The 55,397-nt window shown below is 72.3% G+C and carries 51 protein-coding genes, 1 pseudogene and 1 riboswitch (1 of these 53 only partly in view); of the genes and pseudogenes, 16 read left to right on the top strand and 36 right to left on the bottom strand.

Features of this window, described 5'->3' with window-relative positions; all coding sequences use genetic code 11:
* Both AB0F82_RS19460 and AB0F82_RS19455 read right to left on the bottom strand, forming a co-directional pair.
* Positions 1-242 carry the beginning of a phosphotransferase family protein gene (locus AB0F82_RS19460; RefSeq protein ID WP_362629127.1) on the bottom strand. The gene continues 850 nt to the left of window position 1, outside the view, so the window shows 242 of its 1,092 coding nt (coding positions 1-242); the start codon lies at positions 240-242; the stop codon falls past the left edge of the window.
* Positions 243-282: 40 nt separating this feature from the next.
* Positions 283-1,416, bottom strand: coding sequence for a hypothetical protein (locus tag AB0F82_RS19455; RefSeq protein ID WP_362629124.1), 1,134 nt, complete (start codon positions 1,414-1,416; stop codon positions 283-285).
* Between the two features lie 1,787 nt (positions 1,417-3,203).
* On the opposite strand from AB0F82_RS19455, the gene AB0F82_RS19450 reads away from it, so the two are divergent.
* Entirely contained in the window at positions 3,204-3,410 is a 207-nt protein-coding gene (locus AB0F82_RS19450; protein ID WP_051785519.1) for a hypothetical protein, read from the top strand.
* Positions 3,411-3,431: 21 nt separating this feature from the next.
* On the opposite strand, the gene AB0F82_RS19445 is transcribed toward AB0F82_RS19450, so the two are convergent.
* The 5 genes from AB0F82_RS19445 to AB0F82_RS19425 form a co-directional block, all read right to left on the bottom strand.
* A complete protein-coding gene (locus AB0F82_RS19445) occupies positions 3,432-4,604 on the bottom strand; it encodes an acyl-CoA dehydrogenase (protein ID WP_356815272.1) in 1,173 nt (390 codons plus the stop codon).
* 146 nt (positions 4,605-4,750) lie between these two features.
* On the bottom strand, positions 4,751-5,440 hold the full coding sequence (locus AB0F82_RS19440; protein WP_362629120.1) for a TetR/AcrR family transcriptional regulator: 690 nt from the start codon (positions 5,438-5,440) through the stop codon (positions 4,751-4,753).
* 53 nt (positions 5,441-5,493) lie between these two features.
* The gene (locus AB0F82_RS19435; protein WP_362629117.1) at positions 5,494-5,652 is read right to left on the bottom strand and encodes an SCO1431 family membrane protein; all 159 of its coding nucleotides are present in this window, start codon (positions 5,650-5,652) and stop codon (positions 5,494-5,496) included.
* Between the two features lie 147 nt (positions 5,653-5,799).
* Positions 5,800-6,231: an SPW repeat protein gene (locus AB0F82_RS19430; protein WP_362629114.1), complete on the bottom strand. Its 432-nt coding sequence runs from the start codon at positions 6,229-6,231 to the stop codon at positions 5,800-5,802.
* Positions 6,232-6,328: 97 nt separating this feature from the next.
* Positions 6,329-7,696 carry a C39 family peptidase gene (locus tag AB0F82_RS19425; protein ID WP_362629111.1) on the bottom strand — a complete coding sequence of 456 codons (1,368 nt, stop codon included), beginning with the start codon at positions 7,694-7,696 and terminating at the stop codon, positions 6,329-6,331.
* Positions 7,697-7,804: 108 nt separating this feature from the next.
* Between AB0F82_RS19425 and AB0F82_RS19420 the strand changes: the two genes are divergently transcribed.
* Together AB0F82_RS19420 and AB0F82_RS19415 are read left to right on the top strand one after the other, a co-directional pair.
* Positions 7,805-8,440 (top strand): uridine kinase family protein, encoded by a 636-nt coding sequence (locus tag AB0F82_RS19420; protein ID WP_362629108.1) that lies wholly within the window; start codon positions 7,805-7,807, stop codon positions 8,438-8,440.
* Between the two features lie 389 nt (positions 8,441-8,829).
* Positions 8,830-10,758, top strand: coding sequence for an AAA family ATPase (locus AB0F82_RS19415; RefSeq protein ID WP_362629105.1), 1,929 nt, complete (start codon positions 8,830-8,832; stop codon positions 10,756-10,758).
* Positions 10,759-10,864: 106 nt separating this feature from the next.
* Here AB0F82_RS19415 and AB0F82_RS19410 read toward each other — a convergent pair whose 3' ends face one another.
* The 10 genes from AB0F82_RS19410 to ribD form a co-directional block, all read right to left on the bottom strand.
* Complete coding sequence (locus tag AB0F82_RS19410; RefSeq protein WP_362629102.1) at positions 10,865-11,908, bottom strand: hemolysin family protein; 1,044 nt, start codon at positions 11,906-11,908, stop codon at positions 10,865-10,867.
* Positions 11,905-13,335, bottom strand: coding sequence for a hemolysin family protein (locus tag AB0F82_RS19405; protein ID WP_362629099.1), 1,431 nt, complete (start codon positions 13,333-13,335; stop codon positions 11,905-11,907). The genes AB0F82_RS19410 and AB0F82_RS19405 overlap by 4 nt, the downstream gene beginning before the upstream one ends.
* Positions 13,336-13,535: 200 nt before the next feature.
* Entirely contained in the window at positions 13,536-14,000 is a 465-nt protein-coding gene (locus tag AB0F82_RS19400; protein WP_362629096.1) for a PH domain-containing protein, read from the bottom strand.
* Positions 14,001-14,053: 53 nt separating this feature from the next.
* Entirely contained in the window at positions 14,054-14,902 is an 849-nt protein-coding gene (gene hisG / locus AB0F82_RS19395; protein ID WP_030665427.1) for an ATP phosphoribosyltransferase, read from the bottom strand.
* 81 nt (positions 14,903-14,983) lie between these two features.
* Complete coding sequence (locus AB0F82_RS19390; RefSeq protein WP_356815283.1) at positions 14,984-15,265, bottom strand: phosphoribosyl-ATP diphosphatase; 282 nt, start codon at positions 15,263-15,265, stop codon at positions 14,984-14,986.
* A gap of 58 nt (positions 15,266-15,323) precedes the next feature.
* Positions 15,324-15,809 carry a 6,7-dimethyl-8-ribityllumazine synthase gene (gene ribH / locus AB0F82_RS19385; RefSeq protein WP_007262951.1) on the bottom strand — a complete coding sequence of 162 codons (486 nt, stop codon included), beginning with the start codon at positions 15,807-15,809 and terminating at the stop codon, positions 15,324-15,326.
* Between the two features lie 51 nt (positions 15,810-15,860).
* Positions 15,861-17,150 (bottom strand): bifunctional 3,4-dihydroxy-2-butanone-4-phosphate synthase/GTP cyclohydrolase II, encoded by a 1,290-nt coding sequence (locus AB0F82_RS19380; RefSeq protein ID WP_362629091.1) that lies wholly within the window; start codon positions 17,148-17,150, stop codon positions 15,861-15,863.
* Complete coding sequence (locus tag AB0F82_RS19375; protein ID WP_356815285.1) at positions 17,147-17,800, bottom strand: nicotinamide mononucleotide transporter family protein; 654 nt, start codon at positions 17,798-17,800, stop codon at positions 17,147-17,149. The genes AB0F82_RS19380 and AB0F82_RS19375 overlap by 4 nt, the downstream gene beginning before the upstream one ends.
* Positions 17,797-18,426: a riboflavin synthase gene (locus AB0F82_RS19370; RefSeq protein WP_362629088.1), complete on the bottom strand. Its 630-nt coding sequence runs from the start codon at positions 18,424-18,426 to the stop codon at positions 17,797-17,799. The genes AB0F82_RS19375 and AB0F82_RS19370 overlap by 4 nt, the downstream gene beginning before the upstream one ends.
* Positions 18,427-19,491 (bottom strand): bifunctional diaminohydroxyphosphoribosylaminopyrimidine deaminase/5-amino-6-(5-phosphoribosylamino)uracil reductase RibD, encoded by a 1,065-nt coding sequence (ribD, locus tag AB0F82_RS19365; RefSeq protein ID WP_362629215.1) that lies wholly within the window; start codon positions 19,489-19,491, stop codon positions 18,427-18,429.
* Positions 19,492-19,713: 222 nt separating this feature from the next.
* Positions 19,714-19,843: riboswitch (FMN riboswitch) on the bottom strand.
* Between the two features lie 298 nt (positions 19,844-20,141).
* Between ribD and AB0F82_RS19360 the strand changes: the two genes are divergently transcribed.
* The 3 genes from AB0F82_RS19360 (at position 20,142) to AB0F82_RS19350 (ending at position 24,282) form a co-directional block, all read left to right on the top strand.
* Positions 20,142-22,496, top strand: coding sequence for a chitinase C-terminal domain-containing protein (locus AB0F82_RS19360; protein WP_362629086.1), 2,355 nt, complete (start codon positions 20,142-20,144; stop codon positions 22,494-22,496).
* 78 nt (positions 22,497-22,574) lie between these two features.
* On the top strand, positions 22,575-23,474 hold the full coding sequence (locus AB0F82_RS19355) for an RNA polymerase sigma-70 factor (protein WP_362629083.1): 900 nt from the start codon (positions 22,575-22,577) through the stop codon (positions 23,472-23,474).
* Between the two features lie 58 nt (positions 23,475-23,532).
* Positions 23,533-24,282, top strand: coding sequence for an SDR family oxidoreductase (locus tag AB0F82_RS19350; RefSeq protein WP_362629080.1), 750 nt, complete (start codon positions 23,533-23,535; stop codon positions 24,280-24,282).
* 1,756 nt (positions 24,283-26,038) lie between these two features.
* On the opposite strand, the gene AB0F82_RS19345 is transcribed toward AB0F82_RS19350, so the two are convergent.
* The 3 genes from AB0F82_RS19345 to AB0F82_RS19335 all read right to left on the bottom strand — a co-directional run bounded on the left by AB0F82_RS19345 (position 26,039) and on the right by AB0F82_RS19335 (position 27,883).
* Positions 26,039-26,245, bottom strand: a complete 207-nt coding sequence (locus tag AB0F82_RS19345) for a DUF4287 domain-containing protein (protein ID WP_362629077.1) — start codon at positions 26,243-26,245, stop codon at positions 26,039-26,041.
* 131 nt (positions 26,246-26,376) lie between these two features.
* Positions 26,377-27,303, bottom strand: a complete 927-nt coding sequence (locus AB0F82_RS19340; protein WP_362629074.1) for an RNA polymerase sigma-70 factor — start codon at positions 27,301-27,303, stop codon at positions 26,377-26,379.
* A 106-nt stretch (positions 27,304-27,409) separates the two neighbouring features.
* Positions 27,410-27,883 (bottom strand): carboxymuconolactone decarboxylase family protein, encoded by a 474-nt coding sequence (locus tag AB0F82_RS19335; RefSeq protein ID WP_356813003.1) that lies wholly within the window; start codon positions 27,881-27,883, stop codon positions 27,410-27,412.
* Between the two features lie 124 nt (positions 27,884-28,007).
* On the opposite strand from AB0F82_RS19335, the gene AB0F82_RS19330 reads away from it, so the two are divergent.
* Positions 28,008-28,691, top strand: a complete 684-nt coding sequence (locus tag AB0F82_RS19330; RefSeq protein ID WP_362629071.1) for a pyridoxine/pyridoxamine 5'-phosphate oxidase — start codon at positions 28,008-28,010, stop codon at positions 28,689-28,691.
* 16 nt (positions 28,692-28,707) lie between these two features.
* Here AB0F82_RS19330 and AB0F82_RS19325 read toward each other — a convergent pair whose 3' ends face one another.
* A complete protein-coding gene (locus tag AB0F82_RS19325) occupies positions 28,708-29,136 on the bottom strand; it encodes a Zn-ribbon domain-containing OB-fold protein (RefSeq protein ID WP_362629068.1) in 429 nt (142 codons plus the stop codon).
* Positions 29,133-29,585 carry a DoxX family protein gene (locus AB0F82_RS19320; RefSeq protein WP_362629065.1) on the bottom strand — a complete coding sequence of 151 codons (453 nt, stop codon included), beginning with the start codon at positions 29,583-29,585 and terminating at the stop codon, positions 29,133-29,135. The genes AB0F82_RS19325 and AB0F82_RS19320 overlap by 4 nt, the downstream gene beginning before the upstream one ends.
* A 191-nt stretch (positions 29,586-29,776) precedes the next feature.
* On the opposite strand from AB0F82_RS19320, the gene AB0F82_RS19315 reads away from it, so the two are divergent.
* Positions 29,777-30,958: a flavin-containing monooxygenase gene (locus AB0F82_RS19315; protein ID WP_362629062.1), complete on the top strand. Its 1,182-nt coding sequence runs from the start codon at positions 29,777-29,779 to the stop codon at positions 30,956-30,958.
* Positions 30,959-30,976: 18 nt separating this feature from the next.
* Here the strand turns inward: AB0F82_RS19315 and AB0F82_RS19310 are convergent, their stop codons facing one another.
* A complete protein-coding gene (locus AB0F82_RS19310; RefSeq protein WP_356813010.1) occupies positions 30,977-31,486 on the bottom strand; it encodes a hypothetical protein in 510 nt (169 codons plus the stop codon).
* A 261-nt stretch (positions 31,487-31,747) separates the two neighbouring features.
* Between AB0F82_RS19310 and AB0F82_RS19305 the strand changes: the two genes are divergently transcribed.
* Both AB0F82_RS19305 and AB0F82_RS19300 read left to right on the top strand, forming a co-directional pair.
* Complete coding sequence (locus AB0F82_RS19305; protein ID WP_362629059.1) at positions 31,748-33,982, top strand: acetate--CoA ligase family protein; 2,235 nt, start codon at positions 31,748-31,750, stop codon at positions 33,980-33,982.
* A gap of 185 nt (positions 33,983-34,167) precedes the next feature.
* Positions 34,168-34,980, top strand: a complete 813-nt coding sequence (locus tag AB0F82_RS19300) for an enoyl-CoA hydratase/isomerase family protein (RefSeq protein ID WP_362629056.1) — start codon at positions 34,168-34,170, stop codon at positions 34,978-34,980.
* Positions 34,981-35,058: 78 nt separating this feature from the next.
* Here the strand turns inward: AB0F82_RS19300 and AB0F82_RS19295 are convergent, their stop codons facing one another.
* Positions 35,059-35,847, bottom strand: a complete 789-nt coding sequence (locus tag AB0F82_RS19295; RefSeq protein ID WP_356813046.1) for a VOC family protein — start codon at positions 35,845-35,847, stop codon at positions 35,059-35,061.
* Between the two features lie 273 nt (positions 35,848-36,120).
* Here AB0F82_RS19295 and AB0F82_RS19290 point away from each other — a divergent pair, with 273 nt between their 5' ends.
* Positions 36,121-36,738, top strand: coding sequence for a flavin reductase family protein (locus AB0F82_RS19290; protein WP_356813047.1), 618 nt, complete (start codon positions 36,121-36,123; stop codon positions 36,736-36,738).
* A gap of 69 nt (positions 36,739-36,807) precedes the next feature.
* Here AB0F82_RS19290 and AB0F82_RS19285 read toward each other — a convergent pair whose 3' ends face one another.
* The 3 genes from AB0F82_RS19285 to AB0F82_RS19275 are packed head-to-tail and all read right to left on the bottom strand — an operon-like array spanning position 36,808 to position 40,056.
* Positions 36,808-37,875: a Zn-dependent alcohol dehydrogenase gene (locus AB0F82_RS19285; RefSeq protein ID WP_362629053.1), complete on the bottom strand. Its 1,068-nt coding sequence runs from the start codon at positions 37,873-37,875 to the stop codon at positions 36,808-36,810.
* Positions 37,872-39,122, bottom strand: coding sequence for an acyl-CoA dehydrogenase family protein (locus AB0F82_RS19280; RefSeq protein ID WP_362629050.1), 1,251 nt, complete (start codon positions 39,120-39,122; stop codon positions 37,872-37,874). The genes AB0F82_RS19285 and AB0F82_RS19280 overlap by 4 nt, the downstream gene beginning before the upstream one ends.
* A 13-nt stretch (positions 39,123-39,135) precedes the next feature.
* Positions 39,136-40,056, bottom strand: a complete 921-nt coding sequence (locus AB0F82_RS19275; RefSeq protein ID WP_362629048.1) for an SDR family NAD(P)-dependent oxidoreductase — start codon at positions 40,054-40,056, stop codon at positions 39,136-39,138.
* Between the two features lie 159 nt (positions 40,057-40,215).
* Between AB0F82_RS19275 and AB0F82_RS19270 the strand changes: the two genes are divergently transcribed.
* Positions 40,216-41,142 (top strand): cyclase family protein, encoded by a 927-nt coding sequence (locus tag AB0F82_RS19270; protein ID WP_362629046.1) that lies wholly within the window; start codon positions 40,216-40,218, stop codon positions 41,140-41,142.
* A gap of 142 nt (positions 41,143-41,284) precedes the next feature.
* Positions 41,285-42,004, top strand: a complete 720-nt coding sequence (locus tag AB0F82_RS19265; RefSeq protein ID WP_356813017.1) for a hypothetical protein — start codon at positions 41,285-41,287, stop codon at positions 42,002-42,004.
* Between the two features lie 198 nt (positions 42,005-42,202).
* On the opposite strand, the gene AB0F82_RS19260 is transcribed toward AB0F82_RS19265, so the two are convergent.
* The 4 genes from AB0F82_RS19260 to AB0F82_RS19245 all read right to left on the bottom strand — a co-directional run bounded on the left by AB0F82_RS19260 (position 42,203) and on the right by AB0F82_RS19245 (position 46,494).
* Positions 42,203-42,706 (bottom strand): ATP-binding protein, encoded by a 504-nt coding sequence (locus AB0F82_RS19260; protein WP_356813018.1) that lies wholly within the window; start codon positions 42,704-42,706, stop codon positions 42,203-42,205.
* Positions 42,707-43,106: 400 nt separating this feature from the next.
* Positions 43,107-44,021 carry an acyl-CoA dehydrogenase family protein gene (locus tag AB0F82_RS19255; protein WP_362629042.1) on the bottom strand — a complete coding sequence of 305 codons (915 nt, stop codon included), beginning with the start codon at positions 44,019-44,021 and terminating at the stop codon, positions 43,107-43,109.
* Between the two features lie 5 nt (positions 44,022-44,026).
* The gene (locus tag AB0F82_RS19250) at positions 44,027-45,184 is read right to left on the bottom strand and encodes an acyl-CoA dehydrogenase (protein WP_356813020.1); all 1,158 of its coding nucleotides are present in this window, start codon (positions 45,182-45,184) and stop codon (positions 44,027-44,029) included.
* Positions 45,184-46,494, bottom strand: a complete 1,311-nt coding sequence (locus AB0F82_RS19245) for an amidohydrolase family protein (protein WP_362629039.1) — start codon at positions 46,492-46,494, stop codon at positions 45,184-45,186. Before AB0F82_RS19245 ends, AB0F82_RS19250 begins: the two co-directional genes overlap by 1 nt.
* A 180-nt stretch (positions 46,495-46,674) precedes the next feature.
* Here AB0F82_RS19245 and AB0F82_RS19240 point away from each other — a divergent pair, with 180 nt between their 5' ends.
* A complete protein-coding gene (locus AB0F82_RS19240) occupies positions 46,675-48,228 on the top strand; it encodes a class I adenylate-forming enzyme family protein (protein ID WP_362629037.1) in 1,554 nt (517 codons plus the stop codon).
* Positions 48,229-48,584: 356 nt separating this feature from the next.
* On the opposite strand, the gene AB0F82_RS19235 is transcribed toward AB0F82_RS19240, so the two are convergent.
* Positions 48,585-49,844, bottom strand: coding sequence for a zf-HC2 domain-containing protein (locus AB0F82_RS19235; protein WP_362629034.1), 1,260 nt, complete (start codon positions 49,842-49,844; stop codon positions 48,585-48,587).
* Positions 49,841-50,419: a sigma-70 family RNA polymerase sigma factor gene (locus tag AB0F82_RS19230; protein ID WP_030855644.1), complete on the bottom strand. Its 579-nt coding sequence runs from the start codon at positions 50,417-50,419 to the stop codon at positions 49,841-49,843. The genes AB0F82_RS19235 and AB0F82_RS19230 overlap by 4 nt, the downstream gene beginning before the upstream one ends.
* 301 nt (positions 50,420-50,720) lie before the next feature.
* On the opposite strand from AB0F82_RS19230, the gene AB0F82_RS19225 reads away from it, so the two are divergent.
* The gene (locus AB0F82_RS19225; RefSeq protein WP_356815082.1) at positions 50,721-51,239 is read left to right on the top strand and encodes an EF-hand domain-containing protein; all 519 of its coding nucleotides are present in this window, start codon (positions 50,721-50,723) and stop codon (positions 51,237-51,239) included.
* Positions 51,240-51,594: 355 nt separating this feature from the next.
* On the opposite strand, the gene purU is transcribed toward AB0F82_RS19225, so the two are convergent.
* The gene (gene purU, locus AB0F82_RS19220) at positions 51,595-52,479 is read right to left on the bottom strand and encodes a formyltetrahydrofolate deformylase (RefSeq protein WP_356815083.1); all 885 of its coding nucleotides are present in this window, start codon (positions 52,477-52,479) and stop codon (positions 51,595-51,597) included.
* 14 nt (positions 52,480-52,493) lie between these two features.
* Entirely contained in the window at positions 52,494-52,940 is a 447-nt protein-coding gene (locus tag AB0F82_RS19215; protein WP_030902465.1) for an SCO4402 family protein, read from the bottom strand.
* A gap of 196 nt (positions 52,941-53,136) precedes the next feature.
* Here AB0F82_RS19215 and AB0F82_RS19210 point away from each other — a divergent pair, with 196 nt between their 5' ends.
* Entirely contained in the window at positions 53,137-54,432 is a 1,296-nt protein-coding gene (locus tag AB0F82_RS19210; protein ID WP_362629029.1) for an ABC transporter substrate-binding protein, read from the top strand.
* 22 nt (positions 54,433-54,454) lie between these two features.
* Here AB0F82_RS19210 and AB0F82_RS19205 read toward each other — a convergent pair.
* Positions 54,455-55,397, bottom strand: a pseudogene (locus AB0F82_RS19205) (hypothetical protein); the annotation flags it as partial.

The raw sequence follows: 55,397 nt of genomic DNA, 5'->3' as shown, positions 1-55,397 counted from the left end.
TACGTCGGGAAGACGGTGTAGGCCGCAGGGTCCGCGGCGAGCCGCAGCGCGCAGGCGCGCAGCGGGGTGTCCGGGTGCTCTATGTCGAAGAGCAGGGTCTCGCTGGACATCCCGTTCGAGCCGGGGACGGAGACGTTGGCGACCTTCGCCCCGGGGAGCCGGCCGTCGAGCCAGGCGGCCAGACGGCGGCCGAGCTCCTCGGGCTCTCGGGTGGAGGTGCGCGGACGTGGTGCGGTTGCCATGGGTACCCCTTCTCCTGCTCAGACCTGGACCTGTGGGGGCTTACGGGGCGACGGAGGAGTAGTCCGCGAAGCCGCTCGGGTCGTGGCGGCCGAAGCTGCCGTGCTCGAAGATGCCGTGCCCGGTCAGCCCGTCGAGCGTGAAGCGGGCCGAGTGGTCGGTGACCCCGAAGGCTGCCACGGGGTGGGCGGCGGGGTGGGAGAGGTCGTAGACCCGCCGGTCGCTCCAGCCGCGGCCCTGCCAGGTGCCGTGCTGCCAGTCGGCGGCGGGCGGGTAGCCGGCGCCGACGGCGAGCGGGGAGGAGTTCAGTATCTCCACGCCCAGTTCGAGGGGCTTGCGGGACGGGTCGGTGAGGTGGACGACGGCCCTCTCGGGGTGCCGGCTGCCGGGGCGGTAGCGGATCTCGGTGTGCGGCCAGCCGAGCTGGACGTCCGCGCGACCGCTGTCCTCGGGGAAGACCTGCACGGCCTCGTTCAGGGTGCGGTGGCCGTCGGCGTCCTCCTGGGCGATGACCATGACGAAGCGGTCCGCGAACCGGACCGGGATCCAGAGCCAGTGGAAGCCGTCGGGGCGGTGCTCCTCGGCCGCCCGGCCCCCTTCCTCCCCGGGGATCGGCCGTACGCCCCAACTCCGGTCCCGCGTACCGGTCCACTCCCCCGCAGTCAGGGTGAGCTCCGCACCCCTGGCGCGGATCGTGCCGGTGACGTTGCCGGCCTGGACGAAGCGGCGCCCTTCCAGCATGAGGCGGTCGCCGCGCCGCTGGATGTGGTGGGGCTCCCACACCGCGGGGAACTCCGCGGTCCAGGTGATGTCGTACGAGAGGCCCTGCGGGTCAGCGGAGTCGGGGGCACAACGCAGCGTGAGCCGCTTGAGCGGCACGTCGACGACGATCGACAGGGGTCCCACCGAGAGGTTCATCCGGTCGTCGGTGAGGGCGTCGGAGGCCCTGACCGCGAGGAGCTCGTCGCCGATGCGGAGGGTGGCGTAGGCGTCGATGACGCCGGCGTTGGGGTAGACGCCGAGGCCGAGGATCAGGACCGCGCGGCCGGCGTGGTCGAAGACGTGGAAGATGCACCGGTCGTAGGCGTTCCGGTCGCCGCTCACGAGGTGCTTCATCGACAAGGGGGCCTGGTGGATGGGGTACTCGTCGAGTGCGACGGGCCGGTCTGCGGGCATGACGGACCTCCGGGGCGGCTGACATCGGGGGCGGCCTGGGCGCATATGACGGTACGTCAGAAACGCCCACCAGGGCCAGCCTTCTGGCACGGTCTGACAGCAGGGCACGTAGTGGCGGGGCGGCGGGGGCGGGGGCGGGGCGGGGCGGGGGCTTCGGGGGCGGAGACGCTGGGGTGGGGGCTTCGGGGGCGGAGACGCTGGGGTGGGGGCGGGAGGCACGGGGGCGGTTCCGGGAGGCGGGAGACGCTCGGACGGGGCGGAAGTCGCGGGGGCGATTCGAGGAGGCGGCAGACGCTCGGACGGGGCGGAAGTCGCGGGGGCGATTCGAGGAGGCGGCAGACGCTCGGACGGGAACGAAAAGCGCGACGGCGGCCCTGCAGGGCGGCGTCCGCCCTGAGCGGGATCAGAGAAGCCCTGGGGGTTTCCCGTCAGTCCCATCGTCTCTCCGTGGCGGGACGGTCCCTCAAGGGCGCTCGTTCCTCGCGTCGCTTCGCGATGTCGCTGCGCTCCACCCTTGACCGACCGTCCCGCCACGGACATACGAGGACAGCCGGGAAACCCCCAAAGGAACGGGCCGGGGGATCGAGCAAGAGACGGGGCGGCCAGCGATGCGCGGGCAGAGCCCGGTGCGCGTCAAATCGCTACGCGCTCCTCGACGACGGCGTCCGCGAGCCCCGTGGGCTGGGCATAAGCCGCCCCAAATCGCTACGCGCTCCTGGCGGACGGCGCCTGCGAGCCCCGCAGGCTGGGCATAAGCCGCCATCGATCGCTACGCGCTCCTGGCGGACGGCGTCTGCGAGCCCCTTGGGCTGGGCATGGGCCGCCATCGATCGCTACGCGCTCCCCGACGACCGCGTCTCGCCCGCATCTGGGGCTGATAGGGGCGATATCGAGGGGCGGAAGGGCGATCCATCGGCCCAGCCGAACCCAACCCCCATCAACACCACCATGAGATCCCACCCGCCAGTACAGACAGGGGCAATTGGGGCGAATTGACGGCTCTTTGACGCGCGCACTCACCCAGACCTGGATTGGCATCGCTCCAGCCGTCATCTGACGCTTTTCCACCCCATACAGCCCTCAGACGCCGCCCGTGAAGAGTGGAAGAAGGCTTCTGCGGCCCGCGACCAGCCCCAGACGGATCGCAGACGCCTGATCGACAAGCGCCTTGCCATCGATGGCGGCCTATGCCCAGCCCAAGGGGCTCGCAGGCGCCGTCTCGCAGGAGCGCGTAGCGATTGGTGGCGGCCTATGCCCAGCCCACGGGGCTCGCGGACGCCGTCAGGCAGGAGCGCGTAGAGATTGGATGCGCCCCGGGCTCCGCCCGGACGCATCCGACGCCCCGTCCCTGAAAACTGGTCAGGGCCCGTTCCCCTGGGGGCTTCCCGGCTGTCCTCGTATTTCCGGGGCGGGACGGTCGGTCAAGGGTGGAGCGCAGCGACATCACGAAGCGACGCGACGAAGGAGCGCCCTTGACGGGCCGGCCCGACACGGAGAGACCATGGGACTGACGGGAAACCCCCAGCACATCCCTGACACCGCCCGAGCGGCTCCCGCTCCCCCGCACCACCCCGCGCCGGGAGGTGGGTGGGCAACCGCCGACCCGGGGCGGTGGGGCCGCGGGGGTGGAGGCCCCGAGTGCGCGGCATCCGTAGCGTGCCCGCGCCGCACCCCGGGGACCCCTCGAACGGATACGCGTAGGCCCCGGGCGATTACCCGTGGCTCCGGTCACGCGTTGGCCGTGCATGAGCACGCTTCAGTCTTCAACGGGCCGAAGGCGCCGTCCGATGCCCCCGCATTTCGAAGAATCGGTTCAGCGCCCGCTTCAGCGTGAGCCGCTGCGCGAGCAGCAGGCGCCCGATCCGCCGATCTACCGGGACCTGCTGGCCCGATGGGCGGACGCCGGCCGCACCCTGCCCGGCCGGCGGGACCCGGAGTGGTCCCGGCTCACGTCCTCCCCGGTCTGGCCCTCCACCAGCAGCGGGCTGTACTGACCGGTCCGGCGGCGGACCGCGTCAGCGCGTCTCGGGTCCGGCCAGGTGGCGGGCGATGACCATGCGCTGGATCTGGTTGGTGCCCTCGACGATCTGGAGCACCTTCGCCTCGCGCATCAGGCGCTCGACGGGGAAGTCCGCGGTGTAGCCGTAGCCGCCGAGGATCTGCACCGCGTCCGTGGTGACGGCCATCGCCGCGTCCGTGCAGAACAGCTTGGCCATGGCCGCCTGCCGGGAGAACGGCTTGCCCGCGTCCCGCAGCCGCGCCGCCGCGAGGTACAGCGCCCGGCCCGCCTCGATCTTGGTGGCCATGTCGGCCAGCATGAACCGCAGCCCCTGGAAGTCCGCGATGGGGTGCCCGAACTGCTTGCGGTCCAGTGCGTACGTGAGCGCCTCGTCCAGTGCCGCCTGGGCGACGCCGATGGCGCAGGCGGCGATGCCCAGCCGTCCCGCGTCGAGCGCGGCCAGGGCGATGGAGAAGCCCTGCCCCTCCTCGCCGATGCGGCGGGAGTCGGGTACGCGTACGCCGTCGAAGTGCAGCTGGGCAGTGGGCGAGCCCTTCATGCCCATCTTCTTCTCGGGCACGGCCGCGGTGAGGCCGGCCGCGTCCCCGGGGACCAGGAAGGCGGTGATGCCCTTGGGGCCCTCGACGCCGGTCCGGGCGAGGACGGTGTAGAAGTCGGCGACCCCGCCGTGGGTGATCCAGGCCTTGGTGCCGGTGATGATCCAGTCGTCGCCGTCGCGGACCGCCTTGGTGGTGAGCGAGGCGGCGTCGGAGCCGGCGGCCGGCTCGGAGAGGCAGTAGGCGCCCAGCAGACCGCCGCCGAGCATCGCGGGCAGGTGCGCGGCCTGCTGCTCCTTGGTGCCGTAGCCGGCGAGACCGTGGCAGGCCAGGGAGTGCACGCTGACGCCGAGGCCGACGGTCAGGCGGGCCGCGGCCAGCTCTTCCAGGACCTGGAGGTAGACCTCGTAGGGCTGCTCGCCGCCGCCGTACTCGCCGGGGTACGGGAGGCCGAGCAGTCCGGCCTCGGAGAGCAGCGTGAAGACCTCCCGCGGGAACCGGCCGGTGTCCTCCTCCTCGGCGGCCCGGGGGCGGATCTCGCGCTGGGCGATCTCACGTACGAGGGCGAGGAGGTCGCGGGACTCCTCGGTGGGCAGCTGTCGGTCCACCGGCTGCGGGGCGCGGTCGGTCATGGCGGCGCTCTCCTCCATCTCGGGCACGGCGGCGACGCGCGAGGTGTGGGACGCGCCGCCGGGTCTCGGGCTCTGTACAGCCGATGCTGCCCTCCCGGGTCACGGAAGAGGCTGTTCAGCGGCTGCGGCGGCTTGAGTATGCCCGATCAGGGGCTTCCCGTCACCGGGGCAAGATCATCAGCCGGTTCGAACGCCTCTTCGGCAGGGGGAGGTGCCGGACACTCCGGGGCGAACTCCTCGATCACCGCCAATGTCGCGCGCAGCTGGCGTACCAGCAGGGCGCCGAGCCGGGCGCGTCCGGGCCGGTCCGGGTCGCTCGGCCCGCCGATCCATTCCAGGGTGGTCCCTTCTACCGCGGAGAGCCAGCCCACGAGGGCGAGGCGGGCGATCGGGGGGAGGTCGCGGCGTCCGTACGCGCCTTCGGCGATCGCGGCGACCAGTTCCTCGCGTACGGCGTCGCGGATGGCGAGCACCTCGGCGTCAGAGCCGACGCCTCCGGTGACGATGGTGCGGTAGGCGGCCTGGTGGTGCTCGGCGTAGTGGAGGTAGCCGTCGATGGTGCGGCGGACGCGCTCGGCCCTGGGGAGGCCGGTGTCGTCGCCGGCGCGGGCGACGAGCCCGGCGACGGAGTCCTCGACGATGGCGAGGTAGTACCCGCGCTTGCTCTTGAAGTAGTAGTAGACCAGCCCTTTGGCGACGCCCGCGTGCTTGGCGATGTCGTCCATGGAGAGCGCGTCGTACGGGGTGTCTGCGAACAACCTGCGGCCGATGGCGATGAGTTCGGCCCTGCGTGCCTGTGAACGTCCGGTCGTCGCGCGCTGTTGACTGCTGTTCACGTCCGGCCCCAGCCTCGAACTGCCACAGGATGCCCGACGATACCGCGCAGGCGTCAGACCCAGCCCACCTGGGTGACGAACATGGCGACGACGACCACGAGGGTCCAGCCGAGGACGTGCTCCAGCCAGGCGGAGTCCTCCTTGGGGCCCCCGGTGCGAACGAGGTTCCCGGCGGGTGCGGAGGCGGTCGGGGCGGCGGTGTCGGCAGTCATGGTGTCCAATGTGCCAGCGTTCGCGGCATTCGCGGTAGAGACGTGGGTCACTGGTGGCGCACGTCACGCAGCCGGGCCCCGGCCGCCCGGCGGGTGCGCGGTGCGGTCGGGGCCCGGCGGCGGTTTCGTCCGGCGCCGCCTGCCGTGTCAGGCCCGGGTGTCGCGGCTGCGGCCGGCCATGGCCGCCATCGCGAGGCCGAGGCAGAGTGCGACGCAGCCTGTGATCACGTTGCTGACCACGGAGCGCGTCACGTCCATCTCACCGGCGATGGCCCAGGGCGCGATGATCGTCCAGGCGCCCAGGACGACCGCCGTCCAGGCCATGGCGTGGGTGCGCTCGTAGGCGGATCCCAGGCCGCCCATGCACAGGCAGAACGCCAGGCCGACGATCAGGTTGTTGATCGCCAGCGGAGTCAGGACGCTGAATCCTGCGATCCACGGCGAGGCGGCCAGGTACAGGCCGGTTATCAGGGCCAGCGCCTCGACGGCCTGCGCGCGGGGAGTGCTGGTCACCCGCTCGAACCGGGTGCGCATCTCGGCGAGGTCGGGGTGGTGCTCGATGCTGGGATGGGTGGTCATGGCGGGCCGCCTCCTATTGAGAAGCTTTTATGTGCCATTTACCCCATTATGTTCCGCTTATCCGGGCGAGCGAATCAACGGGCGTTTCGCCGCTTCCTCACAGCACGCCCACCGTCCGCAGGGCGAGGATCTGGGCCGGGGCCGGGAGGGCGGGGGCGTAGAGGTAGCAGACCCCGCCGCTGCCGGAGGCCACCTTCCCGGCGGCGGCCGTGCGCTTGGTGCGCAGCCAGACGTTCTCCCACTCGGCGCGCCGGTAGACGCGGCGGACGGAGGGGTTGTCGTGTGCGTGGGGGTCGTTGACGACCACGTCCCCGGTGGCGGTGAAGCCGACGACGGCCATGAGGTGGCCGGCCGTGCCGTAGCCCGCGCCCGTGAGCTCGTCCGCGCGGAAGGACGTGGAGGTGATCGCGGGGATGCCGGCCCGCACCACGGTCTCCAGGTCGGTCATCGAGGCGAGGCGGGTGACGACTCCGGCCAGGCCGCTGTAGGTGGCGGCGTAGGCGGCGTTGAAGGACCAGTTGCCGCAGCCCCTGTAGGCGGCGTCGTAGGTGGAGCGGGCCGCGTGGCAGACCTGCGGGTCGGAGTACGTGGGGTTCACCCAGGCCAGGGCGGCGGGGTCGGCCTTGCGGCCGAAGTGCTCGATGACCATCTGGGAGGAGGTGGGGCTGCACCAGGCCTCGCCGCCGTTGTCGTATTCGGGGTAGCGCCCGATGTGGGTCTGCTGCGAGTAGCGCGGGACCTTCAGCTCGTGGGCGGTGCCGGAGGGGTGGGAGGGGGGGACGGTGAACCGGTCGGGGACGTCGGAGGCCATCGCGCCCGCCAGCCACACGGTGGGGCCGCCGGCGGCCCCCGGCAGGCGGTGGAGGGTCAGGCGCAGCTGCCAGCCGGAGATCCGCAGGCCGTCCGCCGCGGCGGGTGCGTCGAGGGCCAGGGTGTCGGTCCAGACGGTGGAGCGGCCGTCGGTCTGGCCGTCCACCGAGGTGCGGCGGATGTCGCCGTCGCCGGAGGCCCACCGGCCCATCACGTACCAGGGGGCGGAGGCGCCGTCGGTGTAGGTGGCGCGCAGCTCGACCTGGATCCAGGTGCCGGCCGGGGTGTGGGCGTTCCAGGAGGCGACGGCCTCGGTGGCGGGCACCGTGGAGCGGTGCACCGGGGAGGTCCAGGTGGCGTACTCCCAGGTGCTCTTGCGGCCGGTGTGCGGGTCGGCGTATTCGGTGCGGCCGAGGGCGGTCCCGATCCGCAGGCCGGGGCGGGTGCCGGCGACGGCGGTGGTGCCCTGGTGGGTTCCGGCCAGCCAGTGGCCGTACGCGTACCAGAAGCGGTTGTCGACGGTACGGCCCTGCGCGCGGGGGGCGGGGGCGGCGGCGGCCGGGGCGCCGCCGCCGGGGACGGAGGCGGCGGTGGCCGCGGTGGCGACCGCGAGTGCGGCGACGAGTACGGCCCTGCGTGGCGTGGGTGCGGTCATCGCGTGGTCCCCCGGGTGCGTCGGCGCTCTGGTGGTGTCACCCTTCCAGGTTCCCGGCGGCCGAAGGCCCAAGCCACGGGTCGTGTCGGGCTTGTCTACGCTGGTCGGGTGGAGCCACACCAGTCACTTGAGTCACTCGCGCGGGAGCTCGCCGCTTTGCCGTGCTCCCTCGGCCCGGTGCGCCTGATCGGGATCGACGGGCACGCCGGATCCGGCAAGAGCACCTTTGCGGGGCGGCTCGCCGCAGCGCTGGGCGGGGCGCCCGTGCTGCACTTGGACGACGTGGCCAGCCACGAGGAGCTGTTCGGCTGGGAGGAGCGGCTGCGCGTGCAGGTACTGGAGCCGCTGGCCGGCGGGCGGCCCGCGCACTGGGCCCCGTACGACTGGGTGGAGCGCCGCTTCGGGCCGGAGCGGGTGCTGGAGCCGGCGCCGGTGCTCCTGGTGGAGGGAGTCGGCGCCGGGCGGCAGGCACTGCGCCCGCACCTGGCCCGGCTGCTGTGGATGGAGACCCCGCGCGCCGAGTCCTGGACGCGGGGCCGCGGCCGGGACGGGCGTGAACTGTCCGACTTCTGGGACGGGTGGGAGCGCGCGGAGCACGCGCACTTCTCCAGTGACCCTTCGCGCCCCTTCGCCGGCACCCTGGTACGCCAGAGCGGTACGGGATACGAGTGGTCTTCCGGGACCGGAGTGACGGCCGGAACCCCCCCTTCCGTCACCGACGGTGACGAACTCCCCCGGGCCTGAACGGCCCCGGAATTCCACGTGCCGGGCCTGCGCCGACCCGCTTGACCTGGGGCCCGCAGCGGCCTTACGTTCTCAATGCGGGGCCTTTACCGGCCGCCGCGCACACGGAGCCCCCGATTGTTCCCCCGTGATCGGGGGCTTCGCTCTGCCCGCGAACGCCCTCCGCAGGGGTGCAGCGCGCGCCACGCGGGCTCCGGACGTTCACTTTGCGTCACCACAGGCGGCCGGGGTGTCCACCCGAACCGGACCCGCCGCACCCTACGTAAGGTGCGAAAGCGCAGGTACGATGCAGCCCTGATTTCAGCGACGCCAGGCGGGGGCACCGGAACAACTCGCGCGCTCGAAGCGGGGGTTGCCGCGCACCACGGGGCAGGCTTGTGGGGGACGTGATGGATTTCGGCACGCCGGGCAGCATGCACGCCCCGGCCGAACTCGCCTGGCTGCGAGGGGTCGACGCCTGCACCATGGGCGCTTACCCGCAGGCCGAGGAGGAGTTCCGGACGGCCGTGCGGCTCGACCCCTCGATGGCCGACGCGTGGCTCGGCCTGCACGCGCTCCGGGTCGACACGGGCAACGCCCTCTTACGCATGTACGCGCACAGGGACCGATTCGGCGAGCAGCGGAGCCGGCACCGCAGGACGCTGAACTCCTGGTACTGGCTGGGCTGGTGGGTGCAGCCGGTGCTGGAGAACCGGCGGGACCTGCTGCTCGCCCACGCCTCGCACTGGCTGGACGGCCGCCACGTGCCGGAGCTGGACCAGGCCCTCGCCGCGCTGCCGCCGGTGGACACCGATCCGCAGGTGCGGTTCCTGCACGCCTGCCGGGCCTATCTGGTCAAGGACTGGGAGCAGTTGGTCCGGCACACCGAGCCGCTGGTGAACGATCCGCTGCTGGGGATCGAGGCGGGGCTGTTCGGCGGGATGGCGCGGGTCCGGCTGGAGATGTACGGGCAGGCGGAGCCGATGCTGTCGGCGGCGCTGATGCGCTGCCGCAGCGAGCAGCCGCAGCGCAAGGAGCTGCGGTACTGGCTGGCCCGGGCGCACGAGGGCACGGGGCGCAGCGCGGCGGCGCTTCCGCTGTACCGGGCGGTGCACCGGGTGGATCCCTCGTTCATGGACACCGCGGCCCGGCTGACGGCCATCGAGGACGGCGACGACACCGACGGCATGGCCGATCTGGCGGGCCTCGCGGGGTACTCCGGGTACGGCGGCTACGCGGGGCACGGCCCGTCGCCGGTCGGCGGGGATTTCGCGGCGGTGGCCCTGGGCGGCCCGCTGGGCGGCGGGCCCGTGCAGGACGTCTCCGCGGACGGTCAGGCGGGCGCCGACCCGCTGGGTCCGCCCCCTCCCCCGCCGGGCCGGACGGAGGGCGTACGGCGCAAGGTGACGGTCCCGCCGCAGGGCTCGGCGGAGGGGCTGCCGGCGGGGCCGTCCGACCCGGCGGCGCTGGCCGAGGCGCTGGCGGAGCTGGAGCGGATGGTGGGCCTGGAGCCCGTCAAGCGGCAGGTGAAGGCCCTCTCGGCGCAGCTGCACATGGCGCGGCTGAGGGCGGGTCAGGGGCTGCCGGTGCAGCCGCCGAAACGGCACTTCGTGTTCTCCGGCCCCTCGGGCACCGGCAAGACCACCGTGGCCCGCATCCTGGGCCGGGTCTTCTACGCACTGGGGCTGCTCGGCGGGGACCATCTGGTCGAGGCCCAGCGGGCCGACCTGGTGGGGGAGTTCCTCGGCCAGACCGCGGTGAAGGCCAACGAGCTGATCGATTCGGCGATCGGCGGGGTGCTGTTCGTGGACGAGGCGTACTCGCTGTCGAACACGGGCTACAGCAAGGGTGACGCGTACGGTGACGAGGCGCTGCAGGTGCTGCTGAAGCGGGCCGAGGACAACCGGGACCACCTGGTGGTGATCCTGGCGGGCTATCCGGCCGGGATGGACCGGCTGCTGGCGGCCAATCCGGGGCTGTCGTCCCGGTTCACCACGCGGGTGGACTTCCCCAGCTACCGGCCGCCGGAGCTGACCGCGATCGGCGGGGTGCTGGCCGACGCCAACGGGGACCACTGGGACGAGGAGGCCCTGGAGGAGCTGCGCAGCATCAGCGCGCACGTGGTGGAGCAGGGCTGGATCGACGAGCTGGGCAACGGCCGCTTCCTGCGGACCCTGTACGAGAAGAGCTGCGCGTACCGAGACCTGAGGCTGGCGGGCTTCGCGGGAGAGCCGTCGCGGGACGACCTGGCCACCCTCCGGCTGCCGGACCTGATGCAGGCGTACGGGGAGGTCCTGTCGGGCCGCGGGCCCCAGGAGCGGCCGGAGCCGCCCCTGTGACCCCGGTGGGGCGGAGCCGCCCCTGTGACCCCGGTGGGGCGGAGCCGCCCCTGTGACCCCGGTGGGGCCGGACATGCCGCTGAGCGGCAGTTCCGGCCCCTCTGGGCTACGTGCGGCCGGCCGGGATCCGGTGGGCCGGGTCGCGGACTTCGCCCACCAGCATTTCCAGGACGTCTTCCAGGGCGACCAGGCCGAGGACCCGGCCGCTCTGGTCCGCGACCTGCGCCAGGTGGGTGGCGTCCCGGCGCATGACGCCGAGGGCGTCGTCCAGCGGGACGGTGGCGCACAGCGTGGTCATACGGCGCCAGACCCGCTGGGGCACGGCCCGTTCCCGGTCCTCCAGGTCCAGTACGTCCTTGACGTGCAGGTAGCCCATGAAGGCGCCGCTGTCGGCACGGACGGGGAAGCGGGAGTAGCCGGTGCGCACGGTCAGCTGTTCGATCTGGCGGGGGGTGACGGCCGGGCCGACCGTGACCAGGCGGTCCCGGTCGAGGAGGACGTCGGTGACGGGGCGGCTGCCCAGTTCCAGCGCGTCCTCCAGACGCTCCTGCTCGACCGGCTCCAGGAGCCCGGCCTGCCGGGAGTCCTTCAGGAGCCGGCCCAGCTGGGCGGAGGTGTAGGCGGCCTCGACCTCGTCCTTGGGCTCGACCTTGAAGAGCTTCAGGACGAACGTGGCGCAGGCGCCGAGCGCGGTGGTGACCGGCCCGCACAGGCGGGCGAAGGCGACCAGGCCGGGGCTGAACCACAGGGCGGTCTTCTCGGGTGCGGCCATGGCGAGGTTCTTGGGGACCATCTCGCCGATGACCAGGTGCAGGAAGACCACGGCGGCGAGCGCGAGGGCGTAGCCGAGGGGGTGGATCAGGCCCTGCGGTACGTGCACGGCGTGGAAGACGGGCTCCAGCAGCCGGGCCACGGTCGGTTCGGCGACCGCGCCGAGGGTCAGCGAGCAGACGGTGATGCCGAACTGCGCGGCGGCCATCATGCGGGGCAGGTTCTCCAGGCCGTGGAGCACCTGGCGGGCCCGTTTGGACTCGGCCGCGAGGGGCTCGATCTGGCTGCGCCGTACGGAGACGAGTGCGAACTCGGCGCCGACGAAGAAGCCGTTGGCGAGGACGAGGAGCAGGGCGAAGACGAGCTGGAGCGCGTTCATCGGGCGGCGCCTTCCAGCTCGGCCCGCTGCGGGACGGCTTCGCCGTGGCGGCCGGAGCCGGGCACCGGGGCGCCGGAGGGGCCCGCGGCCTGCCGGTACGCGCCGGCGGCGGATACGGCCGTCAGGCGGACCAGCCGGACGCGTTCCGCCCGGTTGCGGCCGACCCTGCGGACGGACAGCTTCCATCCGGGGAGGTCCGCGCGGTCCCCGGGGGCGGGGATCCGGCCGAGGAGGTCGGCGACGAGGCCGGCGACGGTCTCGTAGGGGCCCTCGGGCACCTCCAGGCCTATCCGGCGCAGGGTCTGCACGCGGCAGCTGCCGTCGGCCTCCCAGGAGGGACGGCCGTCCTCGGCGGGCACGGCAGCGAGTTCGGGGGTCTCGTCCTCGGCGAGGTCGTGCTCGTCGCGGACCTCCCCGACGAGTTCCTCCACGATGTCCTCCAGGGTGACGACGCCGGCGGTGCCGCCGTACTCGTCGACGACCACGGCCATCGGCTGTTCGCTGCGCAGGCGCTCCAGCAGCGGCTGCACCGGCAGGGACCCGGGCACCAGCAGCGGTGCGACGCAGATCCGGCCCACGGTGGTGCGGTCGCGTTCGGACTCGGGCACGGCGAGGGCGTCCTTGAGGTGGACCACACCGGTGATCTCGTCGATGCGTTCGCGGTAGACCGGGAAGCGGGACAGGCCCGTGGCGCGGGTCAGGTTCAGCACGTCGGCCGCGGTGGCCGTGTGCTGGAGGGCGCTGACCTTCACCCGGGGGGTCATGACGTGCTGGGCCGTGAGGTCGCCCAGCGACAGGGTCCGTACGAAGAGGTCGGCGGTGTCCTGTTCGAGGGCGCCGGCCTGGGCCGAATGGCGGACCAGGGAGACGAGTTCGCCCGGGGTGCGGGCGGAGGCCATCTCCTCGGTGGGCTCCACGCCGAGGGCCCGTACGAGCCGGTTGGCGACGGCGTTGAGGCCGGCGATGACCGGCCGGAAGGCGCGTGAGAAGGCGTGCTGCGGGCCGGCGACGAAGCGGGCCACCTGGAGGGGCCGGGAGACCGCCCAGTTCTTCGGGACGAGCTCGCCGACGACCATCTGGACGGCGGAGGCGAGCAGCATGCCGATGACGACGGCGACGCCGGAGACGGCTCCCTTCGGGAGGCCGGTCGCGGCGAGCGGCCCGGCCAGCAGTGCGGCGAGGGCGGGCTCGGCGAGCATGCCGACCACGAGGGAGGTGATGGTGATGCCGAGCTGGGTGCCGGAGAGCTGGAAGGACAGCTCCCGCAGGGCCTTGACGACCGTGCGGGCACGGCGGTCTCCGTCGGCTGCGGCGCGCTCCGCCTCGGGGCGCTCCACCGTGACGAGGCCGAACTCGGCCGCCACGAAGAATCCGTTGGCGAGGATCAGGGCGAACGCCGCCGCGAGCAGGAGTAGCGGGATGGTCATGCCGCCGCCTCCGTGGGGAGGGCGGCGCGGATATTACCGGACGATCCGTCCATTGCTGGAGGGAGTCACTCCTCGAGTTGCAGGTGCCCGCGGGCCTCGGGGTCCCGGGGCCGGTGGGAGGACGCACGGCTGCGCCCCGCCACCAGGGTAGTCACTGAGATCGCGGCCGCAACGGTACGCGGCTGCGGGCGTCGGTGGGGTCAGTGGTCGTTCGTGCCGGTTCCGCGGCTTTCGGCGAGGGCGCGCAGGGCGCGCGCGTCGCTGATGGCCTGCTGCTTGGCCACGCCCGGCTGGATGCCGAGCACGGGCAGGCTGGTGCCGTCGCTGAGGTCCAGGAACACCCACGGGTCGCCGGGGCGGAGGTTGACCCGGAGGATCTCCGCCCAGGCCAGACGGCGGGTGTTGGTGAGGTTGACGACGGTGACGCCGTCCTCGTCCGCGGCCACCTTGGGGCGGCTGAGCAGGACGAGTACCGAGCTGAGCAGGACGGCGGTGAAGACGAAGCTGATCCGCTCGCCGGGGCTGAGGTTCTCCAGCATCACGGCGATGGCCGTGATGGTGGCGAACATGGCGAGCCCGACGCCCAGCAGGACGGCCCGCGTGCGGGTCGGCCGGAAGGTGACCGGCAGGGTGGGCGGTACGGGCTGGGCGGCGGACTCGGCCATGGTGCGTTGCCTTCTGGGGGTCGTACGGGTGAGGAGCGGGCGTGCGCGTTGCCTCAGAGGCGGCAGGCGTGGATCGAGGTGGTGAGGATCGCGCGGGCGCCGAGCTCGTACAGGTCGTCCATGATGCGCTGGGCCTCCTTGGCGGGCACCATGGCGCGGACCGCGACCCAGCCCTCGTTGTGCAGCGGGGAGACGGTCGGCGACTCGAGGCCCGGGGTGAGGGCGACCGCGCGCTCCAGGTGCTCGGCGCGGCAGTCGTAGTCCATCATCACGTAGCTGCGGGCCACGAGGACGCCCTGCAGGCGGCGCAGGAACTGCTGGACCTGCGGGTCGTCGGCGTCGGCGCCGTTGCCGCGGATGACGACGGCCTCGGAGGTGAGGATCGGCTCGCCGATGACCTCCAGGCCGGCGTTGCGCAGGCTGGTGCCGGTTTCGACGACGTCCGCGATGATCTGGGCGACGCCGAGCTGGATGGCGGTCTCGACGGCGCCGTCGAGGTGCACGACGGAGGCGTCGATGCCCTGGTCGGCCAGGTGCTTGGCGACGATCCCCTCGTAGGAGGTCGCGATGGTCATCCCGGTGAAGTCCTCGGGGCCCTTCGCCGTGCCGGGGGTGGTGGCGTAGCGGAAGGTGGAGCGCCCGAAGTTCAGCGGGAGGATCTCCTCGGCGCTGGCGCCGGAGTCGAGCAGCAGGTCGCGGCCGGTGATGCCGATGTCGAGCTTGCCCGAGGAGACGTAGATCGCGATGTCCTTGGGCCGGAGGTAGAAGAACTCCACCTCGTTCTCGGGGTCGACGACCACGAGCTCCTTGGACTCCTTGCGCATCCGGTAGCCGGCCTCATGGAGCATCGCCGACGCCGGTCCGGAGAGTGAACCCTTGTTGGGGACGGCGATGCGCAGCATGGGCTTCCTTTGATGCGTGGTGTGCGTGGTTGCGTGGTGTGCGTGCTTGTGAAACGGGTGGGTGTGCGACCCCGGCCCGGCTCAGAGGTGCGCGTAGACGTCGTCGAGGGAGATCCCGCGCGCGACCATCATCACCTGGACGTGGTACAGCAGCTGGGAGATCTCCTCGGCGGCGGCTTCCTTGCCCTCGTACTCGGCGGCCATCCAGACCTCGGCGGCCTCCTCGACGACCTTCTTGCCGATGGCATGGACGCCCTTGTGGACGAGCTCGGCGGTGCGGGAGGTGCCGGGGTCGCCTTCGACGGCCTTGTGCTGGAGCTCGGTGAAGAGCTCTTCGAAGGTCTTGGAGGGTTTGTTCGCCATGATGTCCTTAGAGTAAGGGCTCACCCGGGTGCCCCGGTGCCGGGGTTCACTCCTTGGACTAACGCCAGGGTTCGCTGACGGTGCGCAGGGTCATGGCGGTGGAGACGGCGGCGGTGACCGCTTCGTGGCCCTTGTCCTCGTTCGACCCTTCGAGGCCGGCGCGGTCCAGCGCCTGCTCGTCGTTGTCGCAGGTCAGTACGCCGAAGCCGACGGGGACCCCGGTGTCGATCGACACCTGGACCAGGCCCTGGGTGACGCCCTGGCAGACGTAGTCGAAGTGCGGGGTGCCGCCGCGGATGACCACGCCGAGGGCGACGATGGCGTCGTAGCCGCGCCCGGCCAGGACCTTCGCCACGACCGGGAGCTCGAAGCTGCCGGGGACGCGGAGCAGGGTGGGCTCGTCGATGCCCAGCTCGTGCAGGGCCCGCAGGGCGCCGTCGACCAGTCCGTCCATGACCTTCTCGTGCCACTGGGCCGCGATCACGGCGACTCGCAGGTCTCCGCAGTTCTTCACGCTCAGTTCGGGTGCGCCCTTGCCGCTCACAGCTCTGCTCCTCGGTGGTTCGTGGATGTACGTACGGGTGGTGGTGCGTGCTTACTGGTTGCCGCAGGCGGACGTGGTCACGGGCCCGTCCAGCCAGGGCAGGTCGTGGCCCATCCGGTCCCGCTTGGTGCGCAGGTACCGCAGATTGTGCTCGCCCGCCTCGACCGGCATGGCCTCCCGGCTGGTGACCGTGATGCCGTGCCGTTCCAGGGCGGCGGACTTGTCGGGGTTGTTCGTCAGCAGCCGGACGCCGTGCACGCCGAGGTCGGCGAGGATCTGCGCGCCGGCGGCGTAGTCGCGGGCGTCGGCGGGCAGGCCCAGCTCCAGGTTGGCGTCGAGGGTGTCGCGGCCGCGCTCCTGGAGCTCGTAGGCGCGCAGCTTGGACAGCAGTCCGATGCCGCGGCCCTCGTGGCCGCGCAGGTAGACGACGACGCCGCGGCCCTCGGTCTTGATCCGCTCCATGGAGGCGTGCAGCTGGGGGCCGCAGTCGCAGCGCTGGGAGGCGAAGATGTCGCCGGTCAGGCACTCGGAGTGCATGCGGACCAGGATGTCGGAGCCGTCGCCGATCTCGCCGTGGACGAGGGCGACGTGCTCGACGCCGTCGACGGTGGAGCGGTAGCCGTGCGCGGTGAAGTCGCCGAAGGCGGTCGGCAGGTTGACCTCCGCCTCGCGGCGGACGGTGGGTTCGGCGGAGCGGCGGTAGGCGATCAGGTCCTCGATGGAGATGATCGTCAGGCCGTGCTTGCGGGCGAAGGGGATCAGCTCGGGCAGGCGCAGCATGACGCCGTCCTCGCCGGCGATCTCCACGATGGCGCCGGCCGGGCGCAGGCCCGCGAGGCGGGCGAGGTCTACGGCGGCCTCGGTGTGGCCGTTGCGGACCAGGACGCCGCCGGGCTTGGCGCGCAGGGGGAAGATGTGGCCGGGGCGGACGAAGTCGCCGGGGCCGCTGACGCCGTCGGCGAGGAGGCGCAGGGTGGTGGCGCGGTCGGCGGCGGAGATGCCGGTGGAGACGCCGTGGGCGGCGCTCGCGTCGACGGAGACGGTGAAGGCGGTCTGCATCGACTCGGTGTTGTTCTGGACCATTTGCGGGAGTTCGAGGCGGTCCAGCTCCGGGCCCTCCATGGGGGCGCAGATCAGGCCGCGGCACTCGCTCATCATGAAGGCGACGATCTCGGGGGTGGCCTTCTCGGCGGCGATGACGAGGTCTCCCTCGTTCTCTCGGTCCTCGTCGTCCACGACGACGACGGGCCGGCCCGCCGCGATGTCGCGGATCGCCTGCTCGACGGGGTCGAGGCGGAAGGTCTCTTCGGGGATGTCGGGCACGGGCTTGAGGGTGGTCATGCCGCTGCTCCTTCGAGGGCCGGGGCGGGAGTGGTGCGGGAGCGCTGGTACCAGTCGTAGGCGCCCCACACCACGAGGGCGAAGTAGACGACGTAGACCAGTCCGGAGAAGGCCAGCCCGCCGGTGAAGGCGAGGGGGACGCCGACGAGGTCGACGAGGAGCCATGCGAACCAGAACTCGACGAGGCCGCGGGCCTGCGCCACCATCGCGACGATGGTGCCGACGAAGATGTAGGCGTCGGCCCAGGGGCTCCAGGACAGGGACGGGTAGAGCGTGAAGAGGCCGCCGACGGCGAGGGTGCCGAGGGCCGCTCCGCCGAGGAGCAGTCCGCGCTCGGTCCAGGTGGCGGTGCGTACGGCGATGGAGCCGTCCTGGGCCTGCTGCTTGCCGCGCTGCCAGGCGGTCCAGCCGAAGACGGCCACGCCGATGACGAGGAGCTGCTTGCCGACGCCGCCGGCGAGGTGCGCGGAGGCGTAGGCGGCGATGAGGATCAGTCCGGAGAGCAGCTGGGCGGGCCAGGTCCATATGGAGCGGCGCCAGCCGAGGGCGAGCGCGGCCAGGCCCATCAGGTTGCCGATCATGTCGGACCAGATGACCTTCTGGCCGAGGACGGTGAACGCCTCCGCGTTGAGCCAGTTCAGGGCGCTCACCGGACTTCTCCCGTCGGGTCGGCGTGCAGCGGGTCCACGCCGGCGGCGAGGAGGCGTTCGACGTACTTCGCAAGGACGTCGACCTCGAGGTTGACCGGGTCGCCGGGCTGCTTGATGCCGAGGGTGGTCAGCGCGAGGGTGGTGGGGATGAGGCTGATGGTGAACCAGTCGGCGGCGGCCTCGACCACGGTGAGGCTGACGCCGTCGACGGTGATGGAGCCCTTCTCGACGACGTAGCGGGAGAGGTTCTGCGGGAGGGCGACCTTGACGATCTCCCAGTGCTCGGAGGGGGTACGGGAGAGGATCTCGCCGGTGCCGTCCACGTGCCCCTGCACCAGGTGGCCGCCGAGCCGCCCGCCGAGGGCCATGGGGCGCTCCAGGTTGACGCGGGAGCCCTTGGTCAGGGCGCCCAGGCTGGAGCGGTTGAGGGTCTCCTGCATGACGTCGGCGGTGAACTCGCCGTCGGCGGTCTCCACGACGGTCAGGCAGACGCCGTTGACGGCGATGGAGTCGCCGTGCTTGGCGTCCTCGGTGACGAGGGGCCCGCGCAGCCGGAAGCGGGAGGCTTCCTGGAGCGGCTCGACGGCGGTGACCTCGCCCAGTTCTTCGACGATTCCGGTGAACACTCAGTGCTCCTTGGGGGCGGTGGCGGGAAGGGCGGTGATGCGCAGATCGGGGCCCACGCGGACGGCCTCGGTGATGTCGAGGCGCAGGGCGCGGGAGATGTTCGTGATGCCCGCGTCGGCGAGGGCGGCGGGGCCGGCGCCGAGCAGGGCGGGGGCGAGGTAGCCGACGACGCGGTCGACGGTGCCGTTTTCGAGGAAGGCGCCCGCGAGGGTGGGGCCGCCTTCGAGGAGGAGGGAGCGCACGCCGCGGGCGTACAGCTGTGTGAGGAGCAGGCCGACGGGGATGCGGCCGTCGTGCAGGGGCAGCCGGAGCAGGTCGACGCCGGGCAGGTGGCGGGTGTCGGCGTCATCGGCGACGACCAGCAGCGTGGGCGCGGCGTCGTCGAGGATGCGGGCGGCCGGCTGGAGTGCGGCGCGGGTGTCGAGGGCCACGCGCAGGGGCTGGGTGGCGCCGTCGATGCCGCGGACGGCCAGGTGCGGGTCGTCGGCGCGCAGGGTGCCGCCGCCGACCAGGACGGCGTCGGCCTCGGCGCGCAGCCGGTGGACGTCCGCGCGGGACTCGGGGGAGCTGATCCAGCGGCTGCTGCCGTCGGCGGCGGCGCTGCGGCCGTCGAGGGTGGCGGCGTACTTCCAGGTCACGTGGGGCCGGCCGAGCCGTACGGAGGTCAGCCAGGCGGTGTTGCCGGCTTCGGCCTCGGCCCGGAGCAGGCCGGCCGCGGTGTCGATCCCGGCGGCGCGCAGAGTGGCTGCGCCGCCGCTGGCCTGCGGGTTCGGGTCGGGGACGGCGTAGACGACGCGGGCGATGCCGGCGTCGACGAGTGCCTGTGCGCAGGGCCCCGTGCGGCCGGTGTGGTTGCAGGGTTCGAGGGTGACGTAGGCGGTGCCGCCGCGGGCCGCCGCGCCTGCGGCGCGCAGGGCGTGGACCTCGGCGTGCGGGCCGCCGGCCCGCTGGTGCCAGCCCTCGCCGACGACGGCGCCGGAGGCGTCGGTGATGACGCAGCCGACGACCGGGTTGGGACTGGTGGAGCCGAGTCCGCGGGCGGCGAGCTCGACGGCCCGTCGCATGGCACGGGTACCCGCGTCGGGTGCGGGTGCTGCGTGCGCGGCGTGTGTCGCCACCGGGTCCTCCTGCCTCATCGGGCACGGACTCCGGGGCCTGTCGGGATACGACAGATGAAGCGGAACAGGTCACGCGGGGACGCCGAGGCCGGAGAAACGGTTCGACCGGGCATGTCCGCAGGGATATGCCGAGGAACCGCCGACGGCGGCGTACCGGTGACTGGCCCGCCGCGCACTGCCTCCCATCCGGACTTTAACCGTCGGTCCAGGAATTTCACCTGGTCAACCGGCCGCTGGCTGCGGACGGGTCGCGGACTATACCGCCGGTTCGGAATTACACCGACCCCGGAGTGCGCTGCTACTGGTACTCCAGCCAGTTTGCCACGGCGGATCGCCCGCCATGCGGGTGATCCGGTGTGGCCTGGCTCACAGAGGGTGACTCCGGGGCCACCCCGGGCGCGGACCTGGACGCATGGCAGCGCGGTTGGTCCAGACCTATTGACGGGTTGGTCTAGTCCTCTTAACGTTCCCTTCATCTTCCCGGGAACAGCCCGTCAGATGTGCGCACGTCACGGGCCAACAAGCTTCTGCACCAGTCACGTTGCTCCATGGTGTGTCCACTCGTGTCCTGCATCCTCCCCTCCCCAGGAGGCACAATGCCGTCCCCCACACGTACGAGAGCGATGCTCCTGGCATCCGGCGCCGCAATCGCCGCGCTGCTGGCCGGCGGGCTCTCGGCGGGCGTCTCGCACGCGGCCGACAACGAGAGCTGTCGCCCAGACGGCCTCCACAAGACGGCCGGCGTCGACGTTCCCTACTGCTCGGTCTACGACTCCGAAGGCCGCGAGAAGATGGGCGCCGACCACCAGCGCCGCGTCATCGGATACTTCACCGGCTGGCGCACCGGCAAGGACGGCACTCCCGCCTACCTCGCCAACAACATCCCGTGGTCCAAGGTCACCCACCTGAACTACGCCTTCGCCCACGTGGGCGCCGACAACAAGATCTCGGTCGGCACCGACAACGCGAACAACGCCGCCACCGGAATGACCTGGCCCGGCGTCTCGGGAGCCGAGATGGACCCGGCGCTCCCCTACAAGGGCCACTTCAACCTGCTGAACAAATTCAAGAAGCAGTACCCCGACGTCAAGACGCTCATCTCGGTCGGCGGCTGGGCCGAGACCGGCGGCTACTTCGGCGACGACGGCAACCGGGTCGCCTCCGGCGGCTTCTACTCGATGGCCACCAACGCCGACGGCTCCGTCAACCAGGCCGGCATCGACACCTTCGCCCAGTCCTCGGTCGACTTCATCCGCACCTACGGCTTCAACGGCGTCGACATCGACTACGAGTACCCGACCACGATGAAGGACGCGGGCAACCCCCTCGACTGGCAGCTGTCCAACGCCCGCCGGGCCGGCCTGGTCCAGGGCTACGCGGCCCTGATGAAGTCGCTGCGCGAGAAGCTCGACCGCGCGGGCGCCGCCGACGGCAAGCACTACCTGCTCACCGTCGCCGCCCCCTCCTCCGGCTACCTGCTGCGGGGCATGGAGACGTTCCAGATGCAGAAGTACCTGGACTACGTCAACATCATGTCCTACGACCTGCACGGCGCCTGGAACGAGTACGTCGGCCCCAACGCCTCGCTCTTCGACGACGGCAAGGACGCCGAACTGGCCGCCGCGGGCGTCTACTCCACCTCCCAGTACGGCGGCATCGGCTACCTCAACACCGACTGGGCCTACCACTACTTCCGCGGCTCCATGCCGGGCGGCCGCATCAACATCGGCCTGCCCTACTACACCCGCGGCTTCAAGAACGTGCAGGGCGGTACCGACGGCCTGTGGGGCAAGGCCCCCGCGACCAACTGCCCGGCCGGCGCGGGCCTGACCAAGTGCGGTGACGGCGCGGTCGGCATCGACAACCTGTGGCACGACAAGGACACCAACGGGGCCGAGTCCCCGGCGGGCTCGAACCCGATGTGGCACGCCAAGAACCTGGAGAAGGGGGTCGTCGGCGACTACGTCACCAAGTACGGCTTCCCGGCGAACACCACCCTGTCCGGCACGTACGCCCGCAAGTACGACTCCACCCTGGTGGCGCCGTGGCTGTGGAACGCGCAGAAGAAGGTCTTCCTCTCCACCGAGGACGAGCAGTCGGTCAAGGCCAAGGCCGACTACGTGGTGAACAAGGGCATCGGCGGCACGATGGTCTGGGAGCTCGCCGGCGACTACTCCTACAACGCTGCCAAGGGCCAGTACGAGATGGGCGACACGCTCACCGACGCCATGTACCAGAAGTTCAAGTCGGCCTCCCCGTACGGCGCGAAGAAGGCCGGCTCGACCCTCCCGACCCAGGCGGTGGACATCAGGACGGAGTTCACCGAGTTCAAGCTCGGCGACTCCAACTACCCGCTGACCCCGAAGCTGAAGATCACCAACAACACCGGTGCCACCCTTCCCGGCGGAACCGAGTTCCAGTTCGACTACGGCACCTCCGCCCCGAACAACGCCTCCGACCAGTCCGGCTTCGGCACGGCCGTGATCAGCAGCGGCCACACCGGCACCAACGTCGGCGGCCTCAAGGGCGACTTCCAGCGGGTCTCCCTGAAGCTCCCCGCCTGGCAGACCCTCGCCCCCGGCGCCTCCGTCGACCTGGCGTTCAACTACTACCTGCCGGTGTCCACCCCCTCCAACTGGACGGTGAACATCTCCGGCACCACGTACGCCCTCGCCGGGGACCTGGCCCGCGGTACGACCCTGGTCCAGCCCGGCGGCGGCACCCAGCCCCCGACCACCCCGCCGACCACTCCCCCCACGACGCCGCCGACCACGCCCCCGCCCACCGGCGGGACCTGCACCAACCCGGCGTACGTCGCGGGCACGGTCTACAACAGCGGCAACGTCGTCTCCCACAAGGGCCGCAGCTGGAAGGCCCAGTGGTGGACGCAGAACGAGGAACCCGGCACCACGGGTGAATGGGGCGTCTGGAAGGACCAGGGCGCCTGCTGAAAACGTGAGGACCCGGTGGCCCGGCGGCCACCGGGTCCTCGCACGTTCCCGCCGCGCCCGCCCTCGTAGGCTGGTCCGGTGAGCACCCATGTCACCGCGTCGGCAGCGGACTTCGAGGAACACCGGCCCCGGATGTTCGGCATCGCCTACCGCATGCTCGGCTCCGCCACGGAGGCCGAGGACATCGTGCAGGACGCCTACCTGCGCTGGGACGCGGCGGACCGCGCCGCCATCCAGCACCCGGGGGCCTGGCTCGCCAAGGTCGTCACCAACCTCTGCCTCAACAGCCTCACCTCGGCGCGCGCCCGGCGCGAACAGTACGTCGGCCCCTGGCTCCCGGAGCCCGTCCTCACCGGGGGCGGCACCCTGGGCCCGCTGGAGTCGGCGGAGCAGCGCGACAGCGTGTCCATGGCCCTGCTCCTGCTGCTGGAGCAGCTCACCCCGGTCGAGCGCGCGGTGTACGTACTGCGCGAGGCCTTCGCCTACAGCCACCGGGAGATCTCCACCCTCCTGGACCTCACCGAGGCCAACTGCCGCCAGCTCCACCGGCGCGCGGCGGCCCGGGTGGCCGCCGACCGGGCGGCCACCGGGGAGAAGCGGTTCTCCGCCGATCCCGAGCGGTGGCAGGGGCTCCTGGAGAGCTTCATGACCGCCGCCCGCAGCGGGGACCTCAGCCGACTGGAGGGGGTGCTGGCGGCCGACGTGCGGTACGTGTCCGACGGCGGCGGCGTGGTCAACGCGGCGCGGCGGCCGATCCTGGGGCGCGACAAGGTGGCCCGGTTCGCGATGGGCGCCATGGCGAAGTACGTGGCCGGGGTGCCGGTCAGCGTCGCGGAGGTCAACGGCGCGCCCGCAGTGCTCTTCGGCGAGGTGGCGGTCCTGCTGGTGGAATTCGAGAATGGGCTGGTCAGCGGCATCAGCGCGGTGGTCAACCCGGAGAAGCTGGAATTCCTTCGGCGGCAGCTGTCACATTCATGAGGGCTGTCCGGTCCCAGCTGCTGCACACATCCCACCGCACCAGCGAAGGACCGACACCATGAGCACCATCGTCGTCACCGGAGGCACCGGGACCCTCGGCTCGCCCGTCACCGAACGCCTGCGGGCGGCCGGCCACGAGGTCCGTGTGCTGAGCCAGCACGCTCCGGACCATCCCGTGGACCTCCAGGACGGCACCGGCCTGGAGGCGGCGCTGGCGGGCGCGGAGGTGATCGTGCACTGCGCGAGCAACACGCGCGGGGCGGGCAAGGGCGACGACGTGGCCGCCGGGCACCTGATCGAGGCCGCCCGGCGCGCCGGGACCGTCCGGAACCTCGTCTACATCTCGATCGTCGGGGTGGACGTGGTCCCGCTCGGCTACTACAAGCGCAAGCTCCGGGTGGAGCGGTTGCTGGAGGCGTCCGGGCTGGGCGTGACGATCCTGCGCACGACGCAGTTCCACGACCTCGTGGCGATGGTGACGGACGCGGCGGCGAAACTGCCCGTCGTGCCGATCCCCAAGGGCGTACGGGTGCAGCCGATCGCCGTCGGCGAGGTCGCGGCCCGCATGGCGGAGCTGGCGGTCCCGACCCCGTCGGGCCGGGTCCCGGACATGGGAGGCCCGGAGATCCACACCCTGCCGGACCTGGCCCGCGCCTACCTGTCGGCAACGGGCCGCCACCGCCGCGTCCTCCCGGTCCCCCTGGCGGGCAAGGCCTACGCGGGCTTCCGTCGGGGCGGCAACCTGACCCCGGCCCACGCGGTCGGCACGGAAACGTTCGCGCAGTTCGCACGGGGGCGGGGGCGGTAGGCGGCGGGGGCGGTAGGCGGCGGGGGCTTCGGGGGGCGGGGGCTTCGGGGGGCGGGGGCTTGGGGGGGGCGGGAGCTTCAGGGGGCGGGAGCTTCAGGGGGCGGGAGCCGCTCGGGCGGGGCCGGGAAGGCGCGGGGCGGCCGAACACCGCGGAAGCCGACGGAGGCGAGGCCATGGGGCGCGGCGGTGGCTTCGGAAGGTCGGGAGCCACTCGGGCGGGATCAGGGTTGTGCTGGGGGTTTCCCGTCAGTCCCATCGTCTCTCCGTGTCGGGCCGGTCCGTCAAGGGCGCTCGTTCCTCGCGTCACTTCGTGATGGCCTTCGGCCACCCTTGACCGACCGTCCCGCCACGGACATACGAGGACAGCCGGGAAACCCCCAAAGGAACGGGCCGGGGGATCGAGCAAGAGAAGGGGCGGCCAGCGATGCGCGGGCAGAGCCCGGTGCGCCTCAAATCGCTACGCGCTCCTGCCTGACGGCGCCCGCGGGCCCCTGTGGCTGGGCATAAGCCGCCATCGATCGCTACGCGCTCCCGCCACACGGCGTCAGCGAGCCCCTTAGGCCGGGCATAAGCCGCCACCAATCGCTACGCGCTCCTGGCGGACGGCGTCTGCGAGCCCCTGTGGCTGGGCATAGGCCGCCATTGATCGCTACGCGCTCCCCGACGACCGCGTCCGGCCCTCAGCTGGGGCTGATGGGGGCGATATCGGGGGGCGGAAGGGCGATCCATCGGCTCAGCCGAACCCAACCCCCGTCAAGACCACCATGAGATCCCAGCCGCCGGTACAGACGAGGGCAATTGGGGTGAATTGACGGCTCTTTGGGGCGCGCACTCACTCAGACCTGGATTGGCATCGCTCCAGCCGTCATCTGACGCTTTTCCACCCCACACAGGGGGCCGGACGCCGTCCGTGAAGAGTCGGAGAAGGTTTCTGCGGCCCGCGACCAGCCCCAGACGGATCGCAGACGCGTGATCGAGAAGCGCATTGCGATTGATGGCGGCCTATGCCCAGCCCAAGGGGCTCGCAGGCGCCGTCTCGCGAGCGCGTAGCGATTGGTGGCGGCTTATGCCCAGCCCGAGAGGCTCGCAGCCGCCGTCTCGCAGGAGCGCGTAGCGATTGGTGGCGGCTTATGCCCAGCCCACGGGGCTCGCAGGCGCCGTCTCGCAGGAGCGCGTAGCGATTGGTGGCGGCTTAAGACCAGCCATAGGGGCTCGCAGACGCCGTCCGCCAGGAGCGCGTAGCGATCGATGGCGGCTTACGACCAGCCCACGGGGCTCGCAGCCGCCGTCTCGCAGGAGCGCGTAGCGATTGGATGCGCCCCGGGCTCCGCCCGGACGCATCCGACGCCCCGTCCCTGAAAACTGGTCCCGGCCCGTTCCTTTGGGGGCTTCCCGGCTGTCCTCGTATTTCCGGGGCGGGACGGTCGGTCAAGGGTGGAGCGCAGCGACATCGCGAAGCGACGCGAGGAACGAGCGCCCTTGACGGGCCGGCCCGACACGGAGGGACGATGGGACTGACGGGAAACCCCCAGGACATCCCTGATACCGATCCAGCGGCTCCCGACCTCCCGAAGCCACCCTTGCCCCTCTGCGCCTCCGTCCGGGCGTCTCCCGCCCCCGAAGCCCCCGCGCCTCCCCGTCGCCGCCGCCCGAGTGGCTCCCGACCTCCCGAAGCCACCGCCGCGCCTCCCCGGCCCCGCCCCGGCGGCCCCGCCCCGGCGGCCCCGCCCGGCGGAGCCACCGGCCCGCCCGGCGCCTAGTTGCGCTCCGCGAGCGTGTCGGCCACCAGGGCGTTCGCGTGGCCGTGGCCCAGGCCGTGTTCCGTCTTGAGCCAGGCGACGAGCTCCATGTGCTTGGTCAGCGGCGAGGACCTGATGAGGTCCTTCCATTCCGGGATCGGCCGGCCGTACTTCTTCTCGATCGACGGGAAGTAGCTGGCGGGGCCCTTCACGGTGTCGGCCATGGCGAGTCTCCTTCGTTGGGTGCCGTTGTAGTGATGACCTTCGGCGGGCCGAAGAATGAGCGGCATCCGGAAGTGACGTGCGCCACACCGACGCCCGGCTCGCCGCCTCCTTCGGCCGGGCCGTCTGATCGTCAGGCCGTCGTCCGGCGGCGCGCCTCCTTCAGCTCGCGGGCGACGGCCCAGGCGTCGGCGACCGGGCCCACATGGGTGAGCTTCTCGGGGTTGTTCAGGCCGCGGATGGTCTGGATCCGGCCGTCGAGCACGTCGAGGGCCATGACGTGGAGCACCTTGCCGTCGCGGTCGCGGAAGATCGCGCCGGGCTCGCCGTTGACCTCGTGCGGCTCGCACGTCACGTCGATCCGCATCAGCCAGGGGTAGACCGCCGCCAGCAGGCGGGCGACGTTCGCCGCGCCCGTGACGGCCTTGGCCAGCTGCGGGGCGTTGCCGCCGGCGTCGCCGACGAGCTGTACGTCGGCCGCCAGCAGGTTCTGGAGCCCGCCCACGTCGCCGTCCTTCAGTGCGTCGAAGAACCGCGTCGCCAGTTCCCGCCGCTCGCGCCGGTCGGCCGCGAACCGCGGCCGGCCGGCGTCCATGTGCCGGCGCGCCCGCACCAGCAGCTGGCGGCACGCGGCCTCCGAGCGCCCCACCGCCGCGGCGACCTCGTCGAAGTCGAAGGCGAAGACCTCCCGCAGCACGAACACCGCCCGCTCCAGCGGGCTGAGGCGTTCCAGCAGCAGCAGCGCCGCCACGGACACCGAGTCGGCCAGCTCCACCGCCCGCGCGGGGTCCTCATAGGGGTCGTTGAGCAGTGGTTCGGGGAACCAGGGGCCGGTGTACTGCTCGCGCCGCACGCGCGCGGAGCGCAGTACGTCGATCGAGATGCGCGTCACCGTCGCCGACAGGAAGGCCTTGGTCGACGTGGGCCGGGTCTGCGTGGCGTCGAAGCGCAGCCACGTCTCCTGCACGGCGTCCTCGGCCTCGCCGACGCTGCCCAGGATCCGGTAGGCGATCGAGAACAGCAGCGACCGCAGTTCCTCGAATTCCTCGACCTTGCTCATGCCTGGTTCCCCCTGAAGTCCTCCGGCCCGGCCGTGTTCACCGGCGCGGGCGTCCTCCGGTGATCATCCGGACCGACGGCGGCCCGTCGCAAGGGCGGGGCCCTCGTCAGTGGAGCTGCCCGGGCTGGTAGTCGCCCCCGGGCTGCTGGGCGATGACGTTCAGCCGGTTGGCCATGTTCATGAAGGAGATCAGGAGCGTGAGGGCGGTGAGCTGCTCCGTGTCGTAGTGCTTGGCGGCGTTCGCCCACACCTCGTCGCCGACCCCGCCGGCGCCGTCCGCGATCCGGGTGCCCTGTTCCGCCAGTTCCAGTGCGGCCCGCTCGGCCTCGGTGAAGACGGCGGCCTCCCGCCACGCCGCCACCAGGTGCAGCCGTACCGGGGTCTCGCCGGCCGCGGTGGCGTCCTTGGTGTGCATGTCGATGCAGAACGCGCAGCCGTTGATCTGGCTCACGCGCAGCGCCACGAGTTCCTGCGTCGCGGCCGGCAGCGGCGAGTCCTTGACCGCCTTGCCTGCCGACATGAGGTGCTTGAGGGCCTTGCCGGCGGTCGGGCTGGCGAAGTAGTTCAGTCGCGCGTCCATGGTGTGCTCCTCCGTCGTCGTCAGTGGCTACGTCCCTGAGACGAGGTGGCCCGACGCCCTGTGACATGGACGGCGGCACGGGCCGGTGTGACCTGCGTCTCCTCTCGCAACTAGCCTGGGCGGCATGAGCAGCGAGATCAGCGAGATCAGCGACGAGGAATTCCGTGCCGTCCTGCACGCCCTGCGCGTGTGGGACTCCCCGCTCCCGGAGTTCGACACCGCAGCCGCGCCCGCCGAGCCGGTGGCGTTGTTCCGGGAGTGGTTCGTGCACGCCGCGGGGGCGGGGCAGCCGGAGCCGCACACGATGAGCCTGGCCACGGTGGACGGCGAGGGGCGGCCCGACGTACGGACGCTGATGCTGCACGACGTCGACGGGCGGGGCTGGCACTTCGCCTCGCACGCCACGAGCGCCAAGGGCGTCCAGCTGGCCGCGCGGCCGGAGGCGGCGCTCGGGTTCTACTGGCCGTCGGTGGGCCGGCAGGTGCGGGTGAGGGGCGAGGTCACCGCATGCGGCCCGGAGGAGAGCCGGGCGGACCTGGCGGTCCGTTCGCGCGGTGCGCTGGCGGCCGCGCTCACGGGGCGGCAGAGCGAGGTGCTGGGTTCCGTGGAGGAGCTGGCGCGGGCCTCGGCGGCCGCCTGGGAGCGGGCCGGGTCGGAGCCGGACGCGCCGGCTCCGACCTGGACGCGGTACGTACTGGCACCCGCCGAGGTGGAGTTCTTCCAGGGGGACGCCGCCCGCAGGCACACCCGTCTGCGCTACCGGCGCGCCGCCGGCGGGTCGTGGGTCCGCGAGCTGCTCTGGCCGTGAGGGGCCCGGCGACCCCTCAGGCCGGGGTGGGCTCCGGCCGGAAGACCGCCGTCCACACCCCGTCCGCGCTCTCGCGGAAGGTGACCGTCAGCGGCATGCCGATGCGCAGGTCCGCCGCCTCGCAGTCCACCACCTCGGTCATCATCCGCGGGCCTTCGGCCAGGTCGACGACGGCGGCCGTGTAGGGGACGCGCGTGCCGAACGGCGGGAGGTCGTTGCGGTGGATCACCGACCACGTGTAGAGGGTGGCCCGGCCGCTCGCGGTCTCCCAGGTCACCCGGTCCTCGCCGGCCCAGCAGTGGGGGCAGAACTCGCGCGGGTAGTGGTGTGCCCGCCCGCAGTCGCCGCACCGGCGCAGCAGGAGCCGGCCCTGCGCCGCCGCGTCCCAGTAGGGGCGGGTGAAGTCGTCGGTCTCGGGGAGGTCGTGGCGCGCCGTGCCGCTCACAGGAACAGTCCGATCGCCGCGTCGAGGGACCAGGTCTGCCAGGACATGGCGAGGAGCGCGACGAGCGAGATGAGCGCCATCATCGCGTTCTGTCCCTGCTCGGCCCAGTCGTGGATCATCAGCACCAGGTAGAGGAGGTTCAGCAGGAGTCCGCCGATCAGCGCGATCGGGGTCAGGAAGCCGAACACCAGGCCCAGTCCGAGGGCGAGTTCCGCGTAGACGACGGTGTAGGCCATCGCCTTGGGCCGCGGCGCGACGATGCGGTGGAAGCCGCTCTTGACGAAGGTCCAGCGGTGCTTGTTCGCGACGTCGGCGGCCCACGCGATGCCGGTGCCGCGTTCGAACCAGCCCTTCTTGTCCTTGTGCCGCCAGCTCTCCAGCCACCACAGGCCGAGGCCTATCCGGAGCACGGCGAGCCATTCGGCCCCACTGAGCCAGACGGTCTGCATCGGCAGCACCCACCCCTCTCACCCTTGATCTGACGGTACGTCAGTTCAGCGGATGCGGAGCGATCCCGCAAGGCCCCGGCCGGCCACGGCTTCCGCGCACGGGCCCGGGAGCCCCGGCCGTAACCGATCCGCAATCGATTCCCTCCTTGTCCGAGACCCATCAACCCAGCGTGGCGATACGATCACACCTCATGCCCGGAGTCCCCGCACCAGCAGTCGACATGACCACCCAGCCCCGTCCCGTGTACGTGATCGGGGCCGGCCCCGGCGGCCTCGCCGCGGCCGCCGCCCTGCGCGCCCGCGGCGTCCGAGCGGTGGTCGTCGAGAAGTCCGACACCGTCGGCACGTCCTGGCGGCGCCACTACGACCGGCTGCACCTGCACACCACCCGCCGGCTCTCCGCCCTCCCGGGCCTGGCGATGCCGCGCCGGTTCGGCCGCTGGGTCTCCCGCGACAACGTCGTGCGCTACCTGGAGAAGTACGCCGAGTTCCACGAGCTGGAGCTCGTCACCGGCGTCGAGGTGACCCGCATCGAGCCCGGCCCCGAGGGGGAGGGCGGCTGGACCCTGCACGCCAGCGGCGGGCGGGTGCTGACCGCCGCGGCCGTCGTCGTCGCCACCGGCTTCAACCACACGCCCGAACTGCCCGACTGGCCCGGCACGGACTCGTACGGCGGGCGGCTGCTGCACGCCGCCGACTACCGCAACCCCGAGCCCTACGCCGGCCAGGACGTCCTCGTCGTCGGCGCCGGCAACACCGGCGCCGAGATAGCCGCCGACCTCGCCGAGGGCGGCGCGGCACGCGTACGGATCGCCGTGCGCACCGCCCCGCACATCATGCGCCGCTCCACCGCCGGCTGGCCCGCCCAGCGCAGCGGAATCCTCGTGCGGCGACTGCCGGTGGGGCTCGTGGACCGGCTGGGCGCGCTCGTGGCCAGGGCCTCGGTCCCGGACCTGTCGGCGTACGGGCTCCCGCGCCCCGCCACCGGCCTCTACAGCAGGGTCAGGGAAGGCGCGATCCCGGTCCAGGACGTGGGCCTGGTCGACGCGGTGCGCGCCGGCCGGGTGGAGCCGGTGGCCGCCGTGGAGTCCTTCGACGGGCCGGAGGTGGTGCTCGCGGACGGCTCGCGCATCACCCCGGACGCGGTGATCGCGGCCACCGGGTACAGCCGCCGGCTGGAGGAGCTGGTCGGCCACCTCGGGGTGCTGGACGAGCGCGGCCGGCCCCGCGCGCACGGCGCCCGTACGAACGAGGGGGCGCGGGGCCTGTACTTCACCGGCTTCACCAACCCCATCAGCGGCATGTTCCGGGAGATGGCCCTGGACGCGGAGAGGATCGCCAAGGCGGTGGCGCGGCAGACGGCCGACCGCTGAGTGGTGCCCGTCGCCCCGTCACAGGAGGTGGTCCAGGTCGTACAGGCGCTGGTGCCACCACGCCCCCCTGCGGTGCGGCTGCCGGCGGGCGAACGGGTCGGGTACGGTGCGGCGCCACAGCTGCCCGTCCAGTGCGGCCAGCACGGCCTCCAGCTCCCGGCGCGGACGGGGAGGAAGCCTGCTCACGACCAGTTGGAGGAGGTCCCTGGCGACGGCGATGTCGTTGCGGAGGTCGCAGTGCTCGCAGGCGCAGTAGTCCCGCCGCAGGTACAACCAGCGGCCCGGAAGGGCCAGGAAGTGGCGACAGGTCTCAAGAGCGGTCAGGGTCGCCCCGGGCCAGAGGCCCTCGTCGTACGGGCGACGGCACTCCTCGCGGTGGATCGCGGCGGTCGTCCGCGACGAGAGCCGGTCGATGCGGGCGGGCCACGGTCCGGGCGGCCGGTCGCTCCGGCAGTGCTCGGCGCCCGCGTACACCGGTCGGGGCAGTGCTCGTTGCGCGCGCAGCGCGCTGGGCCGCCTACGCGGCACGGGCCTTTCGGACAGCGGTCATGGGATCGATCATGACACGGACACGGGCGGCCATCCAGGGTCCCCGGCTGCGAGGCGCGGGTGATCTCGGCCGGAAGTGCACTCTGGACCGGTTGCGGCGGAGTCTGCCACCGTTCACCACATCACCTCCACCAGCTTTCCTGTGCAGCCCTGTTCCTGACGACACGTCAGTTCAGTAATCTGACTATACGTCAGTTATTGAGTTCCATCGAGGTTCATCGAGCAGGAGCGGGCGGAACGATGCTTGGATCTACTCACGGCACCCTCACCACCGACTTCCGCGCACGAGTCGAGGCCTGCGGGGAGACCCCCAGGGCGGCCGTCCACTCGTCGGCGGCCCCCTCCGCCGACGACGCGGTCCCCGTGGACGTCAGCGGACGGCCCCTGCACGCCGACGTACCCGACCTGGACCGGTTCTTCCGGCCCGAGTCCGTGGCCGTCATCGGCGCCTCCGACACCGAGGGCAGGCCCAACACCGGCATCACCCGCCGGCTCATCGGCTGGGCGGAGCGCGTCGGCGCCCGGATCCACCCCGTGCACCCCACCCGCCCCACCGTCTTCGGCCTGGCCTGCCACGCATCCGTCGCCGACCTGCCCGAGCAGGTGGACCTCGCCGTCCTGCTGGTCTCCGACCCGCTGCCCGTCATCGAGGAACTCGCCGACACCAAGGTGAAGTTCGCCGTGGCCTTCGCCTCCGGCTTCGCGGAGACCGGCGGCGCCGGAGCCGCCGCCCAGGAACGCCTCGCCGCCGCCGTCCGGCGCTCCGGGCTGCGCCTGCTGGGCCCCAACACCAACCTCAACGCCTTCGAGGAGTTCCGCGACGACCTCGACGGCCCGGCGATCGCCCTGATCACCCAGTCCGGCCACCAGGGCCGGCCCGTCTACACCCTCCAGGAACTGGGCATCCGGCTGTCCCACTGGGCACCCACCGGCAACGAGGCCGACCTGGAGACCTCCGACTTCATCTCCTACTTCGCCGAGCAGCCCGAGGTCGGTGCCATCGCCTGCTACGTCGAGGGCCTCAAGGACGGCCGGTCCTTCCTCCTCGCCGCCGACCGGGCCGCCCGCAACGGCGTTCCCGTCGTCGCCGTCAAGGTCGGCCGCACCGAGACCGGCGCCCGGACGGCCGCCTCCCACACCGGGAAGCTGACCGGCGCCGACACCGTCGTGGACGCCGCCATGCGCCAGTTCGGCGTCATCCGCGTCGACGGCCTCGACGAGCTCCAGGACACGGCCGCCCTCCTCGCCCGGGCCCGCAGGCCCGAGGCCGACGGCGTCGTCGTGTACTCCATCTCCGGCGGCACCGGCGCCCACTTCTCCGACCTGGCCACCGAGGCGGGCCTGACCCTGCCCACCCTCTCGCAGGCCAAGCAGGACGAACTCCACCAGTGGATCCCGCCGTACCTGAACGTCGCCAACCCCGTCGACAACGGAGGCCACCCGGTCGGCGACTGGCGCGGTCAGAAGATCATCGACGCGATCCTCGCCGACCCCTCGGTGGGCGTCCTGATCTGCCCGATCACCGGCCCCTTCCCCCCGATGAGCGACAGGCTCGCCCAGGACCTGGTGGACGCGGCCGAGCAGAGCGACAAGCTGATCTGCGTGATCTGGGGCTCCCCCGTCGGCACCGAGGACGCCTACCGCACCACCCTCCTCGGCTCCTCCCGCGTGGCCACCTTCCGCACCTTCGGCAACTGCATCACCGCCGTACGCGCCTACCTCGGCCACCACCGCTTCACCGCCGGCTACCGCTCCCCCTTCGAGGACGCACCCCGCACGCCGTCACCCTCGTACCGCAAGGCGAAGGCCCTCATGCGGCCGGGACAACAGCTCAGCGAGCACGCCGCGAAGCAGCTCCTGCGCGCCTACGGGATACGGGTGCCCCGCGAGCAGCTGGTGACGAGCGCGGCGGCGGCGGTCCGCGCGGCCGGGCTGGTCGGCTACCCGGTGGTGATGAAGGCCTCCGGCCCGCAGCTGGGCCACAAGACCGAACTCGGCCTGGTGAAGATCGGCCTGACCTCCGCGAGCCAGATCCGCGACGCGTACCGGGAGCTGACCGACATCGCGCGCTACGAGAACGTCCCGCTCGACGGGATCCTGGTCTGCCAGATGGTGGAACGCGGCGTGGAGATGGTCGTCGGGGTCACCCAGGACGACCTCTTCGGCCCGACCGTCACCGTCGGGCTGGGCGGCGTCCTCGTCGAGGTCCTGCACGACGCGGCGGTCCGCGTCCCGCCGTTCGGCGAGGACCAGGCCCGCGCCATGCTCACGGAGCTGCGCGGCCATGCCCTCCTGGAGGGCGTCCGGGGAGCGCCCCCGGCGGACGTGGACGCGCTGGTGGAGGTCATCCTCCGGATCCAGCGCATGGCCCTGGAGTTCGGCGACGAACTCTCCGAGCTGGACATCAACCCCCTGATGGTCCTTCCCCGGGGCCAGGGCGCGGTCGCCCTGGACGCCCTGGCCATCTGCCGCTGACGCTGCCCCCGCCGCCCGGCCACCGCTGCGCGGCGCCCCTCCCGCCCCGCTCCTTCTCCGTTTCCCGGGGCGGGGCCCACGGGGCCCCGGATCCCGTCCGTGCGTGCGCTTCGCGGGGGCCCGGGCAGCGCCTCCGCAACGGCGCCGCACCCACCGCACCGACCGCCCCGAACGGGAGTTTTCACATGATCGGCGCCCCCGAGGACGACGTCCTGCACCGCACCGAGAACAACGTCTCCTGGATCACCCTCAACCGCCCCGACGCCATGAACGCCGTCACCCGGGCCCAGCGCGAACGCGTCATCACGCTGCTCACCGACGCCTCCGCCGACCCCGCGGTCCGAGCGGTCGTCCTCACCGCCACCGGCAAGGGCTTCTGCGCCGGCGCCGATCTGCGCGGCGGCCCCGCCACCGGCCCCACCGGCGGCGACCGCGTCGCCGGCGACGTGGCCCGCATGATCCGCCTCGGCGCGCAGCGCCTGATCACCGCGGTCCTCGACTGCGAGAAGCCCGTGCTCGCCGCCGTCAACGGCACGGCCGCCGGCATCGGTTCGCACCTCGCCCTCGCCTGCGACCTCGTCATCGCCGCCGAGGGGGCCCGCTTCATCGAGGTGTTCGTGCGCCGCGGCCTGGTCCCCGACGGCGGCGGCGCGTACCTGCTGCCCCGCCTGGTCGGCCCGCAGAAGGCCAAGGAGCTGATGTTCTTCGGCGACGCCGTCCCGGCGGCCGAGGCCGCACGGCTCGGCCTGGTCAACAAGGTGGTTCCGGCCGAGGAGCTCCAGGCCGCCGCCCGGGAGTGGGCCGAGCGGCTCGCCCAGGGCCCCACACGGGCCCTCGCCATGACGAAGCAGCTGGTCAACGCCTCGCTGGACGGCGACCGGGCGGCCGCGCTGGCCGCCGAGGCCACCGCTCAGGAGATCAACATGACCACGGCCGACGCGAACGAGGGCGTGGCGAGCTTCGTGGAGCGCCGCACGCCCAAGTACCTCGGCCGATGATCAGAGCCCGTCGCCGGGCGGCCCAGGGGGTGTCTTGCCGATCAGGCCCGCGCGCCCGGCCTGATCGGCAAGACCCCCCTACATCCGCGGGTCGGGCTTCAGCAGCGCGAACACCGCGCCGGCGGGGTCCGCGAGCCAGCCGATCCGCCCGACGTCCGGCACGTCGGCGGCCGGCATGAGAACGGACCCGCCGTTCTCCCGGGCGCGGGCGATGGTGGCGTCGACGTCCGCCACGTGGAAGTAGGGGACCCAGCGCGCCTCCTGGCCGTCGCCCGCACCCTCGCCGAGCGGGGCGACCCCGCCGAAGGAGGCGTCCTCCTGGTCGCCGTCGGCGGTGCTCAGGACCCGGTAGGTCATCCCGGGCGACTGCATCTCGGCCTGCCGCCACCCGAACAGTGCGGCGTAGAAGGCGATGTCCGCCACCGGGTCCGGTACGTGCAGCTCCGCCCACACCAGGGTGTTCTCGGCGGAGGCCACCCCGAAGCCGGCGGTGTTCCCGGGCTGCCAGCAGGCGAACTCGGCCCCCTGCGGGTCGGTGAACTGCGCCAGCCACCCCTCTCCCATGACGTCCATGGGCTCCGTCCGCACCGTCCCGCCGCCGGCCCGGACGGCCTCCGTGGTGGCCTGGATGTCGGGGGTCATGAAGTGGTGCATCCAGGCCGACCGGGCCCCCTCCTCTGTGAGCGGTCCCAGCGCGGCGACGGTCTTGCCGTCCTGCCGGAAGAAGCCGTACCCGCCGGCCTCGGGGCCGGCGGAGACGAACTCCCAGCCGAAGACGGCCCCGTAGAACGCGGCGGCCGCGTCGGTGTCGGGGCTGCCGAGGTCGAGCCAGTTGGGTGATCCGGTACGGAAGTCGGTGCCGAGCATGGTCTCTCCCGGGGTACGGCGGCGGTAGGGGGTCACTGCCACGATGCCGAGCCTCCTCCCCCGAGCGGGTGTACGGGCCCGGCCACCCGCCCGGTTTCACCCGTGCGGGTGCGGCGCCGCGCCGGTGCGGCGCAGGATCCGCAGCTCCCCGGCGTTGGGGTGCCGATCAGCCGGCACACCTGCCCGCGTCCCGTACCGGAGGTCCTGCCCGCACCGGGCTTCCAATCTGACGAACCGTCAGCTTCAATCGGAGGTGTGATGGGACATGCAGGGATGGCGGCCACCGTCGTCCGGTACCTCAGGTCAGTCGGCTCCCCGACCTCCGCCTCGGCGCAGCGGGAACCCGAGTCCGTCGACGCCCTGCCGCGTCCCGACCTGCGGGCAGTCGGCGAGCACGAGCGCGCGCCGGTCAGCCCCGCCGAATTCCGAGCGGTACTGGGGAACTTCGCGAGCGGGGTCACGGTCATCACCGCGCCTCCCGGGCAGGACGAGGACGGGCCGGCCGGCTTCGCCTGCCAGTCCTTCGCCTCGCTGTCCCTGGACCCGCCCCTGGTCACCTTCATGGTGGCCCGTACGTCCACGACCTGGCCCCGGATCGCCCGCGCCGGGGTGTTCTGCGTCAACATCCTCGGGGCCGAACAGGGCGAGCTGTGCCGGTCCTTCGCCGTCAGCGGCGCGGACAAGTTCTCCGGGGTGACCCACACCCCGGCCCCCGTCACCGGATCGCCGCAGCTCGACGCCGTGCCCGCCTGGATCGACTGCCGGATCCACGCCGTCCACACCGGCGGCGACCACCTCATCGTCGTGGGCCGGGTCGTGGCCATGGGCGCGGCCGGAGAGGGCGATCCGCTCCTCTTCCACAAGGGCCGCTTCGGCCGCCTCGCCGACTGAGCGACTGCCGAACGGCCAACTGCCGGTCCACCCGCTGGGAGCGGACCGGCAGTCGTCGTGTCGGACGGGTCAGAAGGTGAGCACCCCGCGTGCCACCCGCCCGTGGTGGGCGTCGTCGACGGCCTTGGCGAAGTCCTCGACCGGGTAGACCTCCGTCACCAGCTCGTCCAGCAGCAGCCTGCCCTGGCGGTAGAGCTCCGCGTACAGCGCGATGTCGCGCTGGGGACGCGAGGACCCGTACCGGCAGCCCATGATCGTCTTGTCGAGGTACACGGACGAGACGAGGAAGGACGCCTCCTCCTCGAAGCCCGGCACCCCCAGCAGCACCGCCTGGCCGTGCCGGTCGAGGAGGTCTACGGCCTGACGGATCAGCTTGACGTTGCCCACGCACTCAAAGGCGTGGTCGGCACCGGTCGGCAGGATCTCGCGGACCGCCGCCGACGAGTCGGCCACCGCGGAGGTGTCGATGAAGTGCGTTGCCCCGAACTGCCGGGCCACCGCCTCCTTCGCCGGGTTCGCGTCGACCGCCACGATCGTCGTGGCGCCCGCGATCCGGGCGCCCTGGAGCACGTTCAGCCCGATGCCGCCGGTGCCGATGACGACCACCGTCTCGCCGTTGTCGACGCGGGCCCGGTTGAGGACCGCCCCCACCCCGGTCAGGACCCCGCAGCCGATGAGCGCCGCCGACGTGAGGGGGATGTCGGCCGGGATCTTCACCGCCTGCACGGCCTTGACGACCGTCCGCTCGGCGAAGGCGGAATTCGAGGCGAACTGGAAGAGCGGCTTGCCGCCCCGGGAGAACGGCTGCCCCGGCATCCCGATCGCCTTGCGGCACATCGTCGGCCGGCCCCGGTCGCAGTCCGCGCACGCCCCGCAGTTGGCCAGCGTGGACAGCGACACGTGATCGCCGGGCGCCACGTGCGTAACGCCCTCGCCGACGGCCTCCACGACTCCCGCGCCCTCGTGCCCCAGCACCACCGGCGGCGGGAACGGGATCGTCCCGTCCATCACCGACAGGTCGCTGTGGCACAGCCCCGCCGCCCCGATCGCGACCAGCACCTCCCCCGGCCCCGGATCCCGGATCTCCAGGTCGTCGACCACCCGGGCCTGCTTGCCGTCGAACACGACGCCTCTCACCTGGACTCCTTGGGCAGGCCGAGCACGCGCTCGGCGATGATGTTGCGCTGGATCTCGTCCGAACCGCCGTAGATCGTGTCGGCGCGGGTGAACAGGAACAGGCGCTGCTCCTCGTCGAGTCCGAGCTCGTACGGCAGCTCCGGCGCCCACGCCGCCGGCCCGGCCGCGGCCGCAGCCCCCCGGACCTCCACCGCCAGCTCCCCGAGCCGCCGGTGCCACCCGCCCCAGAGCAGCTTGGCCACGCTCGGCGCGCCCGGATCCCCGTGCGCGCCCAGGGTCCGCAGCGCGTTCCACCGCATGGTGCGCAGCTCGGCCCACTGCCGCACGAGCCCGTCGCGGACCACCGGGTCGGCCGACGCCCCCGGAGCGGCCCCCGGGGCCGCCCCCGACACCGCCCCCGACACCGCCGTCGAAGCCGCGTACAGCGCGAGGACCCGTTCCAATTCGGCCGCGAAGCCGATCTGCTGGACCAGCGTGGAAACCCCGCGCTCCAGGGCGAGCAGGCCGATGGCCACGGTCCAGCCGTCGCCCTCCCCGCCCACGACTTCCGCCGCCACCGCCCCGTCGAAGAACACCTCGTTGAACTCCGAGGTCCCCGACATCTGCCGGATCGGCCGGATCTCCACGCGGCCCGGCTGGTCCATCCGTACGAGCAGGAAGGACAGTCCCCGGTGGCGCCGCGAGCCGGGCTCGGTGCGGGCCAGTACGAAGCACCAGTCGGCGTCGCGGGCGAGGGAGGTCCAGATCTTCTGCCCGGTGACGCGGAAGAGCCCGTCGGCCGGGTCGCGCACCGCGGCCGTGCGGATGCCCGCGAGGTCGGAGCCGGCGCCAGGCTCGCTGTAGCCCTGGCACCACAGCTCCTCGCCGCGCGCGATGGCGGGCAGGAAGCGGCGCTGCTGCTCCTGACTGCCGTAGGCGATGAGGGTGGGCGCGAGGAGGTTCTCCCCGATGTGCCCGACCCGGCCGGGCGCGCGCAGCGCCGCGTACTCCTCGGCCCACACCACCTGGCCGGTCAGCGAGAGCCGCCGCTGCCCGTACGCACCGGCCGGGGCCTCCCAGCCCTGTCCGATCCAGCCGCCGCGCCCCAGCTCCCGCTCCCACGCCCGCCGGGCCTCCACTCCCTCGTGCTCGCTGCCCGGCCCGCCGAGGCCGGCGGCCTGCGCGTACGGGCCCACGAGGCGCTCCGCCAGCCACGCCCGGGCCCGGGTGCGCAGCTCCTCGTCCTCGGCCCCGAAGCTGAAGTCCACGCCGCTCCCCCCGTCAGGCGTTGGGGCGGTCCTTGGCGGCCGCCGCCTTGGCCATGGCCTCCAGCTGCGCCAGCATCGGCATCGGGTCGGTGCCGACCGTCCCGGGCAGGAAGTCGGCGATCTTCTCCGGGGTCCAGGAGCCCTCGGCGTATCCGGCGCGCAGCTCGCGCGGCTGCGCCCACACGGCGATCTTCGGGCCGGCGATCGTGTAGACCTGCCCGGTGATCCGCTCGCCGCCGGCGGCCACGGCCTTGTCGGAGAGGAGGTAGGTGACGAGCGCCGCGACGTCCTCGGGCTCGCCGATCTCCTTGAGCTCCATGGGGACGCCCGCGGACATGCGGGTGCGTGCGACGGGTGCGACGGCGTTGGCGGTGACTCCGTACTTGGCCAGGCCGAGTGCGGCGGAGCGGACGAGCGAGATGATCCCGCCCTTGGCGGCGCTGTAGTTGGCCTGGGCGACCGAGCCCTGGTGGTTGCCGCTGGTGAAGCCGATCAGGGTGCCCGATCCCTGGCGGCGCATGACGGCGGAGGCGGCGCGGAAGACGGTGAAGGTGCCCTTGAGGTGGGTGGCGACCACCGGGTCCCACTCCTCCTCGGACATGTTGAACAGCATCCGCTCGCGCAGGATGCCGGCCACGCAGACGACGCCGTCGATGCGGCCGTACCGGGCGAGCGCGGTGTCGACGATGCGCTGGCCGCCCGCCATGGTGGAGATGTCGTCGGCGACGGCGACTGCCTCCCCTCCGGCGGCCTGGATCTCCTTCACGACGCCGTCGGCGATCTCGCTCGTGGGCTCTCCGCCCTCGATGCCGACGCCGTAGTCGTTGACGACGACCTTGGCGCCCTCGGCGGCCGCGGCGAGTGCCACGGCCCGTCCGATGCCCCGGCCGGCGCCGGTGACGGCGACGGCCTTGCCTGCCAAGAAGTTCCCCACGTCGGCCCCTTCCCGCGTTTTCTGACGGACCGTTAGATTCTATGGGTAGTCAGATGTACCTGCACAAGCCCCCGTTGCCGCATCGACATCCGCATCCACACCCGCATACGCATACGCATACGCATCCATCCGCATCCACGCGAGGAGCCGTCGACGCCGATGACCCTGCCCGCCGAGTTCCACGACATCGCCAAGCGCGTCAACAACTGGGGACGCTGGGGCGCCGACGACGAGATCGGCACCCTGAACCTGATCACCGACGAGGTCGTACGGAGTGCGGCCGCGGAGATCCGCAGCGGTCGCCGCATCCCCCTGGCACTGCCCCTCAAGGAGGACGGCGTCCAGGTCGGCATGATCCCCGGCCGGATCAACCCGCTGCACACGATGGTGCAGATCAACCAGGAGCTCTTCGGTCCGGGCACGGTGGCGTGCAGCGACGACGCCGTCAGCATGGGCCTCCAGGCGGGCACCCACTGGGACGCCCTCACCCACGTCTCACACTCGGGCCGGATCTACAATGGCCGTCCCGCCGGCACCATCACCGCGCACGGCCGGGCCGAGTTCAGCGGCATCGACAAGGCCACCCCCATCGTCTCGCGCGGGGTGCTCCTCGACGTGGCCCGCGCGAAGGGCCTGGACCGCCTGCCGGGCGACCACGCGGTGACCCCGGCGGACCTGGCGCAGGCCGAGGAGTTCGGCCGGGTCACCGTCCGCGCCGGTGACATCGTCCTGGTCCGCACCGGCCAGTTCCAGGTCTACCTCGCGGGCGACAAGCACGGATACGGCTTCCCGTCCCCCGGGCTGTCCGTCCGTACGCCGGAGTGGTTCCACGCGCGGGACGTGGCGGCCGTCGCCAACGACACCCTGACCTTCGAGATCTTCCCGCCGGAGATCGAGAACCTGTGGCTGCCGGTCCACGCCCTCGACCTCGTGGAGATGGGCATGCACCAGGGCCAGAACTGGGACCTCGAAAAACTGTCCACAGCCTGTGCAGAAGAGAACCGTTACGCCTTCTTCCTCTCCGCCATGCCCGAGCCCTTCGTGGGCGGCACCGGCACCCCAGTGGCCCCGGTGGCCATCCTCTGAGACCCGTCCGCGCAGGTGGCGAGGGGTGGGACCACCCCGGGGGCCCGGGCGCCACGCCGGGTGGAACCATGTTGTGTCCATGACGCGTCACCGTTCTCGCGTCACCCCCCGCTCCTCACCACCCTCAGCACTGGAGAAGCGCATGACCAACCCGTACCAGGCGTCCCCGCCCCCGCAGCCGCCGCCCTTCACCCCGGGAGCCCCGCAGCGGCGCGGGAGCAACAAGTTCGTCCCCTTCCTGGTCCTGGCCCTGGTCGTCGGCGGCGCCTACGGCGCCTCCAAGGTGCTGGGCGCCGACGACGGCAAGTCGTCCACGTCCACCTCCGCCACCGCTTCGCCCTCCGCCAAGCCCACGGCGAAGGACCCCGGGTCCCCCGAGTCCTCCTCCGACACCTCCAGCGCGTGGAAGGTCGGCGACTGCGGCGGCCCCGACCCGTCCAAGGGCGCCGACGCGTACAAGCGGACCGGCTGCTCCGACGCCGGGGCCACCTTCAAGGCCATCGACATCAAGGAAGCCAGCATCCTGCCGGGCTCGATCCAGTGCCCGCCGGGCACCGACGTGATGATCGAGGTGAGCATCTCCTACAACGGCGGCAAGTCGAGCGGCATCCCCACCAACACCGTCTGCGGCCGCAACGTGTCCAACGACCACCCCGGCGACGCGGGCGCCGGCGGCGGCCAGCTCGTCAAGGGCGACTGCGTGACCTCCCAGGCCAAGGAGGTCCCCTGCGGCGGCTCGGGCGCACTCAAGGTCCTCGGCCTGGTCAAGACGAAGGAAGAGTGCCCCTCCGGCACCACCGACCCCATTCGGCTGACCATGTCGGTGGGCCGCCCCTACGACGTGATCTGCACCGACGGCTGACCTGCGCACCGACGGCCGGCCTGCGCCCCGCCACCCGCCCAGAGATGCGGGTGGCGGCGGCGCGCATGCACGCCCCGAGCGCGGCACGGCAGCCGCCACCCCGCGACCCGCACTCGTCAAGGCGTGTCCTTGGCGTCCCCTCGCGTCGAATCGCTCCACACCAGGGTGATCAACAGGTGACGAACCGTCAACACCTCGTTAGAGGTACACGCGCGGTTCCCGCACGGGAGTGTGAACTTCCGACGTGCAGCACGAGGCGTCCGCCGAGGCACCGCTCGCCGAGGCACCGCTCGTCGCAGCGTCCGACTCCGCCTTCCGCGCGCGGTCGATCTCGCACCAGATCCGCTTGCCCGCGCCCTCGCGCTGCCAGCCCCACCGGTCGGCCAGGCCGTCCACCAGCTCCAGGCCGCGCCCGCCCGTGTCCTCTCCGCAGGCCTGCCGGCGGGCCGGCGCCCGGTCGCTCGCGTCGGCCACCTCGACCCGCACCCCCGGCCCCCCGAGCAGCATGCGCAGCACGGCCGGACAGCCCGTGTGCACGACCGCGTTCGTGACCAGTTCGGAGATCAGCAGGATCAGTGTCTCGGCGAGCGGCTCGTCGTCCCCTATGCCGGACCCCGCCAGCCGGGACCGCGCCCACCGGCGGGCCCGGCCGACCTCGGCGGGATCCGCGCCTACCTCCAGCTGAACCTGAAGCACCTGCACCGCTCACACCATCCGAACCGGCGGACACTTCGCCTCGCGACGGGGCGGGATCACCGAACGTGACCCCCTTGCGTAGCAGCATGGTTGACGTACAGTCACCACAACAAGCGCTTCGGGCATATTCCCGCGCGAAGGAGTAGGCGTGGTGCATACTGTGCGACGCTCACGCCGCTCAACCGCTCGCATTCGTGGGAGCGTACCGGAGTAGGCCCCTGACTCCGGGCCGTAATGCCGCGGGCGAAGGACACAAAGCGATATCAACTCTCTGTAATCGGACATGCGTCCCGCGTCGTTGATCCCGCACCCCCACCAGCACCCCTCCCGCCCCACCCGTCACACCGAGCCGCCCGGCCACCGCGGCACGGCGGGCAACCGGGCGCCGGACGGGCCACCGGGCGGGTCACCCTGCAGCAGGCGGGCCCCCCGCCGAGTCCAGCAGCTCCGCCGCCAGCAGCTCCTCCGCCTCCGCCGCCGTCCGCCACTGCTCGGCCCGCACCCACGCCCGCTTCAGGTGCAGGTGCACGTCCGCCTCCCATGTGAAGCCCATCCCGCCGTGCACCTGAAGGCAGTCCCGGGCATTGTGGACGGCGGCCTCGTCCGCCAGCAGCTTCGCCGCGGCCACCTCTCCCGCCCCGCCCGTCACCGCCGCCGCGTACACCGCCGTACGGGCCACCTCCGCCCGCACCAGCATCTGCGCGCACAGGTGCTTGACCGCCTGGAACGCCCCGATCGGCTGCCCGAACTGCTCGCGCTCGCCCGCGTACCGCACCGCCAGCTCCACCGTCCGCAGTGCGCTCCCGACCTGGAGCGCGGCCGTCAGCAGCGCCCCCTCCGGCACGTACGGGCCGACGTCGCCGCGCCGCGGGACCCGGTGCAGCGGTGTCAGCGGGTCCGCCGCTCGCACCGGCTCTCCGTCCGGCAGCTCCGCCGCGCCGAGCACCGCGTCCGCCTCGCCCAGGTGGGCGACCAGGTCACCGCCCAGGTCGAAGGCGGTCACCACGGCCGTTCCCGCCGCGGCCCCCGGCACCACCCCGGCCGCCAGGTGCGTCGCCACCAGCGGCCCCGGCACCAGGGCCCGCCCGGCCTCCTCGAAGACGAGCACCGCCTCCGGCAACCCCAGCCCCACACCGCCCTCGCACTCCGGCAGCCGCAGCGCGAAGAAGCCCGCCCCGCCCAGCTCCCGCCACAACCCGCGGTCCACGGCGACGCCCGTGTCCACCGAGGCGCGCAGCGCCTCCCGCCCGTACCGGCCCTCCAGCAGGCCCCGTACGCCCGCCCGCAGGGCCCGCTGGTCCTCCGTCGGCTGGAAGTCCACCCCGCTCACCGCCCCTTCGGGAGGCCGAGGATCCGCTCGGCGACGATGTTCCGCTGGATCTGCGAGGTACCCGCCGCGATCGTGTACGAGAGGGAGGAGAGCCGGTCCAGGGTCCACTCCTCCTCCAGGGACAGCGACGCGGCCCCCAGGACCTCCGCCGCCGTGTCGTACAGCTCCTGGCGGGCGTGCGAGTAGGCCAGCTTGAAGACCGAGCCGCCGATGCCGGGGACCCCGCCCGCCGACCGCTCCGCCTCGCTCACGTTCCACTGGGTCAGCCGCCACAGCGCGCCGAACTCCCCGTACAGCCGGCCCAGCCGGCGCCGCAGCGCCGGGTCGTCCCAGCGGCCGTTCGCCTTCGCCGTACGGGCCAGCTCGCCCAGGGTGCGGCGGCAGGCGACGACCTCGCCGACGAAGGCGGTGCCCCGCTCGAAGGACAGGGTGACCATGGTGACGCGCCAGCCGTCGTTCTCCGCGCCGATCCGGTCGGCGACCGGGACCCGCACCTCGTCGAGGAACACCTCGGCGAACTCCGTCGACCCGGCGAGCGTGCGCAGCGGCCGTACGGTCACCCCCGGCGCGTCCATCGGCATGGCCAGCCAGGAGATCCCGCGGTGCTTGGGGGCCTCGGGATCGGTGCGCACGAGCAGTTCGCACCAGTCGGCGACCTCGGCGTGCGAAGTCCAGATCTTCGACCCGGTGACCACGTAGTCGTCGCCGTCGCGGACCGCGCGCGTCCGCAGGGAGGCCAGATCGGAGCCTGCGCCCGGCTCGCTGAACCCCTGGCACCACACCTCGTCGCCGCGCAGTACGGGCGGCAGCCAGCGCGCCCGCTGCGCGGCCGTGCCCTCGGCGGCGATGGTCGGGCCGGCGTGCAGCAGCCCGACGAAATTCGCGCCGACGTAGGGCGCGCCGGCGCGCTCGGTCTCCTCCAGGAAGATCAGGTGCTGGGTCGGGGTGGCGCCGCGGCCGCCCGCGTCCACGGGCCAGTGCAGGCCGGCGTACCCGGCCTCGTACAGCCTGCGCTGCCAGCCCAGGTCGTAGGCGCGCCGGCCCGGCCAGTCGTCCGGGGACGGCCGGGCGGGCAGCTCGGGGAGGGTCTTGGCGAGCCACTCGCGCAGCCGCGCCCGGAAGTCCCGCTCCTCGTCGGTGTACGTCAGGTCCATCAGCGGCCCGCGCCCTTGTTCCGGCCCCGGTCCCAGTCCCTGTCCCGGTCCCGGCCCCTGTCCCGGTCCCGGTCCCGGTCCCTGTCCCGGTCCCGGTCCCGGTCCCGGTCCCTGTCCTTGTCCATGTCGAGGCCGAGGCCGAGCATGCGGATGGCGTTGCCGCGCATCAGCTTGTAGACCGTCTCCTCGTCCAGCCCCCGCACGTGGTCGAGGGCGACCTCCTTGGTGTGCGGGAAGGTCGAGTCCACGTGCGGGTAGTCGGTCTCGAAGGTCGCGTTGTCGCGGCCGACGACGTCGAGCGAGGCGATGCCGTGCTTGTCGCGGAAGAAGCAGCAGAACATCTGCCGGTAGTAGTACGTCGACGGCGGCTCGGGAATCAGGTCGCGCACCCCGCCCCAGGCCCGGTGCTCCTCCCACACGTCGTCCGCGCGCTCCAGGGCGTAGGGGATCCAGCCCATCTGCCCTTCGCTGTAAGCAAGCTTGAGCGTCGGGAACTTCACGAGCACTCCGCTGAAGAGGAAGTCCATCATCGAGGCCATCGCGTTGTTGAAGCTGAGCGACGCCTGCACGGCGGGCGGCGCGTCCGGGGAGGCCGCGGGCATCTGCGAGCTGGACCCGATGTGCATGTTGACCACCGTGCCCGTCTCCTGGCAGACGGCGAAGAAGGGGTCCCAGTAGCCGGAGTGGATCGACGGCAGCCCCAGGTGGGTCGGGATCTCCGAGAAGGTCACGGCGCGCACTCCGCGGGCCGCGTTGCGCCGGATCTCGGCCACCGCCAGGTCGATGTCCCACAGCGGAATGATGCACAGCGGGATCAGCCGGCCGCCGCTGTCACCGCACCACTCCTCCACCATCCAGTCGTTGTAGGCGCGCACGCAGGCGAGGGCGACCTCCTTGTCGTGCGCCTCGGCGAAGGTCTGCCCGCAAAAGCGCGGGAAGGTCGGGAAGCACAGGGAGGCCTCGACGTGGTTGAGGTCCATGTCGGCGAGGCGCGCCTTGGGGTCCCAGCATCCCTTTCGCATCTCCTCACGGGTGATCCCCTCCAGCGTCATGTCGTCGCGGTCGAAGCCGACGGCGGCGATGTTGCGCTTGTACGGGAACTTCAGGTCCTCGTAGATCCACCAGTCGGTCGGCGGGCCGTCCGGATCCATGGAGATCACGTACTTGCCGCCCGTGTACTGGAGCTCACCGATGCCCGCCGTGAGCGCCTTGGGACCGCGGTCGCGGTACTTGGCGGGCAGCCAGACGTCGAACAGGTGCGCGGGCTCGATCACATGGTCGTCGACGCTGATGATTCGAGGCAGTTCCATGGGCTCCCCAATCCGGTGCGAATCCCGTGTCAATTCCGTGCCGATCCCATGCCGATCTGATGGATCGTCAGAAACAAGCTAGCCCCGCCACCCCTGGACCGACAAGCGTCGGCGCTCTACGCTCTGCGCCAGATCTGACTAAGCGTCAGTTATTGGCGGACGGCCGAAGAGAGGTCTGGGATGACGGACACCGCGACCGCGACAGAACTGAGCCGCTCCCGCACCCTGTGGGAACTCGTCACCCGCCGGGCCGCACTCACCCCGGACACCACCGTCCTGATCGAAGCGGCCGAAGACCCCGCCGCCGACCGCACGCTCACCTTCGGCGAACTGCGCGACCGCTCCGAACGCGTCGCCGCAGGCCTGTACGACATGGGCGTACGCCCCGGCACCGTCGTCGCCTGGCAGCTCCCCACCCGCATCGAGACCGTACTGCTCTCCGTCGCCCTCGCCCGGATCGGCGCCGTCCAGACCCCGGTCATCCCCTTCTACCGCGATCGCGAGGTCGGCTTCGCACTCCGCGAGGCCAAGGCCGACTTCTTCGCGACACCCGGGGTCTGGCGGGGCCACGACCACGGCGCAATGGCCCGGCGGCTCGGCGCCCGCGGCGTCTTCGAGGCCTACGCCTCCCTCCCCGACGGCGACCCGGCCGTACTGCCCCCGCCGCCCGCCTCCGGCACCGACGTCCGCTGGATCTACTGGACCTCCGGCACCACCTCCGACCCCAAGGGCGTCCTGCACACCGACCGCTCCCTCATCGCCGGCGGCTCCTGCCTCGCGCACGCCCTGCACCTGACCCCGTCCGACGTCGGCTCGATGGCCTTCCCCTACGCCCACATAGCCGGCCCGGACTACACCGTGATGCTGCTGCTCTACGGCTTCCCCGCGGTCCTCTTCGAGAAGTTCGCGATGCCGGACGCCCTCGACGGCTACCGCCGCCACGGGGTCACCGTCGCCGGCGGATCCACCGCCTTCTACTCCATGTTCCTCACGGAACAGCGCAAGGCCCCCGACGTCCCCCTCATCCCCACCCTCCGCCTCCTCGCGGGCGGCGGCGCCCCGAAACCCCCCGAGATCTACCACGCGGTGGTCCGCGAACTCGGCTGCCAGCTCACCCACGGCTACGGCATGACCGAAGTCCCCATGATCACCATGGGCACCCCGGACGACACCGCCGAGAACCTCGCCACCACCGAGGGCCGCCCCCCGGAGGGCATGTCCATCCGCATCACCACCCCCGACGGCACCCCTCTCCCTCCGGACACCGACGGCGAGGTACGCCTGCGCGGCGAGGCGGTCTGCCAGGGCTACCTGAGCCCGGACCAGTCGGCCGAGGTCTTCGACCACGACGGCTACCTGATCACCGGCGACCTCGGCCACCTGACCCGGGACGGCTACCTGGTCCTCACCGGCCGCAGCAAGGACGTCATCATCCGCAAGGGCGAGAACATCTCCGCCAAGGAGATCGAGGACCTCCTCCACCGCCTCCCGGGCGTCGCGGACGCAGCGGTCATCGGCCTCCCGGACCAGACCCGCGGCGAACGCGTCTGCGCGGTGATCGAACAACCCGAGGGTGCCGCCCCCCTCACCCTCCCCCAACTCACCGCCTACCTCCGCACGGAGGGCCTGGCCACCCACAAACTCCCGGAACAACTGGAACTCCTGACCCCCCTCCCCCGCAATGAGGCCCTGCGCAAGGTCCTGAAATACAAACTGCGCGAGCGCTACGCGTAGGGGGCGGGGGGGCGGGGGCGGGGCGGTGGCTTCGGGAGGTCGGGAGCCACCGGGGCGGCGACGGGAAGGACGCGGGGGCCTCGGAGGTCGGGAGCCACCCTTGCCCCTCTGCGCCTCCGTCCGGGCGTCTCCCGCCCCTCGGGTCCCCCGCGCCTTCCGACCCCGTCCGAGCGGCTCCCGCCCCCCGAAGCCCCCACCTCTTTCCGGCTACCGACCGAGCGGCTCCCGCCTCCGAAGCCACCCCTCACCCTGCCGACACCGGCCCGCGACCCCCGCCTGGCGGTGGAGCCGCGTGGGTGGAGGCGCCGCGTGCGGAGATGCCCGTACCGGCCGTAGCCCCGCCCCGCCCCCGCCCCCTACAGCCGGCTCAGGGAGGCCGCCGCGAACAGGACGTCGCGGATCGCCTCGCGGTCGCCGTGCTGGCCGACCGCCGCGTCCTCCGGCGAGATGTGGCCGGCCGCCAGCTGACAGAACTCGATGCCGTCCAGGGCGATCTCCGCCACCGTGCGTTCCACCGACGGCTTCGCCCCCGGCGAGTCCAGCGCGATGTCCCAGCCGCCACCACCCGCGCCCTCGATCTCCAGGTGCAGGGTCCGCCCCGGCGCTCCCGCGGCGACCAGGCCACGCGCCGGGGCGGCCAGGCCCGCGCGTCGCCGCTGCGCGAGCGCGCCCGGCAGCAGCCGGGCCGCCAGGTCGATCATCCGGTGCAGGTGCGGCCCGGACGGCGGCTCGTACGGGTAGTCCACCGCGTCCGCGATGTCCCACGCGTGCACCCAGCACTCGAAGGCCCGCTCCAGGAAGGCGTCACCGAGCGGCAGTGCGAAGCCGCCGTAGTCCACGGCGAGTTCGGCGACGCCGCGGCCCGCGAAGGACACCGTACGGACCAGCGTGTGGCCCTGTTCCCGCCACGGCTCGCGCACCAGGCGGGTCGCCGGATACGACGACGCGCCCCAGAAGTACTCGGTCCGTACGGTCGGGCCGCCCGGCGGCGCGTCCGACCCCAGCGGGTCGTCCAGCCCGAGCGCGGTGGCGATCAGCCCGTCGACCGTCAGGAGGTGACCGATCACGCCGGCCACCGTGGTCCGCTGTGACCGGCGCCGTTCCTCCTCGAACCACTTCAGGCGTACCGGGGTGTGCCACTCGGAGTCGCCGAAGTCCTGGAGCAGGGCGTCGAGCCGCGCGGTCTCGGTGTCGTACGGGCTCGCCCAGGCCGGTATCGGAATGCGGGCCGGCCGCTTGCCGAGGCAGTCCTCCAGCACGCGCGAGCGCAGCAGCGGTTTGAGGTCGAGGGTCTCCTCCGGGTGCAGCAGTCCGACCGCGTCGCGCAGCCGGAGCGCCTCCTCCGCGCAGGGCGCGCACTCGGTGAGGTGGTCCTCCACCGCGCGGGTCTCCTCGGCCGAGCAGGCGGCCAGCGCCCACGCGCCGAGCAGGGACTTGAGCACGGCGTGCGAGGGCGGCGGGGACGGCGGCGCTTCCGGCAGCGACAACGACAACGGCAGCGGCCGCGGCGCGTGTTGCGGGTCGAGGTCGTCGGCGGGCCCGCGCGGGCCCGGTATCCGTGCCTGGCCGCCGGGACGCTCGTATCCGTCGTCGGGCGACTGGGCGGGGCCGTTCATCGGGGTGTTCCGTATTCGCGCGGGCCGTAACCGGACTGGGCGGCGTCCTCCTGCGGGAGGGCGTTGGCGGTCGACAGCAGCTGGAGCCCGAGCCGCAGCCTGCGGCGCGCCTCGTCCTCGCTGATCTGGAGGTCGGCGGCGGCCTGCCGGTAGTCGCGGCGCTTGAAGTACGCGAGTTCCAGCGCGGCGCGCAGCGGCGCGGGCATGGAGGTCACGATGTAGTCCGCGCGGGCGGCGGCGTTGGCGCTGCGCACCTTCTGTTCCAGCTCCTCGCGGGAGCCCCGGCCCAGTTCGGCCTGGCGCAGCCGGGCCACCGCCTGGCCCTGGGTGATCCTGGCGACCCAGGAGCGCATGGAGCCCTGCTTGGGGTCGTAGGCGTCCGGGTTCTCCCAGATGTAGCCGAAGACCTCGCGGGTGATCCGGTCCGCCGCCTTCTCGTCGCCCAGCACGCGGTGCGCCAGGCTGTGCACGAGCGAGGCGAAGCGGTCGTAGAGCTCGCCGAGCGCGGCGGCCTCGCCGCGAGCCAGGCGCTGCTGCATGCGGCGGTCCCAGCGCGGTGGTACGTCCTTCGGCATAAGTGCCCCCAGCCGTGTGTCGACGCATCGAATGTAGTGGGCACCTGGCGGATCGCGCCTGTTTTGGGCGAAGCTCCCCTCGGAAGTGGGCCCTGCGTGATAGGGGCGTTGCAGGGCGTGAACGGTGGTGCGGTCGAGGGCACATAGGTACACGCGTACGCGCCCCGCCGCGCTCCCCGTGCGCGGGTTCGATGCGGCCGCCTGCTTGACCGCTTCGCTTAACGTGCAGGCCAACTAGGCCTTACGCTCCTGCCTTGTCTTGATCTGAACCCCACGCACACGTGAAGGTGGAACGCCGCATATGGACAGCTCAGAATACGAGCGCAAGATCGCCGCCCGATTCGCCACCTTCGACCAGGACGGGTCCGGCTTCATCGACCGGGAGGACTTCAGCGCGGCCGCGAAGGCCGTCCTGGCCGAATTCGGTACCGCCGCACGGTCGGAGAAGGGCCAGGCCGTCTTCGGCGGCGCCGAGGCGTTCTGGCAGGGAATGGCCGGGATCGCGGACGTCGACGGGGACCAGCGGGTGTCCCGCGAGGAGTTCATCACCGGGGCGGCCAAGCGGCTGCGCGACAACCCGCAGCGGTTCGCGGAGATCGCGCGTCCGTTCCTGCGGGCCGTGATCGCGGTGGCGGACGAGGACGGCCTCGGCGCGACGCCGCCGGCTGCGGCCCGGGTGCTGCGCGTCCTCGGCACGGCGCCCGAGCTGGCCGAGCAGGTGGCGCTGGCCCTCGACCCCGACGGCGACGGCCGCATCTCCGAGGACGAGATCCTGGCCGCCTTCGCGGGGTACTGCGGGGTGGAAGCCCCGGACGCGTAACGCCTGCGGGGAGCTCGCGAGTACCGGACCGCCGACCGCCCGATGCCCCCGTGGCCCCGGCGCCCCGCCGCCCGCCGCCCCGCACAGGTGTCAGGCAGGGCTCCACGGGCAGGTGCGCCTGTTTCGCCGGCCATCGAGGCGCGGGGATCCGGGGGCGACGCCCCCGGCGCCCGGCCCGCGCCACGGCCGGCCGATCCGACGCGGGAGTGCGCGCGCCGGGTCCGCACGTGAAGGCGCCCGCCCGCCAGGCGCCGTACGTCCGCGCCCCCGCGCCAGGCGCCGTGCGTCAGGCCCCGTGCGTCAGGCGCCGTGCGTCAGGCCCGTGCGCCACGTCCCCTGCGTCACGTCCCGTGCGTCAGGCGAAGACCACCGTGCGGGAGCCGTTCAGCAGTACGCGGTGCTCGCTGTGCCACTTCACCGCGCGCGCGAGCGCCTGGCACTCCACGTCGCGTCCGACCGCCACCAGCTGGTCCGGGGTGACCTCGTGGCCGACCCTCTCGACCTCCTGCTCGATGATCGGCCCCTCGTCGAGGTCGGCCGTCACGTAGTGCGCGGTGGCGCCGATCAGCTTCACACCGCGCGCGTGCGCCTGGTGGTACGGCTTCGCGCCCTTGAAACTCGGCAGGAACGAGTGGTGGATGTTGATGATCCGCCCGCTCAGCTCCTTGCAGAGGTTGTCGGACAGCACCTGCATGTACCGCGCCAGCACCACCAGCTCGACGTTCTCGGCGCGTACGAGTTCCAGCAGCTGCGCCTCGGCCTGGGCCTTGGTGTCCTTCGTCACCGGGATGTGCACGAACGGCACGTCGTACGAGGCGACCAGCTCGGCGAAGTCGGTGTGGTTGGAGACCACGGCCGCGATCTCGACCGGCAGGGCCCCGATCCGCGAGCGGAACAGCAGGTCGTTGAGGCAGTGCCCGAACTTGGACACCATCAGGATGATCCGCATGCGCTCCTCGGAGCGGTGGATCTCCCAGTCCATCTTGAAGGACTCGCCGATGGCGGCGAAGCTCGCCCGCAGCTTCTCCACCGTCACCGCAGACTCGGCCTCGAAGTGCACCCGCATGAAGAACAGCCCGGTCTCCCGGTCTCCGAACTGCTGGCTGTCCACGATGTTGCAGCCGGTCATGAACAAGTAGCTCGACACGGCGTGCACGATGCCCTGCTTGTCGGGGCAGGACACGGTCAGGACGTACTGGGGCTGCTGCTGGGCCTGGGCCTCGTTGTGCGGGTCGCTCATGACCGCACAGCCTTTCACACCGCGCGGGTGAGGATCTTCAACACTTCCAGCGAGGTGGGCCGTACGTCCGGATCGTCCCCGTCGGCCTGCGCGAGCCGTACGTGCGCCTCGCGCGCGGCGCGGACCGCCTCGGGCCACGCGTGGTGTTCCAGGTAGACGGAGACCGGGGCGTCGGGGCCGACCTGGTGGAGGATCCGGAGCACGCGCAGCACGGCGAGGTCGACGAGGGCCGCTTCCTGCGAGTCGCGGAAGATCGTGCCGACGTACTTCTCCGCCGACCAGCTGTCGAGCCACGTGTCCTCGACGAGCCGGTACACGGCGTCGGTGACGTCGCCGTACCCTTCGTCGCCGGCCAGCCAGGTGTCCTCGTGGAACGCCGGATCGGAAAGCATGTGCAGCGCCGAGCGCACATTGCTGCGCCAGCGCCACCACGGCATGTCGTTCAGGGGCATGCCGCCCATGGTGGAGGAGCGGCCGCCGCGTTTGGAAGAGTTCTTCGAACCTTGGGCGAATGTCACGCTTTCGATCGTACGTTCCCGTTCGGTGCGATCTTGAAGCGCCTGCAAGGGATCGCGCCCCCGTAATTCACCCCGCCGTCACCGAATGTTGTGTCCATCTCACTCAACAGTTATCTGTGGGGCGGAATGGTGCATGGACATGACCATCTCGCGACGTGCAGCATCCCTCTCGCGCACTTTCGTGGCCACGGCGATGGGTGCCTGCCTCGTGGCCGGGTGCGGGACGCTTCCCGGGGGCTCGGGGGGCTCCGGGGGAACGATCACCGTCATGACCTTCGCGCCGGAAGAGACCAAGGCCACGAACATGCCGGGCATGACCGGAATGGCCAAGGCCTACGAGCGCTGGGTGAACGCCAAGGGCGGCATCAACGGTCACAGGCTCCGCGTGCTGACCTGCAACGAGAAGAACACGCCCAGCGGCGCCGCCGACTGCGCCCGCAAGGCCGTCGCCGAGAAGGCCGTCGCCGTCGTCGGCTCCTACAGCCAGCACGGACGCGCCTTCATGGCCCCGCTGGAGGCGGAGGGCATCCCGTTCATCGGCGGCTACGGAGTCTCCTCCGAGGAGTTCCAGTCCCCGCTCTCCTACCCCGTCAACGGCGGCCAGCCCGTCCTGATCGCCGGCGCCGGCCACCAGCTGAGCCGCGCCTGCACCCAGGTGGCCCTGGTCCGCCCCGACACCCTCGCGGGCGACACCCTGCCGGTCCTGCTCAACGCGGGACTGCGCGCCAACAAGATGGCCGACGCATCCGACATCCGGGCCGCGGAGGACTCCGCCGACTTCAAGCCGCAGGCCGGCGAGGCCATCGCGCACACCACCGGCAACGGCAAGGAGAAGGACAGGGACAAGGACAAGGGCTGTGTCACCGCGGTCCTCGGCGAGCGCACCGAGACGTTCTTCGACGCCTTCCGCCGCACCGAGCCGCAGCGCCAGAAGCCGCAGATCTCCTCCGTGCTGGGCAGCGTCAGCCAGTCCCTGGTGGACCGCACGGGCGGACGTGAGAGCCCCTTCGAGGGCGCGTACCTCACGAGCTGGTACCCGGTGGCCTCCGATCCGCTCTGGGAGCCGATGCGCAAGGTCGTCACCGACTTCGCCTTCGGCGACGACACCGTCGACCCCGACGACAGCGGGGCGCAGACCACCTGGATCGCGTACACGGTGCTCGGCGAGATCGTGAAGCGCTTCGACGAGGACGAGAGCATCGACGCACGCAAGATCAAGCGGTCGCTGAACGAGTCCCAGCCCGTGACGACCGGCGGCCTCACCCCGGACCTGAGCTGGCGCTACCAGGACATGAGGGCCGTCGCGGGCTTCCCCCGCATCGTCAACGGCCGGGTCACCTTCCAGGTCGTCCAGTCCGGGCGGCTCGTGGCGCAGCCGGGTGAGCAGCCCCTGGACATGACGCCGACCCTGGTGCAGGCCCCGCGCACGGCCTGACGGGTGCGGGCGGCCTCTCGGGTCAGAGTTGGGACTTGTCGCGCTTGGTGAGTCCGTACTTGGCCGCGATCGTGTTCCACATGGTCGCGGCCGACTCCTTGGCCTTGGTCGCCTCGCCGCTCGACTTGTTGCCGTCGGAGGCGTTCTTGGTGGCCTTGGCCTTGCCGTCCTTGCACTTGTCTGCGTCCACGTCGTCCGCCCAGGCGGCGTAGCTGTTGTCGGCGTCCGCCGAGGCCTGCCAGGCCTTGGTCAGGGCGGCGGACAGCCTGGCGTGGTCGGGGAGCTTGTCGACCTTCAACTCCTGCAGGCGGGTGATCATTTCCTCGCGCTGGCGGGCCGCGTCACGCAGGTCCGAGGACGCCTGGTCGAGGTTGGAGCAGCCCTTGATGTCCTCCACGGCCTTGATCACCGAGGCCCGGCTGTCGTTGCTGTCCGCCAGGAGCTTGTCCAGCTGGACCGCCTGCGGGCGGGCCGGGTCGACCGGGGCCTCGCCGGCGGGCGCGGCGGAGCCGCCGCTCGCGGTCGGCGCGGCGGGGACGGCGCCGGGGTCGTTGTTCTGGGGCTTGCCGTCGCCGAGCAACGAGCCGACGCCGAGGCCGATGACGGCGAGGCCGATGACGACGGCGCCGATGATCGCGGGCGAGACCTTGCGGGACGGCTCCGCCGGTGGGGGCGGGGGTGGGGCGTACTGCTGCGGGTGCGGGTGCGGGTGCTGCTGCGGGTGGTGGGGGCGCTGCGGGGGGCGGCCGCGCAGGACGGGCTCCTGCACGGGCGGCAGGTGCTGGGTGTGACCGGCGGCGTCGTCGTCGCCGCGGAAGAGGCCGTCGAAGCCGTCGACGCCGGAGGCGGCGGGGGCCGGGCCCGCGGGGACGGGCGGGATGTACTGCGTCGCGGCCTCGTCGTGCCCAGGGGTTGCCGGGACGGGCGGGATGTACTGCGTCGCGGCCTCGTCGTGCCCAGGGGCC

This window comes from Streptomyces virginiae (genome assembly GCF_040638905.1).
In the GTDB taxonomy this organism is placed as follows: Bacteria; Actinomycetota; Actinomycetes; order Streptomycetales; family Streptomycetaceae; genus Streptomyces; species Streptomyces virginiae_B.
This window is presented reverse-complemented; position numbering and strand designations above follow the sequence as displayed.

What these genes read in the sequence shown, in the direction of transcription:
- AB0F82_RS19230 (WP_030855644.1), bottom strand. Translation starts at nt 50,419, where the DNA reads ATGCCGAAGGACGTACCACCGCGCTGGGACCGCCGCATGCAGCAGCGC.
- AB0F82_RS19270 (WP_362629046.1), top strand. Translation starts at nt 40,216, where the DNA reads ATGACCCTGCCCGCCGAGTTCCACGACATCGCCAAGCGCGTCAACAAC.
- AB0F82_RS19235 (WP_362629034.1), bottom strand. Translation starts at nt 49,844, where the DNA reads ATGAACGGCCCCGCCCAGTCGCCCGACGACGGATACGAGCGTCCCGGC.
- AB0F82_RS19390 (WP_356815283.1), bottom strand. Translation starts at nt 15,265, where the DNA reads ATGGCGAACAAACCCTCCAAGACCTTCGAAGAGCTCTTCACCGAGCTC.
- AB0F82_RS19250 (WP_356813020.1), bottom strand. Translation starts at nt 45,184, where the DNA reads ATGGACCTGACGTACACCGACGAGGAGCGGGACTTCCGGGCGCGGCTG.
- AB0F82_RS19435 (WP_362629117.1), bottom strand. Translation starts at nt 5,652, where the DNA reads ATGACTGCCGACACCGCCGCCCCGACCGCCTCCGCACCCGCCGGGAAC.
- AB0F82_RS19345 (WP_362629077.1), bottom strand. Translation starts at nt 26,245, where the DNA reads ATGGCCGACACCGTGAAGGGCCCCGCCAGCTACTTCCCGTCGATCGAG.
- AB0F82_RS19315 (WP_362629062.1), top strand. Translation starts at nt 29,777, where the DNA reads ATGCCCGGAGTCCCCGCACCAGCAGTCGACATGACCACCCAGCCCCGT.
- AB0F82_RS19410 (WP_362629102.1), bottom strand. Translation starts at nt 11,908, where the DNA reads ATGAACGCGCTCCAGCTCGTCTTCGCCCTGCTCCTCGTCCTCGCCAAC.
- AB0F82_RS19415 (WP_362629105.1), top strand. Translation starts at nt 8,830, where the DNA reads ATGGATTTCGGCACGCCGGGCAGCATGCACGCCCCGGCCGAACTCGCC.
- AB0F82_RS19320 (WP_362629065.1), bottom strand. Translation starts at nt 29,585, where the DNA reads ATGCAGACCGTCTGGCTCAGTGGGGCCGAATGGCTCGCCGTGCTCCGG.
- AB0F82_RS19225 (WP_356815082.1), top strand. Translation starts at nt 50,721, where the DNA reads ATGGACAGCTCAGAATACGAGCGCAAGATCGCCGCCCGATTCGCCACC.
- AB0F82_RS19265 (WP_356813017.1), top strand. Translation starts at nt 41,285, where the DNA reads ATGACCAACCCGTACCAGGCGTCCCCGCCCCCGCAGCCGCCGCCCTTC.
- AB0F82_RS19295 (WP_356813046.1), bottom strand. Translation starts at nt 35,847, where the DNA reads ATGCTCGGCACCGACTTCCGTACCGGATCACCCAACTGGCTCGACCTC.
- AB0F82_RS19340 (WP_362629074.1), bottom strand. Translation starts at nt 27,303, where the DNA reads ATGAGCAAGGTCGAGGAATTCGAGGAACTGCGGTCGCTGCTGTTCTCG.
- ribD (WP_362629215.1), bottom strand. Translation starts at nt 19,491, where the DNA reads ATGCGACGGGCCGTCGAGCTCGCCGCCCGCGGACTCGGCTCCACCAGT.
- AB0F82_RS19290 (WP_356813047.1), top strand. Translation starts at nt 36,121, where the DNA reads ATGGCGGCCACCGTCGTCCGGTACCTCAGGTCAGTCGGCTCCCCGACC.
- AB0F82_RS19330 (WP_362629071.1), top strand. Translation starts at nt 28,008, where the DNA reads ATGAGCAGCGAGATCAGCGAGATCAGCGACGAGGAATTCCGTGCCGTC.
- AB0F82_RS19210 (WP_362629029.1), top strand. Translation starts at nt 53,137, where the DNA reads ATGACCATCTCGCGACGTGCAGCATCCCTCTCGCGCACTTTCGTGGCC.
- AB0F82_RS19400 (WP_362629096.1), bottom strand. Translation starts at nt 14,000, where the DNA reads ATGGCCGAGTCCGCCGCCCAGCCCGTACCGCCCACCCTGCCGGTCACC.
- AB0F82_RS19305 (WP_362629059.1), top strand. Translation starts at nt 31,748, where the DNA reads ATGCTTGGATCTACTCACGGCACCCTCACCACCGACTTCCGCGCACGA.
- AB0F82_RS19450 (WP_051785519.1), top strand. Translation starts at nt 3,204, where the DNA reads ATGCCCCCGCATTTCGAAGAATCGGTTCAGCGCCCGCTTCAGCGTGAG.
- AB0F82_RS19380 (WP_362629091.1), bottom strand. Translation starts at nt 17,150, where the DNA reads ATGACCACCCTCAAGCCCGTGCCCGACATCCCCGAAGAGACCTTCCGC.
- AB0F82_RS19350 (WP_362629080.1), top strand. Translation starts at nt 23,533, where the DNA reads ATGAGCACCATCGTCGTCACCGGAGGCACCGGGACCCTCGGCTCGCCC.
- AB0F82_RS19245 (WP_362629039.1), bottom strand. Translation starts at nt 46,494, where the DNA reads ATGGAACTGCCTCGAATCATCAGCGTCGACGACCATGTGATCGAGCCC.
- hisG (WP_030665427.1), bottom strand. Translation starts at nt 14,902, where the DNA reads ATGCTGCGCATCGCCGTCCCCAACAAGGGTTCACTCTCCGGACCGGCG.
- purU (WP_356815083.1), bottom strand. Translation starts at nt 52,479, where the DNA reads ATGAGCGACCCGCACAACGAGGCCCAGGCCCAGCAGCAGCCCCAGTAC.
- AB0F82_RS19300 (WP_362629056.1), top strand. Translation starts at nt 34,168, where the DNA reads ATGATCGGCGCCCCCGAGGACGACGTCCTGCACCGCACCGAGAACAAC.
- AB0F82_RS19445 (WP_356815272.1), bottom strand. Translation starts at nt 4,604, where the DNA reads ATGACCGACCGCGCCCCGCAGCCGGTGGACCGACAGCTGCCCACCGAG.
- AB0F82_RS19425 (WP_362629111.1), bottom strand. Translation starts at nt 7,696, where the DNA reads ATGACCGCACCCACGCCACGCAGGGCCGTACTCGTCGCCGCACTCGCG.
- AB0F82_RS19360 (WP_362629086.1), top strand. Translation starts at nt 20,142, where the DNA reads ATGCCGTCCCCCACACGTACGAGAGCGATGCTCCTGGCATCCGGCGCC.
- AB0F82_RS19405 (WP_362629099.1), bottom strand. Translation starts at nt 13,335, where the DNA reads ATGACCATCCCGCTACTCCTGCTCGCGGCGGCGTTCGCCCTGATCCTC.
- AB0F82_RS19335 (WP_356813003.1), bottom strand. Translation starts at nt 27,883, where the DNA reads ATGGACGCGCGACTGAACTACTTCGCCAGCCCGACCGCCGGCAAGGCC.
- AB0F82_RS19455 (WP_362629124.1), bottom strand. Translation starts at nt 1,416, where the DNA reads ATGCCCGCAGACCGGCCCGTCGCACTCGACGAGTACCCCATCCACCAG.
- AB0F82_RS19430 (WP_362629114.1), bottom strand. Translation starts at nt 6,231, where the DNA reads ATGACCACCCATCCCAGCATCGAGCACCACCCCGACCTCGCCGAGATG.
- AB0F82_RS19240 (WP_362629037.1), top strand. Translation starts at nt 46,675, where the DNA reads ATGACGGACACCGCGACCGCGACAGAACTGAGCCGCTCCCGCACCCTG.
- AB0F82_RS19215 (WP_030902465.1), bottom strand. Translation starts at nt 52,940, where the DNA reads ATGGGCGGCATGCCCCTGAACGACATGCCGTGGTGGCGCTGGCGCAGC.